The sequence below is a fragment of the Bacillota bacterium genome (assembly GCA_023511485.1).
In the GTDB taxonomy this organism is placed as follows: domain Bacteria; phylum Actinomycetota; class Aquicultoria; order Aquicultorales; family Aquicultoraceae; genus CADDYS01.
This window is the reverse complement of record JAIMBH010000002.1, coordinates 1-57,671: the sequence shown is the minus strand read 5'-3', so window position 1 is coordinate 57,671 and position 57,671 is coordinate 1. Positions and strand designations below refer to the sequence as shown.

59 protein-coding genes and 1 CRISPR repeat array (1 of these 60 running past the window's edge) are annotated in these 57,671 nt (G+C 45.1%); of the genes, 18 read left to right on the top strand and 41 right to left on the bottom strand.

The window, feature by feature from the left end:
• Positions 1 to 833: the 5' portion of a decaprenyl-phosphate phosphoribosyltransferase gene (locus tag K6T91_01190; protein ID MCL6471418.1), read on the bottom strand. 112 nt of this gene lie to the left of the window's left edge; the window shows 833 of its 945 coding nt (coding positions 1-833); the start codon lies at positions 831 to 833; its stop codon lies off the left edge, out of view.
• 212 nt (positions 834 to 1,045) lie between these two features.
• Positions 1,046 to 3,400 carry a hypothetical protein gene (locus K6T91_01185; protein MCL6471417.1) on the bottom strand — a complete coding sequence of 785 codons (2,355 nt, stop codon included), beginning with the start codon at positions 3,398 to 3,400 and terminating at the stop codon, positions 1,046 to 1,048.
• Between the two features lie 247 nt (positions 3,401 to 3,647).
• Between K6T91_01185 and K6T91_01180 the strand changes: the two genes are divergently transcribed.
• Positions 3,648 to 4,043, top strand: a complete 396-nt coding sequence (locus K6T91_01180) for an Rrf2 family transcriptional regulator (GenBank protein ID MCL6471416.1) — start codon at positions 3,648 to 3,650, stop codon at positions 4,041 to 4,043.
• 112 nt (positions 4,044 to 4,155) lie between these two features.
• On the opposite strand, the gene cydB is transcribed toward K6T91_01180, so the two are convergent.
• Complete coding sequence (gene cydB / locus K6T91_01175; protein ID MCL6471415.1) at positions 4,156 to 5,163, bottom strand: cytochrome d ubiquinol oxidase subunit II; 1,008 nt, start codon at positions 5,161 to 5,163, stop codon at positions 4,156 to 4,158.
• Between the two features lie 39 nt (positions 5,164 to 5,202).
• Positions 5,203 to 6,573, bottom strand: a complete 1,371-nt coding sequence (locus K6T91_01170; GenBank protein ID MCL6471414.1) for a cytochrome ubiquinol oxidase subunit I — start codon at positions 6,571 to 6,573, stop codon at positions 5,203 to 5,205.
• Between the two features lie 398 nt (positions 6,574 to 6,971).
• Between K6T91_01170 and K6T91_01165 the strand changes: the two genes are divergently transcribed.
• Positions 6,972 to 7,400: a rubrerythrin family protein gene (locus K6T91_01165; protein MCL6471413.1), complete on the top strand. Its 429-nt coding sequence runs from the start codon at positions 6,972 to 6,974 to the stop codon at positions 7,398 to 7,400.
• 194 nt (positions 7,401 to 7,594) lie between these two features.
• Here the strand turns inward: K6T91_01165 and K6T91_01160 are convergent, their stop codons facing one another.
• From K6T91_01160 to K6T91_01120, 9 genes are all read right to left on the bottom strand, one after another.
• Positions 7,595 to 9,067 (bottom strand): B12-binding domain-containing radical SAM protein, encoded by a 1,473-nt coding sequence (locus tag K6T91_01160; GenBank protein MCL6471412.1) that lies wholly within the window; start codon positions 9,065 to 9,067, stop codon positions 7,595 to 7,597.
• Between the two features lie 207 nt (positions 9,068 to 9,274).
• Positions 9,275 to 9,616: a hypothetical protein gene (locus K6T91_01155; GenBank protein ID MCL6471411.1), complete on the bottom strand. Its 342-nt coding sequence runs from the start codon at positions 9,614 to 9,616 to the stop codon at positions 9,275 to 9,277.
• Positions 9,617 to 9,633: 17 nt separating this feature from the next.
• Positions 9,634 to 9,885, bottom strand: a complete 252-nt coding sequence (locus K6T91_01150; protein MCL6471410.1) for a sulfurtransferase TusA family protein — start codon at positions 9,883 to 9,885, stop codon at positions 9,634 to 9,636.
• Positions 9,886 to 10,078: 193 nt separating this feature from the next.
• Positions 10,079 to 11,389, bottom strand: a complete 1,311-nt coding sequence (locus tag K6T91_01145) for a YeeE/YedE family protein (GenBank protein MCL6471409.1) — start codon at positions 11,387 to 11,389, stop codon at positions 10,079 to 10,081.
• A 346-nt stretch (positions 11,390 to 11,735) separates the two neighbouring features.
• Entirely contained in the window at positions 11,736 to 13,550 is a 1,815-nt protein-coding gene (locus tag K6T91_01140; protein ID MCL6471408.1) for a glycosyltransferase family 39 protein, read from the bottom strand.
• 142 nt (positions 13,551 to 13,692) lie between these two features.
• A complete protein-coding gene (locus K6T91_01135; GenBank protein ID MCL6471407.1) occupies positions 13,693 to 14,859 on the bottom strand; it encodes a hypothetical protein in 1,167 nt (388 codons plus the stop codon).
• 171 nt (positions 14,860 to 15,030) lie between these two features.
• A complete protein-coding gene (tusB, locus tag K6T91_01130) occupies positions 15,031 to 15,348 on the bottom strand; it encodes a sulfurtransferase complex subunit TusB (GenBank protein ID MCL6471406.1) in 318 nt (105 codons plus the stop codon).
• A 30-nt stretch (positions 15,349 to 15,378) separates the two neighbouring features.
• Positions 15,379 to 15,750 carry a DsrE family protein gene (locus tag K6T91_01125; GenBank protein MCL6471405.1) on the bottom strand — a complete coding sequence of 124 codons (372 nt, stop codon included), beginning with the start codon at positions 15,748 to 15,750 and terminating at the stop codon, positions 15,379 to 15,381.
• An 11-nt stretch (positions 15,751 to 15,761) separates the two neighbouring features.
• Positions 15,762 to 16,100, bottom strand: coding sequence for a DsrE family protein (locus K6T91_01120; GenBank protein ID MCL6471404.1), 339 nt, complete (start codon positions 16,098 to 16,100; stop codon positions 15,762 to 15,764).
• 330 nt (positions 16,101 to 16,430) lie between these two features.
• Here K6T91_01120 and K6T91_01115 point away from each other — a divergent pair, with 330 nt between their 5' ends.
• Entirely contained in the window at positions 16,431 to 17,618 is a 1,188-nt protein-coding gene (locus tag K6T91_01115; protein ID MCL6471403.1) for an FtsX-like permease family protein, read from the top strand.
• Positions 17,619 to 17,642: 24 nt separating this feature from the next.
• A complete protein-coding gene (locus tag K6T91_01110; GenBank protein MCL6471402.1) occupies positions 17,643 to 18,353 on the top strand; it encodes an ABC transporter ATP-binding protein in 711 nt (236 codons plus the stop codon).
• A gap of 82 nt (positions 18,354 to 18,435) precedes the next feature.
• On the opposite strand, the gene K6T91_01105 is transcribed toward K6T91_01110, so the two are convergent.
• The gene (locus tag K6T91_01105; GenBank protein ID MCL6471401.1) at positions 18,436 to 19,287 is read right to left on the bottom strand and encodes a NapC/NirT family cytochrome c; all 852 of its coding nucleotides are present in this window, start codon (positions 19,285 to 19,287) and stop codon (positions 18,436 to 18,438) included.
• 233 nt (positions 19,288 to 19,520) lie between these two features.
• On the opposite strand from K6T91_01105, the gene K6T91_01100 reads away from it, so the two are divergent.
• On the top strand, positions 19,521 to 20,075 hold the full coding sequence (locus K6T91_01100) for a hypothetical protein (GenBank protein ID MCL6471400.1): 555 nt from the start codon (positions 19,521 to 19,523) through the stop codon (positions 20,073 to 20,075).
• A 71-nt stretch (positions 20,076 to 20,146) separates the two neighbouring features.
• Here K6T91_01100 and K6T91_01095 read toward each other — a convergent pair whose 3' ends face one another.
• From K6T91_01095 to K6T91_01075, 5 genes are all read right to left on the bottom strand, one after another.
• The gene (locus tag K6T91_01095; GenBank protein MCL6471399.1) at positions 20,147 to 20,464 is read right to left on the bottom strand and encodes a muconolactone Delta-isomerase family protein; all 318 of its coding nucleotides are present in this window, start codon (positions 20,462 to 20,464) and stop codon (positions 20,147 to 20,149) included.
• A 182-nt stretch (positions 20,465 to 20,646) separates the two neighbouring features.
• A complete protein-coding gene (locus K6T91_01090; GenBank protein MCL6471398.1) occupies positions 20,647 to 22,026 on the bottom strand; it encodes an HD domain-containing protein in 1,380 nt (459 codons plus the stop codon).
• Between the two features lie 3 nt (positions 22,027 to 22,029).
• Positions 22,030 to 22,554 (bottom strand): hypothetical protein, encoded by a 525-nt coding sequence (locus tag K6T91_01085; protein MCL6471397.1) that lies wholly within the window; start codon positions 22,552 to 22,554, stop codon positions 22,030 to 22,032.
• Positions 22,555 to 22,559: 5 nt separating this feature from the next.
• Positions 22,560 to 22,865: a hypothetical protein gene (locus tag K6T91_01080; GenBank protein MCL6471396.1), complete on the bottom strand. Its 306-nt coding sequence runs from the start codon at positions 22,863 to 22,865 to the stop codon at positions 22,560 to 22,562.
• A gap of 30 nt (positions 22,866 to 22,895) precedes the next feature.
• A complete protein-coding gene (locus K6T91_01075) occupies positions 22,896 to 23,108 on the bottom strand; it encodes a GMC family oxidoreductase (protein ID MCL6471395.1) in 213 nt (70 codons plus the stop codon).
• Between the two features lie 368 nt (positions 23,109 to 23,476).
• Between K6T91_01075 and K6T91_01070 the strand changes: the two genes are divergently transcribed.
• A complete protein-coding gene (locus tag K6T91_01070; GenBank protein ID MCL6471394.1) occupies positions 23,477 to 24,340 on the top strand; it encodes a substrate-binding domain-containing protein in 864 nt (287 codons plus the stop codon).
• Between the two features lies 1 nt (position 24,341).
• Positions 24,342 to 26,546, top strand: coding sequence for a diguanylate cyclase (locus K6T91_01065; GenBank protein MCL6471393.1), 2,205 nt, complete (start codon positions 24,342 to 24,344; stop codon positions 26,544 to 26,546).
• Positions 26,547 to 26,554: 8 nt separating this feature from the next.
• Here the strand turns inward: K6T91_01065 and K6T91_01060 are convergent, their stop codons facing one another.
• Positions 26,555 to 27,103, bottom strand: coding sequence for a DJ-1/PfpI family protein (locus K6T91_01060; GenBank protein ID MCL6471392.1), 549 nt, complete (start codon positions 27,101 to 27,103; stop codon positions 26,555 to 26,557).
• Positions 27,104 to 27,257: 154 nt separating this feature from the next.
• On the bottom strand, positions 27,258 to 27,464 hold the full coding sequence (locus K6T91_01055; protein ID MCL6471391.1) for a hypothetical protein: 207 nt from the start codon (positions 27,462 to 27,464) through the stop codon (positions 27,258 to 27,260).
• A gap of 219 nt (positions 27,465 to 27,683) precedes the next feature.
• On the opposite strand from K6T91_01055, the gene K6T91_01050 reads away from it, so the two are divergent.
• The 3 genes from K6T91_01050 (at position 27,684) to K6T91_01040 (ending at position 30,805) form a co-directional block, all read left to right on the top strand.
• Positions 27,684 to 28,226 carry a DJ-1/PfpI family protein gene (locus tag K6T91_01050; protein MCL6471390.1) on the top strand — a complete coding sequence of 181 codons (543 nt, stop codon included), beginning with the start codon at positions 27,684 to 27,686 and terminating at the stop codon, positions 28,224 to 28,226.
• Positions 28,227 to 28,474: 248 nt separating this feature from the next.
• Positions 28,475 to 29,230: a hypothetical protein gene (locus K6T91_01045; GenBank protein MCL6471389.1), complete on the top strand. Its 756-nt coding sequence runs from the start codon at positions 28,475 to 28,477 to the stop codon at positions 29,228 to 29,230.
• A 309-nt stretch (positions 29,231 to 29,539) separates the two neighbouring features.
• Positions 29,540 to 30,805, top strand: coding sequence for a KamA family radical SAM protein (locus K6T91_01040; GenBank protein MCL6471388.1), 1,266 nt, complete (start codon positions 29,540 to 29,542; stop codon positions 30,803 to 30,805).
• 14 nt (positions 30,806 to 30,819) lie between these two features.
• Here the strand turns inward: K6T91_01040 and K6T91_01035 are convergent, their stop codons facing one another.
• From K6T91_01035 to K6T91_01010, 6 genes are all read right to left on the bottom strand, one after another.
• Positions 30,820 to 32,016, bottom strand: a complete 1,197-nt coding sequence (locus K6T91_01035; protein ID MCL6471387.1) for a serine/threonine-protein phosphatase — start codon at positions 32,014 to 32,016, stop codon at positions 30,820 to 30,822.
• Between the two features lie 102 nt (positions 32,017 to 32,118).
• On the bottom strand, positions 32,119 to 32,649 hold the full coding sequence (locus tag K6T91_01030) for a PadR family transcriptional regulator (GenBank protein ID MCL6471386.1): 531 nt from the start codon (positions 32,647 to 32,649) through the stop codon (positions 32,119 to 32,121).
• A 119-nt stretch (positions 32,650 to 32,768) separates the two neighbouring features.
• Positions 32,769 to 33,230 carry a YbhB/YbcL family Raf kinase inhibitor-like protein gene (locus K6T91_01025; GenBank protein MCL6471385.1) on the bottom strand — a complete coding sequence of 154 codons (462 nt, stop codon included), beginning with the start codon at positions 33,228 to 33,230 and terminating at the stop codon, positions 32,769 to 32,771.
• A 136-nt stretch (positions 33,231 to 33,366) separates the two neighbouring features.
• Positions 33,367 to 34,032 carry a hypothetical protein gene (locus K6T91_01020; GenBank protein ID MCL6471384.1) on the bottom strand — a complete coding sequence of 222 codons (666 nt, stop codon included), beginning with the start codon at positions 34,030 to 34,032 and terminating at the stop codon, positions 33,367 to 33,369.
• Positions 34,033 to 34,294: 262 nt separating this feature from the next.
• Entirely contained in the window at positions 34,295 to 34,519 is a 225-nt protein-coding gene (locus K6T91_01015; GenBank protein MCL6471383.1) for an SDR family oxidoreductase, read from the bottom strand.
• Positions 34,520 to 34,652: 133 nt separating this feature from the next.
• Positions 34,653 to 36,053 carry an MFS transporter gene (locus tag K6T91_01010; protein ID MCL6471382.1) on the bottom strand — a complete coding sequence of 467 codons (1,401 nt, stop codon included), beginning with the start codon at positions 36,051 to 36,053 and terminating at the stop codon, positions 34,653 to 34,655.
• 397 nt (positions 36,054 to 36,450) lie between these two features.
• Here K6T91_01010 and K6T91_01005 point away from each other — a divergent pair, with 397 nt between their 5' ends.
• Positions 36,451 to 36,894 (top strand): DUF296 domain-containing protein, encoded by a 444-nt coding sequence (locus K6T91_01005; protein ID MCL6471381.1) that lies wholly within the window; start codon positions 36,451 to 36,453, stop codon positions 36,892 to 36,894.
• A 91-nt stretch (positions 36,895 to 36,985) separates the two neighbouring features.
• Here K6T91_01005 and K6T91_01000 read toward each other — a convergent pair whose 3' ends face one another.
• From K6T91_01000 to K6T91_00980, 5 genes are all read right to left on the bottom strand, one after another.
• Positions 36,986 to 38,719, bottom strand: coding sequence for a TIGR04190 family B12-binding domain/radical SAM domain protein (locus tag K6T91_01000; GenBank protein ID MCL6471380.1), 1,734 nt, complete (start codon positions 38,717 to 38,719; stop codon positions 36,986 to 36,988).
• A gap of 171 nt (positions 38,720 to 38,890) precedes the next feature.
• Positions 38,891 to 39,355: an RDD family protein gene (locus K6T91_00995; protein MCL6471379.1), complete on the bottom strand. Its 465-nt coding sequence runs from the start codon at positions 39,353 to 39,355 to the stop codon at positions 38,891 to 38,893.
• Positions 39,345 to 40,913, bottom strand: a complete 1,569-nt coding sequence (locus K6T91_00990; GenBank protein ID MCL6471378.1) for a hydantoinase B/oxoprolinase family protein — start codon at positions 40,911 to 40,913, stop codon at positions 39,345 to 39,347. Before K6T91_00990 ends, K6T91_00995 begins: the two co-directional genes overlap by 11 nt.
• A gap of 73 nt (positions 40,914 to 40,986) precedes the next feature.
• Positions 40,987 to 43,044, bottom strand: coding sequence for a hydantoinase/oxoprolinase family protein (locus tag K6T91_00985; GenBank protein MCL6471377.1), 2,058 nt, complete (start codon positions 43,042 to 43,044; stop codon positions 40,987 to 40,989).
• Between the two features lie 96 nt (positions 43,045 to 43,140).
• Positions 43,141 to 43,677, bottom strand: a complete 537-nt coding sequence (locus tag K6T91_00980) for a DJ-1/PfpI family protein (protein MCL6471376.1) — start codon at positions 43,675 to 43,677, stop codon at positions 43,141 to 43,143.
• Positions 43,678 to 43,797: 120 nt separating this feature from the next.
• Between K6T91_00980 and K6T91_00975 the strand changes: the two genes are divergently transcribed.
• Positions 43,798 to 44,529, top strand: coding sequence for a thermonuclease family protein (locus K6T91_00975; protein MCL6471375.1), 732 nt, complete (start codon positions 43,798 to 43,800; stop codon positions 44,527 to 44,529).
• Between the two features lie 170 nt (positions 44,530 to 44,699).
• Here the strand turns inward: K6T91_00975 and K6T91_00970 are convergent, their stop codons facing one another.
• The 5 genes from K6T91_00970 to K6T91_00950 all read right to left on the bottom strand — a co-directional run bounded on the left by K6T91_00970 (position 44,700) and on the right by K6T91_00950 (position 48,981).
• The gene (locus K6T91_00970; protein ID MCL6471374.1) at positions 44,700 to 44,912 is read right to left on the bottom strand and encodes a hypothetical protein; all 213 of its coding nucleotides are present in this window, start codon (positions 44,910 to 44,912) and stop codon (positions 44,700 to 44,702) included.
• Between the two features lie 66 nt (positions 44,913 to 44,978).
• A complete protein-coding gene (locus tag K6T91_00965; protein ID MCL6471373.1) occupies positions 44,979 to 45,449 on the bottom strand; it encodes a hypothetical protein in 471 nt (156 codons plus the stop codon).
• Between the two features lie 48 nt (positions 45,450 to 45,497).
• Positions 45,498 to 46,721, bottom strand: a complete 1,224-nt coding sequence (locus K6T91_00960) for an ABC transporter permease (GenBank protein ID MCL6471372.1) — start codon at positions 46,719 to 46,721, stop codon at positions 45,498 to 45,500.
• 5 nt (positions 46,722 to 46,726) lie between these two features.
• Positions 46,727 to 47,434 carry an ABC transporter ATP-binding protein gene (locus K6T91_00955; GenBank protein ID MCL6471371.1) on the bottom strand — a complete coding sequence of 236 codons (708 nt, stop codon included), beginning with the start codon at positions 47,432 to 47,434 and terminating at the stop codon, positions 46,727 to 46,729.
• 32 nt (positions 47,435 to 47,466) lie between these two features.
• Entirely contained in the window at positions 47,467 to 48,981 is a 1,515-nt protein-coding gene (locus K6T91_00950) for an HlyD family efflux transporter periplasmic adaptor subunit (GenBank protein MCL6471370.1), read from the bottom strand.
• 306 nt (positions 48,982 to 49,287) lie between these two features.
• Here K6T91_00950 and K6T91_00945 point away from each other — a divergent pair, with 306 nt between their 5' ends.
• Both K6T91_00945 and K6T91_00940 read left to right on the top strand, forming a co-directional pair.
• Positions 49,288 to 49,953, top strand: a complete 666-nt coding sequence (locus K6T91_00945; GenBank protein ID MCL6471369.1) for a HEAT repeat domain-containing protein — start codon at positions 49,288 to 49,290, stop codon at positions 49,951 to 49,953.
• Between the two features lie 134 nt (positions 49,954 to 50,087).
• On the top strand, positions 50,088 to 50,768 hold the full coding sequence (locus K6T91_00940) for a HEAT repeat domain-containing protein (GenBank protein MCL6471368.1): 681 nt from the start codon (positions 50,088 to 50,090) through the stop codon (positions 50,766 to 50,768).
• A 64-nt stretch (positions 50,769 to 50,832) separates the two neighbouring features.
• Here the strand turns inward: K6T91_00940 and K6T91_00935 are convergent, their stop codons facing one another.
• The gene (locus K6T91_00935; protein MCL6471367.1) at positions 50,833 to 51,222 is read right to left on the bottom strand and encodes a DUF302 domain-containing protein; all 390 of its coding nucleotides are present in this window, start codon (positions 51,220 to 51,222) and stop codon (positions 50,833 to 50,835) included.
• A gap of 270 nt (positions 51,223 to 51,492) precedes the next feature.
• Here K6T91_00935 and K6T91_00930 point away from each other — a divergent pair, with 270 nt between their 5' ends.
• Positions 51,493 to 51,678, top strand: a complete 186-nt coding sequence (locus K6T91_00930) for a hypothetical protein (GenBank protein MCL6471366.1) — start codon at positions 51,493 to 51,495, stop codon at positions 51,676 to 51,678.
• Between the two features lie 183 nt (positions 51,679 to 51,861).
• Here the strand turns inward: K6T91_00930 and K6T91_00925 are convergent, their stop codons facing one another.
• Positions 51,862 to 52,545: a dienelactone hydrolase family protein gene (locus tag K6T91_00925; protein ID MCL6471365.1), complete on the bottom strand. Its 684-nt coding sequence runs from the start codon at positions 52,543 to 52,545 to the stop codon at positions 51,862 to 51,864.
• Positions 52,546 to 52,801: 256 nt separating this feature from the next.
• Between K6T91_00925 and K6T91_00920 the strand changes: the two genes are divergently transcribed.
• Positions 52,802 to 53,371 carry an isoprenylcysteine carboxylmethyltransferase family protein gene (locus tag K6T91_00920; GenBank protein MCL6471364.1) on the top strand — a complete coding sequence of 190 codons (570 nt, stop codon included), beginning with the start codon at positions 52,802 to 52,804 and terminating at the stop codon, positions 53,369 to 53,371.
• A gap of 128 nt (positions 53,372 to 53,499) precedes the next feature.
• Here the strand turns inward: K6T91_00920 and K6T91_00915 are convergent, their stop codons facing one another.
• On the bottom strand, positions 53,500 to 53,979 hold the full coding sequence (locus tag K6T91_00915; GenBank protein MCL6471363.1) for a DUF4829 domain-containing protein: 480 nt from the start codon (positions 53,977 to 53,979) through the stop codon (positions 53,500 to 53,502).
• 582 nt (positions 53,980 to 54,561) lie between these two features.
• Between K6T91_00915 and K6T91_00910 the strand changes: the two genes are divergently transcribed.
• Together K6T91_00910 and K6T91_00905 are read left to right on the top strand one after the other, a co-directional pair.
• The gene (locus K6T91_00910; protein ID MCL6471362.1) at positions 54,562 to 54,840 is read left to right on the top strand and encodes an AbrB/MazE/SpoVT family DNA-binding domain-containing protein; all 279 of its coding nucleotides are present in this window, start codon (positions 54,562 to 54,564) and stop codon (positions 54,838 to 54,840) included.
• A gap of 32 nt (positions 54,841 to 54,872) precedes the next feature.
• On the top strand, positions 54,873 to 55,721 hold the full coding sequence (locus tag K6T91_00905; GenBank protein MCL6471361.1) for an arsenite methyltransferase: 849 nt from the start codon (positions 54,873 to 54,875) through the stop codon (positions 55,719 to 55,721).
• Between the two features lie 639 nt (positions 55,722 to 56,360).
• Here K6T91_00905 and K6T91_00900 read toward each other — a convergent pair.
• The gene (locus K6T91_00900; GenBank protein MCL6471360.1) at positions 56,361 to 56,609 is read right to left on the bottom strand and encodes a hypothetical protein; all 249 of its coding nucleotides are present in this window, start codon (positions 56,607 to 56,609) and stop codon (positions 56,361 to 56,363) included.
• A 298-nt stretch (positions 56,610 to 56,907) separates the two neighbouring features.
• Positions 56,908 to 57,671: a CRISPR direct-repeat array (repeat unit 32 nt; unit sequence GTTTCAATCCACGCCCCTGCACGAGGGGCGAC).

Genomic DNA, 57,671 nt, shown 5'->3' with positions numbered 1-57,671 from the left:
TGAACCAAATATAAGTATCTAAAAACACCATATAAAACGAAAGGCACCGTTGCTATCAGTTTGTCTGTTCCAAACTTTTCTACTGTTTCTTCGCTAATAGTATATAGCAAATACGCGATGAGAGTGGTTGGGGTAACCACCGCTACCATCTGATCCAAAAAGTATGGGCTGTATTCAGCAAGTATCTTCCTATGGCTTGGCGCTTCTTCTTTTAAAATGGTAAGTTCATACCTCCTTTTACCAAAGCCCATAAATATGGCAAGCATAAACGTGCAAATCAGCAGCCAGTTTGAGATATGAACCTCAATTGCAAAGCCACCGGCCGAAACCCTTATCACGTAAAATAGCGATAGTACCAACACGTCTAAGATGACCTGATCCTTAAGATATAACGAGTAAAGCACGTTAAGCCCAAGATATATCGCAATACTTATTATAAATGCCAGGTTAACAAAATTAGCGATAACTAACCCCATTGTCAAGAAAAGGATGGCTACTAAGATCGCGAATGAGGTCTTAAGCTTTCCAAGCGCAATCGGTCTAAGCCTCTTTATGGGGTGAAGCCTATCTTTTTTGTAATCAAAGATATCGTTTAGGGCATAGACACTGCTCGCAACAAAGCTAAACGATATAAATGCAAGTACGCTTTTTGCAAGCATGCTTGCATTAAATAGGTTTTGTGAGAAAAGAAGCGGCGCAAATATAAATAGGTTTTTTATCCAGTGCCGGATACGTATTAAAGTAAGAACAAGTTTCAATTGGCTAATAAACAAACCTATTCTACTATTCTTTTGCCCTGCGCTTATGTGAGCAATATCCAATCTAATATCCATTCCTTTATCTGACTGCACTAAATTAACTATACCATATTATGGTAATTCAAATATAAGCTAACTTGTTTAGCTGCTATATCTAATCGATCAAACTGAAACAAAGCTTGAGTACCGGCATAAAACAGTTGACTATAAATTTAAAGGGCATCGCATTAAGCAGGTGGCAGATATATCTTAAGTGTAATTTCTTCGGGCTGTGACTGCGGTGTGCCTTACGGAATAGAAGTTATGTGTACAGTTCGCCCCTCAATAACATCACTTTCGGCCAAATCGAGGTAATAAGTTTTATTGCCAATCAAGACCCTATATGGCCTAGCTTTCACAGAGTAGGGGCTTTTTGATGTAGCGTACGGTAGAAAGACCTCAACCATTCCATCATCGTCAGATATTCTAGATAATTTCCAGGGTATTACTCCCGCTCCCTCGGGCAATATCTCTGTCGCAACTTCAATACGAGATCCAGGCGGCGCTTTAACTATCAAACGCGTCCCTTTGACAAACTCAAAGAGTTTCCAGGTTTGCTGGTTACTTGTCCCAGTAATCTTAACAAGTCGAAAATGCTGCATTGGATCTATATTAAATTGCTCGTTACCTGCGCCCCAAAATCTGTAGAGTCGGGCACTTGATATATGAAAGTGTTCTTCTGCTGGGACAATCGTCGGTAAGTATGCTATTTCGTCAGGTCGAGGTCCTGGTTCGCCGAGTTGCTCAATATCACCCTGCCATGCTGCATAGTCAGCACCTAGAAGTATGTAGCGCAAGCGGTACCGCTTCATAAGTTGAATAAGCTCATCCTCAGACTCAGTCTGAAAAATCTTATATGAGGCGATAATCCCATCCATACCTGTCTCTTGATTTACCGTCGAAAGCGTCGGGCGCTCGGCAATTAGTACAAGATAATTACCGGAAAACCAATCGGTAACGATACCATATTCTGGAGGTCGCTCTGGATTTAAATAGTGGCTAACCTCAGGGGTATTCTCCTTGATCCACTTAAGCATTGCAATCCAGCCGGCATCCGGCCTCGCAACTCTAATACTTGAGGTTGTCCACACAAAAAGGTAACACGAAATGCCAATGGTTACCACTAATAAGAAGGCTATGCTAGCTGGCCGAGCGATCGGTTTCTTGATAACTCGCTCAAAGAGAACACTAAATAATCCAGATAGCCGGGCTATGATGAAGCCAAACATAATTAAGGCAGCAGGAGCAAAGAGAAACATGTAATAGCGGGCGATTATAAAGTATGCCGCCGAGACGGCAAACCAGACAAGGAAAAACAACCGTCCGAAATTTAAGCTTCTCTTAACAACCGTATCGCCAATCAGGTAAACGAATCCAAAAGGCAACACATAAGCAAATACAGAGAACCGCAAAATTAACTCAGCTGGTCCATCAGAGAAGAGTGGTAATAGCTGATCGTTAACTTGAGCAAGCGGATAGTATCCGATACTTCGGTAGAAAGCCTTGCTAATAAGCTCGTTGGCCGAAGGCAGTGTAAACACACTGATTAAAAGTATAATATAAAGCATGGACAAGCTTAGAATACGATACACATTTTGCAGGTTTTGATCGAAGAAGCTACGGGTTACGCCTTGGAGTATAGTTCTCCGTCTGGCAAATAAGATATCGATCGCATTAGACACTAACAGCATAGTTGTAAGTCCAAGGAGAAGTAGTGGCTGAAAAAGTGAGAGGCCGGAAAATGAGAGATTTCCAGCAAACCAAGGGGTCGCCACGTAAAGCAGAAGCATTGAGAGCCCTGCCGATCCAAGAGCAAGTCCCCCTATGCGGGATGTAAACCGCCGCTCCTTCTTAGGTAATAGAAAGAGACCAAGGATAAGCGATATCCAGACTATAGCAACAATGAGTATTGAGCTTAGCGATATAAGAAGCGTAAAAGTCACAACAAGACCAGCGGCCACCGAAAGCGCATCTCCCAGCATTCTTTTACCAAGCACAAGCATCTTATGTGAAGCAGCAAGAAGAGCAATTAGTGAGCTATAAAGAACAAGGTCAGCGATATGATGATCTACCATAGCAACCGAGGAAGCAAGAACTATAACCGGGAGAAAAAGGCTTAGAATACATGCGGCGTGGCCAACTGCTCTACTAAAAAGGTACTTCCCTGCATAGTACATAGGAATAGCAAGAAATATACCGGCGACCACTGGAAAAAGTGAGGCAGCCGAGATGACCGGTATACCAAAAACCATATTTACTATCTTCCCAAAGCTCGCCTCAATAAATGCCCAAAGGGGCGGCAATTGAGCCTTCATTCCCCAAGGAAAATTAGCAAATGAATCAAAGAGCGGTAAGCTTGGATAGTGGTGGACAATAATATCGATCGTTCGCAGAACGCTAATCGAGTCTATATCTTGAATATTTGTTTTAGGGTTAGCGATAACATCAAAGCTAGAGTATGTTCGTATGTAAACGGCAAGCACAACAGCAACCAAGTAGCCGATTGCAACCGCTATCCTCTTGACAGCAGTATGCCGTGCAATCTCTTTCTCTGAGTGGGCAGCTACCATAGCAGTTGCCTCTTTAATCTCTCCAATAAACATGAGTTTTCAGTCTCACCGAATTAAAAATGGCTGAGCATTATAGTGCTTATATTACAGCACTAATATAGGTAAGTAAACTAGGAGACAAACGGGTGTTAGGCCATACTAGCGATACACCCCGGGGTGCAATTCAAGCTCACCCAGGATGCTTTACAAAGGCATCTTGTTTTATGGCCACTACAAGCCACTGGGAAAATGTGCTAATATTTAGACATATTAGGTCGATATTGTCTTTAAGGATGGTCTTATGAAACTTACAATGCAGGGAGAGTATGCAATACGGGCGATGTTGGAGCTGGCCCGTGAGTACCCAAGCGGAAAGCTAATACCGGCAAAGGAGCTGGCGCTTCGGCAAGATATCCCTCCGGTGTTTCTAACAAAAACGCTGAGCTTGCTTGCAAAAGCCGGATTAATTATAAACCACAGAGGGTCCCGCGGCGGAATTAGGCTTGCTAAAGACGCTTCCAAGATCACCATCAAGGATGTTGTAGAGGCGATTGAAGGACCATTCAGGTTAAACATGTGCCTGGGTGTTGCGGGTGCATGTGATAGAAAGCCTGGCTGTAAAGTTCACCGGGTATGGCACCGCGCCCAGGAAGCTATGCTGAAGGAGCTTTCTGTAACCCTTGATAAGGTTATTTAACCTTAAAAACAAAAATCCTTGTCATCATTAATGTAGGGTTCGTCAGCATTCTCCATATCAGCAGAGGCTCTAATCAGGGCCTCCGCTGATATGTTTTTGCCAACAACCTGCTTTAGTACTTTAACTCTTCATCAATCCTTGCCGGTGCAAACAGCTTATAATGCCAGACCTGATAGATAAGCACTACTGGAAGAAAAACTATTGTTGCTGCAAGCATTATCTTTAAAGTATAAGGACTGCTTGATGCATTAAACGCCGTTAGGCTATAGGCTGGGTCAATTTTCGATGGAAACATATTTGGAAATAAGCCAATGATAGTGGTAATAACCGTCAGCAGCACCGCTAAGGACCCCGTTAGAAGCGAACCTGCAGCATTTCCCCTACTAAGCAAACCTCGGGTTGCAAGTAGGCTGGCTACTGCAAGAAGCGGTACCACGAATAGCAGTGGCTTGCTGAAAAAGTTCCCCCATAACGTAGTACTAAATGCGGTACTAACTAGGAACAATACAGCCGCCACCAGCATCGGTGCATAGATTTTCCTTGCAATGGTAAAACCTTTTTTGCTCCCCGTCTTGTGGGAAAACCACAGGCTGCCGTTATAACTGAAAATTAGAACAAATAGCACCCCAGTTAAAATACCGTAAGGATTGAGTAGGCTGAAGACGGATCCATGATAGCCATTCGCATCAAGTAGCAAGCCCTGAAATATGTTGCCAAATGCAACTCCGAACAGCAGCGCTACAAGAAAGCTGCCCACGCTCAATATAGTTGCCCACGCTTTCTGCCAGTTTACGTCATCGGACTGACGGTAAAATTCAATCGCAACAGCCCGGAAGACCAGAGAAATCAAAATTATGATCAGCGGTAAATAAAGAGAGCTAAACATAACCGCATAAAGCTTGGGAAAGGCGGCAAAGGTTACCCCGCCAGCGGTAATCAACCACACCTCGTTGCCATCCCAGAAAGGACCAAGAGAGCCGATTAGCTTATTTTGTTCCTTTTGGGGCAAAAACCGAGCCAGTATTCCAACCCCAAGATTAAATCCATCCAGTGAGAAATATATTGCCCAGACCAACCCCCATAAGAAAAACCATATAGAAGGCAGTAATTCCTCAAGCATTGTAAACCTCCTTAATATAAATCTTTCCGCTACTAGCTACTAGCTATTGCCAGATAAAGCAAATTCAGAGTGAGATGCCGTTGGCTCATCTAATGCCTCACCTATAGGTTCGGGGCCTTTTTTGGCATTCTTTGCTATAAGATAGAAATCCAGAATAACGAGCAATGAATAAAGTACGATCACGGCAGCTAAGGAGAACATTACGTTACTTGCGGGCACTACAGAGACAGATTTTGCTGTCGTCATCAATCCGTAAACCGTCCACGGTTGACGGCCCACCTCGGTTACCGTCCAGCCAAGATTTATTGCCACATAAGGCAGCGGAATGGAATAGAGCAAGAGCTTCAAAAACCGGGTACTATCCAATAGTCTATTTTTTGTTTGCAGGTACCATCCCAAAGCCACCATGACCAGAAAGTAGAAGCCCAGCAAAACCATGATTCTAAAGCTCCAGAACGTAAGTGCAACGGGAGGTCTTTTGGCTAGTGGAATATCCTTTAAGCCCTTAATCTTAGCATTAAAATTATTGAACGCAAGAAAACTGGTAAGTCCCGGTACACCGATTGCCTCTACAGGATTTGACTCACTTTTCTCGCTTGGGACGGTGATCAAATATGCGGAAACACCCCTTTCTGTATCCCATATCGCTTCCATAGCTGCAAATTTTGAAGGCTGCATCCTGGCTGTATTCTGCCCGTTAAAGTGGCCCGTAAGGACAACGCCAAGGATTCCAACCAAGGCTATTACAAGTCCAATACGAAAACTGCTTTTAAAAAACTCTATGTTTTGCTTCCTAAGTAAGTGATATGCACAGATACCGAGAACTACAAAACCAGAGAGCACATAAGCAGATAAAATAACATGGGAATACATATGCCAGGCATAGCTGTTTTTCAGAACAGCCATGAAATCTACCAGTTCTGCCCGGCCGTTTCTAAGGACATATCCTACAGGGTTTTGCATCCATCCATTAGCCACGATGATCCAAATCGCCGATAGATGAGTCCCAAGTGCAACCATCCATGCTGCAAATAAATGAGCTTTCTTTGACAACCTCTCCCAGCCAAAAATCCAGATGCTGATAAATGTCGACTCCAGAAAAAATGCCATTAACGCTTCAACGGCCAGCGGCGAGCCGAAAATATCGCCCATAAATTTTGAGTACTCAGACCAATTAGTGCCAAACTGAAATTCCATCGTAAGCCCTGTAACTACGCCCAGGACAAAATTTATAGTAAACAGTTTCCCCCAAAACTTAGCCATACTCTTGTACCTGGCGTCGCCGGACCGAACATACATTGTCTCCAGCACAGCAACAAGCAGCGCAAAACCGATGGTCAATGGCACGAAAAGAAAATGGTATGCGACGGTTAATGCAAACTGCAGCCTGCTTAGTAATAAAACATCCAAAGTACTTAACCTCCTTCACGATCAACGATTGGTAATTGAAGCAGTAGAAAGGTGATCATTAATAACGCCTATAAAAGTACATTTATGCCTTCCAAGCTCACCTCCTTTGGTTAAACCGGCTCTGCGTCAACGCGATCATTTCTGGATAATGCCGCCTCTCAATAAACACAAAACGGTAGCTTTTCTGCTCATGACAGTCTTAGACGTCCTTAAAATGCTCTTCTCAAACGCTCTTTTTTAAAAATCGCCTTCAGCCGCTTGACCACCGGGTAAAATTATTGTATGCTAATTATGACATTTTTGGTCGAAATTGTCCACTATTTTACGGAAAGCAAAACTTTTAAGCGTGTAGAGCATTGGACCACACTAATAGTAAGGAGGATAAGATGGAAACTTTAATGGAGATTATTAACGAAAACAGGCTTGGCGTAGCCAAAGGAACGGTTGCTGAAGATCCGGTAGAAAAGAATTTCAGTGGCGAGACTACGGAGGTCGGCATTTATCTTGCAATGGCACGCCAGGCGCAAAGAGAGGGTTATCCCGAAATCGCTGAGACCCTAAAAGTGCTCGCTATCGAGGAGGCATGGCACGCCGCCCGTTTTGCCGAGCTAAACGGAAAAATTAGTTCCAGCACCAAAGAGAATCTGGAAATGATGCTCAAAGGTGAAATTAGTGCATGTAACGGCAAAAAGAAAAGCGCTACCCAAGCAAAAGAAGCAGGCATTGACGAGGTCCACGACGCCTTTGATGAGATGTCTCGAGACGAAGCCCGCCATGCACGCGCACTAGAAGGCCTACTAAAAAGATTGGTGACAGGCATCAGGTAAATCCATGACCAGCAGAAACTGTATCGGTACTATGTGAAAGTGCGCGGTTGCGAATTCAGCCCACCAGAAAGCAAAATGGTTATGGCTCTCAAGCTATAACCATTTTGTTATTTAACTGAATTCAAGCCCTGGAACCTCTATGTACAGTCACTGAATGATTATTTGACAAATTAGCCAGGAGATTTTAGACCCGATCAAGACGTTCTGGGGGCAAGTTTGCCCGCCTTCTCTTTTCGAACCTCAAGTGCGCTACGGCTTGCCCACAACCAAAACAAACTCTTAACACCCTTAAATGCGGCTCTCACATCATAAACGCTTCTGATCTGAATAAATCTTCGCAGTAGAAACTTAGGTCTTGAATAGAATCTTCTAAAAGCTATTAAGCGCAGCTTAATAATATCGTCCCGACTCATAGTATGAGGGACAAAAGCCGCTCCCTGGTAGGTATAATCAGTAAGTTCTTCGGAGATAGTGCCGTATTTTTCTGCGTTATCATAAAGCTCTGACCCCGGAAAAGGCGCTATCGCGTGGAAATTAGCGATATGGGGATCGAGTTCAAGGGCAAACTCGATTGTCTTTAGCCCCTCTTCAAAAGTTTCGCCGGGTATACCAAAAATGAACGGGGTAATCACTTTTAGACCGGCTTCTTTTGCCGCCCTTACTGCTTTTCTTGTTTGCTCAAGTGTAATCCCTTTTCTTATGGCGTTAAGATTTTTCTGTACGCCACTTTCGGCTCCAAAAAGTATCGCCCAGCAGCCAGCCTCTCTAAATGCCTCAAGTAATGGCTTGTCTACTTGATTTACACAGGCTGAAACAAACCAGGTGAATTTAAGACCCCTTGCCTTTATCTCATGGGCTATTTGCATGGCTCGATTGTAATCAGCAGCAAAGGTATCATCCAGAAACTTTATCTCCCTGAAACCCTGGCTCAAGACAAGCTCTATCTCCTGCATAACGTTTTCAACACTGCGATAGCGAATACCACTTTTTCTTCCCTTATCCATTTGAAAACAATAGATGCACCTGCGGTTGCAACCTCTTGAGGTCAGCATTACTGCGACCGGTTTTCGTTTGTAAGTCGCCGGTGGAGGTACATATAAGTTTTTATCACCTAATAACTCCCTGTTCGGAAAAGGTATCGAGTCGAGGTCGTTAATTAAAGGCCTTGGTGGATTTTTTACTATAAAATCTCCATCCCTAAAGATAACCCCTTTAACCCCCGATAGGCTGCGTCCCTGCTGAAGGCAATCCAGTATCTCCGGGACTGTCATCTCACCCTCTCCGGTAACAACCGCATCAATAGCTTCCGCCCCTTTATCCTTAAGACTTTTCTCCTGCATGGCGATGACATAGGGACCTCCGACGCAGATGAATGCTCGATCGCATATTTTCTTTATATCAGCGGCAGCTACCTTTGTCCTGCTCCAGCCAAACGCGGTTGAATAAAAGCCTACAAATTCAGGGTTGTAGGCTTTTATATCTTTAAGAATATCTTCGCTGGTCATAAAAGCGCCGTTTATAAACTTTACCTCGTGGCCTGCTTTCTGAAGGCTCGAGGCAACATAGAGGGTTCCAAGAGGTTGCCAATAATTGATTTGCGACCCCGCTGTTCTAGGCGGAAATATATCTTCCGGTTTCCAGGAGGGTATAATGAGGGCACATTTCATTTTGATCACTCGCCATTTTAAAGCCTGTTTCAAAGCAATCTACGCTGTGATGGTTCGTATCCTGGAGGGGCTGAATCGCCCCTCCAGTCTACGCCCTCATCAGAGACAGTTTATATGCGGTACAGAAGAGTCCGTATAATCTGAAAATCCAGCATAAAGGCTTTAATGCTCAATAAAGGCTTTAACACCCTGCCAACTGTTATGCTCTTATTGCCCGTATCCTGGTGCAGCCGCCTGATTTTCACTAGCCTGCTCATTAGACTTGCCGGAATCGCCGGTTTTAGCACCACTTCCGGATGCTCCTCCCCCGCCATAGCCTGGCGATGAAGCCCCACTGCTGCTGGTATTACTACTGCCATAGCCTGGTGATGAGGCCTCACCACCAGAGCTGGATGATGCTTTTTCAGCACTAGCGGCCGGTTTTTTGGATGAAGAGGCAACTTCTTTGTTGACACCCGAGTAACTGTAAACCAACAATGCTGCCAATATCAACACCATGATAGCAGCTATAACCGTTAGCGGCGTATTTCTGCCTGCCTCTGTAGGCACAGTAAATACCTCCTCAATTAGCCCTTCTCGATTTTAATTACAAACCTGCTACCGTCTTGCGTACTTTCAACTACTTCATGGCCTTCCGCGTTGCACATCTGGGTTATCGACTCCTGCGAGGAAGGATTGTCAAAGATTACTTCCAATATCTCGCCCTCTGCCATTTTCTCCAGGGACTTCTTAGTATAAAGCTGCGGGTGCGGACATGTATATCCGCAAACATCCAGTGAATAAGTGCCATCGCCCGTTTTCTCAAATTTCATTGCCATAGATATTCTCCTCCTTAAATCGTTTTCATATTTTGTAAGACTGAGGCCATAGTTAGCCCATCTCCTTAGCCATCTTTCGATCCGTCCACCAGTTAAAGAACAGAACCCCGACGAAAGCTCCCGCAATCATGCCTATAAAATAGACCCAGGCTCCCAGATCGCCTCCAGCGATCCTAACAACGAAAGCTCCCGCTCAGCCTAAACCTAATCGAGAGCCGATTCCAAGTAATAATCCGCCGAGAAGTCCCCACGCGATAAGCTCCCCTTTTGGTGGATGAAACTTAAACTCCCTACTGGCCAGGGCGGTAACCATTGCCCCAAAAATAAGTCCGATCAGCATCCAGAGTGATGGGTTGTCCCACGGTGCAGGTATACCGTTTAAAAGACCAAAGAATACGCTATCTTTCACATTAATAAGGCCGATTTTATCCAGCAGCCAGGCACCAAGCTGTGTTTGCTGAGTCGTCATAAACCAATAACCTGGATCAAATACCTTACCGGCAGCGGTAAGCCCCTCTTTATGATCCATTCTGGCAAGCAGTTCTCCGAAGTTGGTGGCCCCAAATTTGTCCAACATTCCTTTAGCAACAAGAATATGTAGCCCTATCGTTACCGCAATAAGAAAACCAATAAAAATCGTTTTCTTGGACTGCACAAGCATATTCCAGATGCCTGCAAGCTCATCACTAAAGCCCGCTGAACCTTTAGCCTTTCTTCTCTTTTTAATAAAACCTTTTCTCGCAGCATAGACATAAATTGCAACCAGCAGGATTACCGCCGGTAAGATCACATTTAAAAGTGCATCGCCAACAAAGTACTTTGCGAACCCCGGGAAAGTGTTGGCTATAAAACCGGTTTTAGATAACTGGATGGTGGGCTTGTCAAGTACATAACCCATAAGATATGTATCGTACCAGGAACTGAGTTTATCGCTGGGCACTTTTGCAGCAGCCGCCTGAACCCAGGATTGAGGAAGAAGATTATTTAGCGGACCCCCTAACGTCACAAATATTGCTTGACCAAAAATAAGTGCTAAGAGTGCAAGGAGAGAGGTTCCATGCCCCTCACCAGTCTTGTATGTAGATCCGGTCGCACATCCGCCTGCAATAACCATTCCGAAACCGAATAATAAGCCGGCTATAAGTAAATGAATCCCTGCTGGTACCGGCTGAAAGAATGGGGTAGACACTTTTGTTACTGCAAGTATTGCCTGTATGATGCTTAAGAATACGAGCGTCATTAAAACGACTACCGCCATTCGCGGGACTTTAGCAGCAAATAAGTCTCGCGAAGCCGAAGCAATGCAGAACCTGCCGTATTGAAGCAACATCCCATAAGCAACGCCAAACCATATGTAAACTACAATATACATATAGTAAATATTGGTTCTAATGTATAAGAGACTTATCAAAGCAAGAGCCCCAAGAATCAAAAACGCCCAGTATGTACTTTTACTAACGCTGTGACTCTTGCCAGCCGCCTCTAAATTTTTTACAGCTTCCACGCCAATTTATCCCTCCCTTTTTGGCCGACCTACTTTTTGCTTTTGCCATATTTGCCATAAAATCTGTTTAACCGATCGCCAACCCTCCTTAAACTAATCATCATTAAGCTAGAATTCATATAGTAATACTAGGAATTATTGTAACAAATGTATCAAATCGTCTATTAGTTTGTCAAGCCATACTAGTTCATAGTTAGTGGTTTATGGTTTATGTAAGCAAGGATAAGCAATGCCGCCCAGCAGTGAGAAGCTGGATTCTGGAAGCTAACAGATTTTCACCATGCGTTTGCTTTTTGCCTTAAAAAAGAAATTGCAGGCCATAAACCTAAGCTATGGTTTCGTATCCTTACTTATCCGCTGATCTATATACAGTTACAACAGTCTGGTATCGAAAAACCCCTGAAGAGGCTTTGAATAGTTTAGCAAGTCTGTATCCATCGGGTATTTGGAAACCTGAATCTGGTAAAGCTTGCTCTTTAGAGCTCGATATCACCACCACCATTTTTTCGCCCATAGCTTTATTGTTGTCCAAGGAATAATAACCAGGATTTCTGTAATCCCAGGTAAACCTCAATGGCGATTTTTCTATCTTTTTTACCCGCGGGGGCACCTGATCGTAGCGATAGTAGATATTGCCTTCGGCAAAAATATCTAAAAGCGGTACAGAGACTGCCGGGTTAATGTCTATAGAGCCCTTTTGGGGTAATGAAAACACCTCGATATCTCTTGCCCCAATAGAGTTCAGATACGCGCCTGCGTCCTTTAGGTTTACTGCGCTTATACTTTGCACAAACGGTAAATAAGCGAAAATGGCAACTGCCAGCGATGAGGCTACAGCACTCCATGCGGTAAACCTTCTTAAGCCTTCGCTGTTGATCTCACTTAGCCCGTATGCAGCCATTAATGTGACCATCGGAAAAATCATTATGATATAGCGTATTCTCTCAATCCTTAGCGCAATTACTAAAAATACTAACCAGCTTACTATCAGATACTTTGGGTCTCTTTTTTTAAAAGCAACGTAGATGGAGTATATAGCTGCCAAAGTTATAAAAGGATTTACCTGGAAGAAAAATGTTGAGTAAAAGCTCTCTCCCCACCGCTTAAGGCCAGCCCGCTGGTAGTCAGCAAGCAGCCCAATCTGATGCGAGACAACATCAAATTTAAAAAGAATAAATACTGCAACTAGGGTTGCAGTAATCACTACAACCGCCATGCCTCTGTAGAGCATCATGTAGCGGTTAAACCTGGCCGAGTATTGCCTGATGCCAATGGCGCTCCATGCCTGCTTTTGTTTGCCAAAGAAATACACGAGGAATGCCACCGGCAAAACAGACAACATAAGCCAGGTTGAGTATTTACATAGAAGAGCAAGTAATACAGTAAGTGATGAGAATATAATAATCCTGGCGCCCCCAATATTAATTGCTTTAATAAATACCAGTATTGAAAGCATAAAGAAAAACATTGTCGGCACATCGACCAGCATAAGCGGGACTTGTGTAAAGACATATGGAATACCAAGCATGAGCAAACCGGCAAGAAAGCCAGTATCTTCTCCCCATAGCTCTTTCCCAAGAAGGTACGTAAGAACGGTTGAGCCTGAAAAAAGAAGTGTCGTAAACACCTCTACATAAAGTCTCGACTCACCAAATATCTTAAATACCACCCCATAGAGAAGTGGAACCAGCGGAAGGTCGGTCCAGACAGAGATATTGCGGCCCCATTCCTTCAGAAAATAACCAGGCCCATAAATCGCAAAATGTTTAGCCTGAGTAAAATATCTTGAAGCATCGATTACGACCTCCGGCTCTTTCCAAAAAAACGAGGCAGCAACAAACGAGATGACAAAAAGAAAAATGGGGCAATATACTTTGGGAATCGAAACCTGGGATAGCGCAAATGAAATAGCGATGCCAAATATAAGAGCCAGAAGCACCCTGCCAAAGCTTACGTTGGCAAACACCCATCGCCATGAGACAAGCGTATTGTCGTCCAGTGAGCGAAAAGCAACAAGGGCCAGATATGTTCCCAGAGTAGCTAACACGACAAACAAGTATTTTGCGTTATCAACCCAGGTAGACTTAGCACCCCTGACCTTATTTGTTGGAAGATTTTCGATATCTATCCTGAGCTGGAACGGCATAATTTTCGCGCTCATCAACAGTCACACCATTACATATGCAAACTTGCAAAAGGATCGATGCCACCTTGGTAAAGCTTTGAAGCTTTTCATGTAGAAGGCCTGTTCCAGGCTCTAAAGAGCCTGGAACAGGCTTACCTTCGCATCTGACTCAGGTATCTTATTTCCAAATACCATCAATACCGCAGAGGTTAGCACCTTTGCCTTTCAGGCTAGTGTAATCGTTGTGGCATTTGTAGCATATCGAAGTTTGCTTACCAACAATCGTTCCTTTTTCAAGATCTACGAGCGCTACCTTTCCGTCATTTATCGCTTTGCCTGCACTGTCCTTGCCAACAGGTACGCGAAGCGCGGCAACTGCATATTTACCATCTGGCGTCGGCATAATATCATGGCATTCGATCTGGTCTTCGCCTTCCTTCGGAACGTCGATCTTCTTAACCAGTTGCAGTGTGCTACCATCGATTACAAGGATTCTATCCCTTGCCGCCTGGAGCAGATATTTACCATCGCTGGTGAAGGTCTGACGGAAAGCGATTGCAGTTGTATCAGCCGCTATCGTATTGACCTTGTTAATTTTTAGCGTACCCTGCAGGAGCGATTCCATATCTAACAGACAGAACTTAAGGTCACCAGAGCTTCTTGGTGGAGCCTCTCCACCTTTACCAGGAGCTGTGACATTTAGAGCTAGCAGGAATTGTTTTTTGTCAGGAGTATTAGTTCCGTGGGCAAATATATAATCCTTGCCAATCTGCGGATCATCAAATTGAACCCTGTGCTTTAACTCAAGAGTCTCTTTGTCGAACACATCGATGCTTCCCTCGTAGCCCATAATTACCGGCAAGAATGCATCGTCGCTTTGGCCCGAGGCACAGTAGAACGGCCCTCCAACATACCTTGGAGGTACGGGTGTTGCAATGTCTTTTGTTACTTGAAGGGTACTTAAATCAATCTTGTCTACGTGGATACCTCCAGCACTAGCATCTTTTACAATGGCCGATGAGAATGCAACATTCTTATCCGCGTCAATTCTTATATCGTGTGTCGCATTGGTTTCTGCAGCCCCCAATTTAATCCGGTCCAGATTTTTAATTGCGATCGGTTCATCTTTTGCCGGATCGATTGCGATCTTAGCTACAGCAATATGTCCACCCTCTCCAGGCAGATATATTGTACCTTCAATAGTGCTGGCCTCAGGCTTAGTATCATTTGCTGCTTGTTTTTCAGTTTTAGTGCTGGATCCACCGCAACCAGTAGCTATTATAGCTACAACAAATATCACCAACACTAAGATGCCTAACTTCTTAAGGCTTTGCAAATCTTTCACCTCTCTCCTTATAAACCCACCTTAACTTTAAGATTAATATGATAGCTGTTTTACCTTCTCCATCCCCCCTTCCTTGACGCGCCACTCGGCACTCGAATCACATGTTGTTCAGACCTTGATCTGCATTGAGCTGCATATCTAATAAGCGCCTAACTGCATATTTATACGACATCAGACACCCGTGACCGTATGATCGGACTCCATAATTAAATCCACTGCCCGATCATAATCGATCTGCTGCGCCTGAGGAATAATCTTTCCTGCTAACCCTCGATCTTCTACGTCTCCGGCAATAACATAGATATCTGCAGATGTTTCAGTAATCTCTGCCGCCGCTTTGCTTCCGTTTACAAGGTTATAAACCCCGTCTCCGTAAAGCAGAAGCATTACCTTTTCATCCGGTTTGCTTAAGCCCTGTATCAGAGTTATGAGTCGCTCACGTCGGTCTGTCTCGCCGGATGATAAAGCGCTAATACATATCGTCGCCATGTCACCGATCCTCCTCTCGTAAAGGTTGGCCTACATGAAATGGGTAGTCTTTGCCTGGCTTATTATCCCTGATACCTGTTCTGAAGGTATAACCTTTACTCCCTCAAGCAGATCCTCCTCGCTCAAACCACGCGCTTCCATATCTTCCTTCACAACGTAGACCAGTGCATCAAAATCAATGCCGTCAACAACACTGATCTTTGATGTGTCTCTTCCAAGAACTTTCTCCGGTAGCTCGTTTAGTGCGTGAAATACACCGTCACCCTCAAGAACGGCATGAATTTCAACGACATGGCTACCAAGTAACACCAACCCAAGAGTAAACCTCAAGATTTCTAGAGAATCTCGCTCCCCAATTGGCGGTTGGCGAACAACTGCACAGAACTTTATAGGCTCGGCCAAAATCAATCACCTCATCCCGAAATCATAAGAACCCTATCATGCTTAATAAACTCCATGGATGCGTCCGGAGTAGATGCCTTCCTCGCACTTTCCATGACCAGTGGTACGATGCCCCTTTGCTCCACATTATGGAAACAGTACATAAGGCTTGAATTCTCTTTTTCGCATAGCTCGGCAGTATTTGTAGGTCCGATGTGCATATTTGGCACCAGATAGTAGATTCCATCTCCAAAAACGTGAACCGTAACCTTATGCCCCTTTGCCTGTGCTGCCTGAGCCAGGTTTACGACAAAATGAGCATGCTGCTCCTGCTCCGGCGCCGCCTTTAACACAAGAAACAAACTTCCCATTAACTCTGACCCTCCTCCCGAAATATTCCTTATTAACGTAAGCTTGCCATATCTGATGTTGGTTGCCCTGATAGATTGCTCATTACAATTTCACATTTACAGTTATTTTGCTGCCTGCGCTTGCTTTCTTTATGGTTAATTTTGAGGTAGTATGATCCCTTGACCTTTTTAACTAGAATTCATATAGTAATACTAGGAATAATCGTAACAAATGTATCAAATCGGCTATTACCTTGTCAAGCAATTGTAGCCAGACTTATAAAAAAATACCTAAAAAAGGGGTTTTATTACTCCATTTATTATCGAAAGAAGGTGGTTATAATATTTCGATTGGTGCTAAGAAACATCCAGAGACGACCCTTTCATGCCATACTAACAATTTTTGTGATATCTATTACCGTAACCTCTTTATTTACCTCGCTTTGGCTTGGTCGGGGACTAGAGCGGGGCCTAAATCTAGGAATACAGAGGCTTGGAGCCGATGTGATAGTTCTTCCCGAAAAAGCTGAGGCTAAGCCTGAGCAGATGCTATTTACTGGTACCCCTTTAAGTGTCTATATGGATAAATCGCTTTACAAGGAAATCTTAAGCTTACCTGGAGTTAAGCAAGCTACACCGCAGTTCTTCACTAAAACAATAGCAGCTTCATGCTGCGGCCTGGTTTCTCCAGGCCGAATTGTGGGTCTTGATTCTAATACAGACTTTGTCGTAGCTCCCTGGATGATCAACAAACTAAACCGTCCACTGGGAGACCACGAGTTGATAATAGGTTCCAATATCGATATGGCGGTCGGGGATAGAATCATAATACGCGGGGAGCTATTTAAAACAATTGAACACCTTGCGCCAACAGGAACCGGTATCGACGATACCGCCTTCATAAGTATGGATACCGCCCGCCGCCTGGCAAAGGAAAGTCCTGATTTACAATACCTATGGACAGATAAAAAACCCGATCAACTGTTTTCAGCCATCCTTGTGCGCGTAGAGGATCCAGGGAAAACCAATGAGATAGTACAAGCTATTAATAAATTGTCTGGAGTAAATGCAGTTCCTTCCCTGCAGGTAGTCCAAGAAACCAGGCAAAGAATGCATGTAGTAACCTCCTTGCTTTACGCTTTAACAGCAGTGCTCTGGCTCGTATCTCTTGCGTCGCTGTTGGGGCGGTTTGCAAGTCTGGTAATGGAACGGAAAACAGAAATCGGTATTCTTCGGGCTCTTGGGGCAAGACAATGGGGCGTTTTCAGATTAATTCTTTGGGAAGCCGGATGCCTTGCTTTGGTCAGTGCACTGATAGGTACAGCACTGGGCTGGTTTGTGTCCAGCTACCTAGTTAAAACCATATCTTCAGGCACTACATTTCCATTTCTCTCGCTGTCGCTTTCAGAAACAGCCGGTCTTCTCGGGTGGTGCTTGTTAGCAGCGACAGCAACGGTAATCCTGGCGGCCCTATTCCCCGCTTACCGTACTGCGTCACTGGATCCTGCCTGGGCAATCGCCCAGGGAGAGTTAGAGTAAAAACGTTTAGGAGGAACAGAGTTGATTCGATTAGAAGGAATAAGGCATTCATACCCGCGCCCCGGCGGTGAGACCCTCGAAGTACTAAAGGGCATAGACCTAACTCTTGAGCAGGGTGACTCGGTATCAATTGTCGGTCCCTCTGGAGGCGGAAAAACCACTTTGTTAAATATCATTGGCTGCCTATTAAGACCTACTGCAGGCGAGGTTGTAATAGATGGTAAAGCCACTAGGTCGATGTCTGAAAAAGAACAGGCGAGTATACGCAACCAAAAGATAGGTTTTATCTTCCAGGGTTCTCACCTAATTCCAACCCTAACAGTGCTAGAAAACATAATGCTGCCTGTTTGGCTAGGAAGCAGGGATGGCTCACGAGATTACACCGCAAGGGCTCATGACCTCGCAAAGCGATTTGGGCTGGAGGAACGCCTGAACCACCTGCCCCACGAGTTAAGCTTGGGCCAGCGAAGGCGAGTCGCTATTGCCAGAGCGCTCATCAAAGAGCCTGCTATTTTATTGGCCGATGAACCGACCAACGATCTTGATCCACCAAGAGCACAGCAGATCGGAGATATCCTTTCCTTGCTTAATAGAGAAGGCCTGACTCTTTTACTCGTCACCCACCGGTGGGAGCTGGCACAGATTTCCAAGCGATGCTACGAGGCTAAAGACGGGCAACTTTTCGCAATTGAGGAACAATCCTATAAACATGAAGAGATCGTCTCAAGCAAATAAAAGATATAGCCAGCTTCCCTAGCAAAGCTGGCTATATAGTTAAATCAAGTTGTACAAATAAGGGCCGCAATGGCACTAATTCTTAATCTTTGTCATTCTCTTCATCTTTATCCTTTTTATCTTCGCCATTCTTTGCATTTATCTCACCCCCAGGGGCTTCGTGGCAGCTACTGCAGAAGGCCTGTTTGTTGTGGCACTTTCCGCAGAAATTTTGCAGCGATGCGTTCTTGGCCTTACCATGCTCTTCCTCCCAATCCTCCGGATGCGGCATCGGAACACCGTGGCAGTCAAGACAAAAACGTTTCTCGTCGAAGTGGCATTTCTTGCATTCTGCCGTATCGCCGCTTTTGCCATGGCCCTTTGCCCAACCCACGCTGTCGTGTGATGCCGGAGAGAGTTTAAAGCTTGCTGGATGACAAGTGCGGCAGGTAACCGAAGCTTCTTTCTCCAAGTGACAATCAATGCAAACACTCATCACTATACGGCTTGTATGACCTTTTAGTCCCGGATGGGCAATTCTATTATGACAATAGGCACAGTTAATGTTGTTTTTAAGATGCGGCTCATGGTCGTATACCAAATCCTTGTCGGATACTTTACCGATATTTTTGTGGCAGCCCGTGCAATTTTCAGACGGCATATTTTTACTCACAGCTCCGTGTTTGTTTATCGGGTTTTCGTAGCTGTTTGTAAGATGCACGCCTACTTCTTTTAATGCTGATATTTTATGAGCTACAAAATTAATAGGCCCAGGTTCAATATGACAAGCTGCACAGGACACTTTCTTGTGAACCGAAATCTTCCACGCCTGGTAATCATCGTTCATCTCATGGCAGCTTTTGCAGAAGTTGGGCTGTGAAGTTACCGAGAGTGAGACGCTTAGTAATACTAAAACAAAAACAATGGCTAGTAAAATTTTTACGCTTAGCTTCATAGACAACTCCTTTATCCCACTACTTTACTTAGAAGTATTAACTACAAAGTTAAGCAATTATATATCAATATATCCGACTTAAGCAACAAATAGTTATCAACTACTCGTCACTGCCCATAACTCACGATACTATAACAGTAGAGCTATTTTATTACTTGAAAGACAGCCGCGTTTAAGGTACATTAAACAAGCAAATGTAATTTTTCACATTTACGGAGAAAGGAAGTTTTCACGTGGACTCTAAAAAATACCTTCCAATTATTGTGATCGCCGTGGCTATAATTCTGCTCATACCAATAGCGTACTATGCCATTTGGTCACCGCAAGCTACGCAAAGCGGATATACAGGTCAAACAGGCGCGAATAACCAGCAACTGCCACGGACTGGAACCGGCAGTACAGGCGGCACAACAAACGTAGCCCCGCAGCCAACCGCACCAGTTAGCTCAAAAGACCCGGCAACTATAGTCCCAGATGGAATGGCTCTCGACCAGTACTGCGAAAAGTATTATTCGGCATGGAAAAACAAAGATTGGCAGACTGCCTACGACCTGCAACCTCTTTCTAAGAAAAACCAAAGTGACGTTAATAGCTTTGCTCAAAGCCGTGAAAGCTATGGTATGCAGAGTTATGAAGTAGGCAAGCCGCAGATAAACGAAAATTCCGGGATAGTCGTTGTAAAGATGGATTTAGGACAAAACGGCATCTGGTCGGCAACCTGGCAGTTTGTCAAGAATGACAAAGGCCAGTGGACCGTCCAGAATTCTACAACGCAACCAAGCCAATAAGGAAAAAGTTAGATAGCAAAAGTAAAAGCCGGGAACCTATACCCGGCTTTTACTTTTATCCGCCTAAAAACTTAGGCGGCCAGTTTACCCCTCTCCCTAAAGGATTGTGCGGCCTTCTCAAAAGAATGAAGCGCGTCTGACAACGGATAGACCTCGAAAACCGCATAGTTACTCAATGGATAATCTTGCAGCATGTCATCAAGCTCTTCATGTGAATCAACATTGTAGATCATGACGCTTGACATCTGCCCCGACAGGGCATAGGCCAGCTCGATCTTCCCTTCATCCATCATTTTCCTTACCCAATCCCTGGCCTTCATAAAAAGATCGTATCCCTGGGATGATGGGAGCTCGAGAGTGCCACCTCGGTCAATAACCAGAAATCTCATTAAATCACCTCCAGCACGACTCAACGATAGATTTACCCAAATTTAAAGCTGCAAATATCGAATTGAATAAGATTTAATATGATAAGTTATTAAATCGGTGAGCGGTCGGTGATCTAATTTGTTGCAGAAAAGAGACAACGAAGCAACCTTAAACATTCAGTTACCCAAACATTTGTAAGTACCTAGTAGCTCAGAGCTACTTTCTTCTGCCCTGCTTTACTCCTTGTCCGCTCGCATTTATGCAATTTGGATTGCATCTCCAATACCGAGAGGAAAACCCGGGCGACATCAGGGTCAAATTGGGTGCCAATGCCCCTGCGTATCTCAAGTTTTGCTTCTTTAACCGGAAGTCTCTTTCTGTAAGGCCTATCTGATATCATCGCCTGGTAGGCATCAGCAACAGCAAGAATACGCGCTTCCAAAAGAATATCATTACCACAAAGACCGCTGGGGTATCCGGTACCGTCATACCTCTCGTGATGCTGCAGGACAATCATAGCGATATCCTCAAGACCGCTAATCGGCTCCAGAATTTCATAGCCTTTAGTTGGATGAAGTTTAATCTGTTTGTAATCATCATCCGACAGCTTTGTCGTTTTGTACAATATGCTGCTTGGGATTCCAATCTTACCGACATCATGCAGAAGCCCTGCCATATATATGCGCTCTGCCTCTTCTTTGGTCATGCCCAAAGCAATAGAGGTCTCCCTCGCCAGAGCAGCTACGTGCTCTGAGTGACCGCTGGTATATTCATCTTTAGCTTCGATTGCCTTAACAAGCGATTCAACCGTCTCTAAATATGACCCCTCAAGACGGGAGAATAACAGCGCGTTTTCTATTGCCAGCGCGGAACGATAACTTAAAGTTTCAATAAGGTTTAACTCCTTCTTACTAAACGAATCGGCAGACTTCTTCCCCGCTGCAACAATGCAAGCCATATTCTGCCTCAAATTGACCGGAACCATGGCAATTGACCTTATCCCTGCGCTTCCCAGATACGCCTTGACCTGGCTTATATCGTTTCGTTTTAAGACGCGCGCCTTTTCTTCCGTGAGTACGTCGTCTATAAGCTTATAGACCTTATTTAAATCCCGATCTTTTAACGGCAAATAACTATTTGGACTGTGCTCTACTGTCAATTTTCCATTTTTCCTGCCAAGCAGGATTATCTTTGACCAATCCATATTGGTATCTTGAACTATGCGGGTAGCAATCTCATCCAGCAGTTCATCTACGCTTAGCATAGTCAAACCAGCCTCGGATATATTTTCAAGCGCGCTAAGTTTTATCCTTGTTTCCCTTTCAGCACCATAAAGCTGTGCTTTTATAATTGCGGTCGTGATTAAATTTGCCATGTATCCGATTAGCGTTCTATCGTCATGGCTAATTACTCCTGCGTCAGTGCATCCAACTGTTATTGTTCCGATTGTCCTATTTTCATAGCGAAGAGGAGTACCCGCGATAGACCTGATACCTAGACCAGCCACAATCTCAGACTCCTGAGCTATAGGATTGGTGTTAAGGTCCTCCAGGTAGACCGACCGGCCTTCCTTTGCTACCATACCTCAGACTTCTTGTCCAAGTTTCAGATAAGCCAGTTTTTTCATAAGATGCTCGGGAATCTGGCCATATGAAGCCACAAGTTCGAGCAAGCCCGTTTCTTCATTAAGAAGGTATACAAACCCTATCCCAAAGTTGCCTATTTTAGTTACGGATGTAAGAGCGTTATGCAAAACCTGCTTTAAATCCATGGATTTACCTACAGCCATAGCCACGTCATTTAATGCCTCAAGCTCTCTTTCCCTTCTTTTTGCCTTTAACTTTATCTCTCCATAAACAGCCTTATAAATAAGGAAGAAAAAAATTATAGCAGTAATGATTCTTATGTAGAGTTCGATGGGGCTTAATGCAGTGTTCTTTCCGCCAGAGTCAAACATGTTTACGATGCCAAGGATGGCTAAGCAAGCTCCAACAATAAATACCGATCTTTTGGCGTGAAAGTTCTTCAAACTTTCACGCGTGCCGATTAGTAAGATTAAGGAGAGCAGGCTGATGGCAATCGTAACCACACCAAGCAACAGAGCTCCCATAATAGCTAGTCCACCGCCTTTCTAAGCCAGTGCGCAACGAATAACAATGGCAAGGCTGAAAACACTAAAGAAGTGCTCTCTATTATCTTGAGGATGCTGGGATTAACCGGCTTTAAGATATCTGCTGCTGTCGAGATGAAGAAGAAGCAGAAGCTCGCCGCAAAATACTTTGGACACCTGTTTAACACCATCCGGCTGGCGCTAATAGCAACCAGAAAAGCAAGTGCTAAACAAAAGATAACCAGTACCTCGTCGCTTGTTGTTATCCCCTTAAAATTCAGGTGTACAATCGATAAGCGATTTAACTCCATAAACCACCTGATGTGTATTGAATATTCACATTATCGGCTCCGGGTGAATGGTTCTTTATAGCTCAAGTTTTTTCGCTTATCGATAATAAAGTCGGCCGTTCTTGCCGCTATTGCCTCAACCGTAAGGGTAGAATTTACACCGGCGCCGGTCGCAAAAACGCTCCCATCGCATACAAACAGATTCGGAACATCATGGGTGCGGCACCATTCATTTACTACGGACGTACTAGGGTTGCTGCCCATCCGACACGTACCCAGCAAGTGAGCAGTCGCGTGAACGTGGTCTTTGCCCTTGGAATGCTGTATTCCTTACTTCTGCGCTAACTTAAAGCAGAGCAACCGCACTAACTTTTAGCCGGGATAAAACAAATTAGAGATAGTAAAGTAATTGATTGTTTATTTAATGCCCAAGACCCATGGTTTATATCAAAAGCGCGCAATTTTAAAAGAAAAACCCATTAAATGCCTAACCTTCTAAATTGCTAAGATTTCAATCAAAAATCCCTAATTAATCAAATAGGGCTGCCGATAAAGATAAATAATATGTGCTTTTGCCGTAACAAATTAACATATAGTTCTTTTGCAATATCCCTGGTAGGAGGATATTTTTTGTGAAAAAGGTAGTTGTAGCGTTACTGTTTATATCTCTCGTTTATATAGCGTGCTTATTCAGCGGTTGTATAAATATATTTAGCAGTAGCATGAAAGTTGACCAGGTTACTGAGTACAATGGTCATTTTACGGTCGGTGGATCTTCTGCAGGCATGATGGTGTTTAAGCCACTTGCAGACACATTCTCCAGCAAGTACCCAGGAGTTACTTTTGAATATAGACCGGGCTCAAAAACCTCTGCCGCTTTGAGGCAGGTCAATTCAGAAAGCCTTGACATAGCGGTATATGCAAGAGAGCTAAAGCCTGAAGAGAAGAGCTCCAAGCTTCGATTCGATATGGTTTTTATCGACCCCATAGCAATAGTTGTAAATAAAAATTTGCCGGTTGATAGCCTGAGTGCCCAGCAAGTAAAGGATATTTACTCGGGTAAAGTTGTTAACTGGAGTCAAGTTGGGAGCATAGATGCTCCGATAATCGTTTGCGACAGAAGCGAAGATGAAACCTCCAAAATTGCATTACGTAAATTTTTGCTTGGCAACGACCTGGAAATAACGCCTCACGCAGTCATGCTTGAGAAGGAAACCGACATGATAAATGCTGTCGCAAGCACACAATATGCAATAGGTTACTATTCCGCATCCAAAGTAGAATCCGCCGGCAACTCAAAAATGCTAAAAATCGATGGAGCATATCCAAGCGTTGATAATGTCAGGCACGGCACATATAAGATAGTCCGACCAATAGGTGTCGCCACACTCTACCAAAATGAGACGTTAAAGGAATTTATAAAATTCCTTTATAGCAAAGAAGCAAAGGAGATCGTGATTAAAAACGGCGGAGTGCCGATAGAATCGAAGAAATAAGATGAAAATATCTAACCAGATCGATATCCGAAAAAGAATATTGCTGCCAGTGGTTACTGTATCACTGATTGGAGTGCTGCTTACTGTGCTTCAATCGGTTTACCTTATACAAAACCAGGAGAACGAGACTCTTAGACAAGCTATTTACCACACCAAGCATATACTCCAAGAGGGGTTCGAAGAAGAAGAAACTAAATTGCTACCTGAAACTTCTTTTCTGGCTTCAGACCCCTCTATCAGAGATGCACTTGAGCGCAGGGATATCGGAACGCTTACCAGCAAACTCATTCCTGTAAAAGTTACTTTTAATGTCGATACAGTTGAGATCATCGACTACGATGGCAGCGAACTTCTCCAAATTGGAATCGATGCCCCAACCCACCAGATTCTTATAGATGCCGGTTTTGACCTTGAACGCGTCTGCTTGTTTGCCCGCTCAGGCGATAGCATTTGGATGACCGCCGTTGCTCCAGTCCGTTCGCAAAGCGGTAAACTTCTAGGTATCATATTGGTTGGCGATAAAATCGACAGGCAGTTCATGAAAAACCTGAAAGAAAAGACCGGGATGGAGATTGCCATTAACTACAACGACCTCTTTGTTGGCTCCTCAATTATGGCAGAAGACATAGCTCTTAAACATAGCTTTAAAGAAGAAATACAAAAAAAGGAAGGCTTTGCAATCGAGAATTCAAGCCTCTACAATGTTACCTGTGCTGCCGACCGCATGGAGATAAAAACAAACGGCGGCAACAAAGTTACGTCTTATATCCTAGCTTCAACATTGAATGCAAACCGTACCAAGAAACAGGGCACTATAGCAATCCTTGCAATTAACCTTCTGGTTCTTTCGATTATGACTATAATTGCTTACTTCTTCAGCAGTAAAATTATAAAGCCTCTAAAGATTATGTCTGATAGAGCTAGATTGATCGCCAGCGGCAATTACAAACAACGAATCGACTATACCAATATCAGGGAAATTGACGAACTTGCAACAAGCTTTAATATAATGAGCGAGGCGCTTGAAGAAAACAGGCAAAGACTTGAAGAGAGAGCATACACGGATAGCTTAACAGGGCTTTATAACCACCGATTCTTTCAGGACTGCCTTGCAAATGAGATAACAAGAGCCGAGAGATATAAGCACCCGCTAAGCTTAATCATCCTTGACATCGACGACTTTAAAAAAGTCAACGATACCTTCGGTCATACAAAAGGCGACGATGCGCTTAAAGTGCTGACAGAGAAGATACTTGATTCAATTAGGGGAATTGATATTGCATGCCGGATCGGCGGTGAGGAGTTCGCTATAATTCTGCCTGAGACAACGTCTTACGAAGCTTTTACCGTTGCAGAAAGGCTGCGATTAAGCGTCGCCGCCTGCGCAATCCAGGATATCGGCAAAATCACAATAAGTATTGGTATTGCGACATATCCGGATCATGGCGCTTCAAAAGACAGCCTTTTGGAAGCAGCCGATACCGCGATGTACCATGCCAAAAGACAGGGCAAAAACCTTACATTTATGTACAACGGAGAACCCCTGATTACGATGGATTTGGAAGACAAGCGGCTCACTGAAGAATCTTATTTCATGGATATTCTTCACGCCCTTATTGCAAACGTTGAATCAAAGAACCAATATACACATAATCACTCCGAGCACGTAGCCATGCTTGCAGGACTAATAGGCCGTGAAATAGGCTTAAACCCCACGCAGATCGAAGACTTAAGGATCGCAGGCCTGCTCCATGACGTAGGTAAAATCGCTATTCCAGCTTTCATACTACAAAAAACTGAACCGCTGACTGAAGAAGAATTCAAAGAGTTAAGAACCCACCCAATTATTGGTGAGCGAATACTATCAACACTAACAAAGGCAAATCTGCAACCCGTGATTGAAGCTGTTCTCTACCATCATGAAAGACTGGATGGCAGCGGATATCCCCAGGGTCTCGTTAAGCATAAGATACCTCTTTATGCGCGAATAATTGCGGTAGCTGACACTCTTGATGTTCTTGTATCAAACAGCGCATATCGTAAAGCACTCTCTATTGACGAAGCTATCATTGAATTAAGACGCGAAAGCAGTACAAAGCTCGACGATATTGTAGTCGATGCACTTATCAGCATCATGGAGAGAGAAAATGCGGTACGAGAAATTATAGAAAAGCGCAACCAAGAACCAAAAGCTGAACCGGCTTAACCAACGCCTTAAGCCGCTAAGCCACTTATTTTCTGAAGCATGTCAACGAGCACCTGGCAGAAACGCTTCGCATCGTTAATTGTCTTTGCCGTGATTAAATATTTATCCACCACGACGCCTTCATCGACATATTTTGCGCCGGCACCTTCCAAATCAATGGTCGACTCCGCAGGTCCCGTCATGCTCCTGCCGCTAAGCAAGGGCCCTAATGCGGCAACCAGAAGCTCTACGCCACGGTCAACCGCGCCTAATATCTTCTGTCCCTCATAAGATTTCCTTACCAGACCAAGGTTTACCCGGCTAGCGATCATTTCTTCGGGGGTTGAACTATCCAAAACGATTAAAGCATCATAATCACCAAGACCCAGGTCTTCAGCAGAAACATCTATAGTAAAAACATCTCTGCGCGTACTATCTGTCAAAGGTTCACCCTTTTTAAAGCCTACAATTAGTACCTCCCCACCCGCCCCGACAATGCAGTCCTGAAGGGTCTTAAAAAGATTTGCATTAAAATGGTTCGGTAAAAGTACAGCAACTGTCTTTCCTCTTGCCTGCATAAAGCATCCCTCCAAAATGTCTGACGAGCACAATTTACCCGCCCCGAGCATCTTCAAAACGAAGTCCACACACCAACTGTTATTTGTTGTTATTTTGAAAAAGATAAAAGGCGGCCTAAAGAGCCGCCTGTATCTGGCTTTTAGTTTCTAGAAACTAAAACGGTAATTTTCTCATCTCGATTTCCAGATGGTCCTTTGCCCATTTACGAAAAAGAGTCTGACAATTGACTCCTTTTCTGATTGCCATCCTCCTGAGATAGCGGAGTATGGTCTCATCAATCGATAGAGCGTCACATAGTTCCCCTGTTATTCCAACAGGACCGACTAAACCGTCTTCTCTGGTAATATGGTTTAACTTCATAATTTTATACTCCATATTTTCCCTCAATTATTTTGCCTGCTCTAAAAAATTCTATACTATGCCTTAAGTATGATAATCAAATTATCGGTTTGTTTTCTAAACTATTTAGGGCTTTATGAAATTATTTTTGTTATTTTCAACAACCACCTTTCGATTTAACAACACCAGTTTCTGACGTAGCACAAGGGGGAAAAATCAACTGATAAAGGAGGGAATACGATGTCTATTTCAGGAAAAGAAGTGGCACTTGTCTTATCAGATCATTTCGACGCAAACGAATTTAACAGTCTTCATAACTGCTTCTCCCAAGCTGGGGCTTTAGTAAGCATCGTAGGTGATGCTGCAGGACAAAAGCTGATGGATTGGAATCGCACAACTGAGGTTACTATAGAAGTCGGCTTTGAAGAAGCGCGCTCGTATGACTTTGATGCGATTGTAATATCAAATGGATATTCGCCGGATAAGATTAGGGTAAACGAAGCTGCACGTAGTCTCGTGCTTGATATGTTTAACTCTGGCAAGGTCATCGGCGTGATCGATCACGGCATTCAGGTACTGATAACGCTCGGCATCTTAAAGGGCAAAAGTGTTACCGGATCACCTTCCATTAAAGTAGACATTGAAAATGCCGGGGCTAAATACTTCAACGAGCCAGTTGTTGTGGATGGTAACCTGGTTAGCGGTCGAGGATTGGATGATGTGAAAGCTTTTTGTAATGCAGTAATCGACGAGCTGCGAAGACTTACGGAGTTTGTCGCATAGACCTTTATGGATAAATGAATGGTGCTGCAGTTGCCAGTGCTACAGGGCTACAGGGCTTTAGGTCTAGAAGTGCCATTTGTAGTGCAGCCCTACTGCCCCCGTTACCTGCTTTCACTAGCTGAAAGCTGACAGCTGAAAAACTGAAAGTTGGTAACTGCAGCACCTAAATTTATACCGGCTCCTGGTCTCTTTTATCATTCTATACTACAATTTAGATAATAAAATACGGCTATATGGAGGCGGGGTTTATGGGTTCACCTTCTTTTTGGGCTCATTGGGGCTGGGCGGCAGCCACAGCAGGTATCGGTTTCATCTTCGCAGGACTGCTTCTAAACCAGTATTTGGAGAGAAAAAAACCGCACCAGCTGGCCTGGTTTATTGGATTCCTTTTCTACGCTCTTGCGGCAGCCATGGAAGCGTATTCTGAAATTGCCGGTACATGGAGTCACACAGTTTACCGGTTTTACATCGTAATAGCTGCATCATTAGTGGGCTTCCTTGGGCTTGGCTCAGTTTATCTTGGCTTACGTAAGAAAATCTGGGGGCATATCTTTTTAGCCTATATTCTTGTCATAATGGCCTTATTCTTCCATGGGGTTTTCACTACAGAACTTATATCTAGCAAACTGGTGGCGGGCATCACAGTGAGTGGGCAGCCGCTTGGTCCTAAGGGTACCTTCCCACGTTCTTACTCGATGCTGCTAACAATCCCGGGAAGCATGCTGCTTCTCATCTTCTCAGCTATCTCAGTCCTTCGATTCTGGCGCAAAAAAGAGTATCGCTACAGAGCCTGGGCCAATATTTTAATCATCGCCGGCACCTTCGTAATTGCAGGCTCTGGAAGCATGGTAACATCTGGACATCCCGAAGGACTTTATCCGGCAGAGATGATCGGTGCAGCGCTCCTGCTCTGGGGATTTTTAAAAGCAAGTTCGTTAAAAAAGGGTGCGGAAGCTGTCCATAGTAAGAGGTTGACAGACAAAAAAGTCTCTACGACAGCATAAGCATAAGCCTGGTGTGCATCCCTTTGCTTGCCGGGCAAATCCATTAATGGTATACTGTAATTTAACGCTGAATTCTCATACAGAAACGGGGGAACCATTTCTGGGGTGAATCGGCACAGGCTGTGCCGTAGGGTACCTTCAACCCGAACCCGTCAGCTAACCTCGTAAGCGTTGAAGGGGTGTATTCGGCTACGAATACATGAAAACAGTTTCCTTGCCAACTTTTGCACCCCTGTAGAGATAACTAAATAGTTTCTTTTAGTGCCTTTAAGGCAGACGGTAAGTTGTTGTCTAAAAAGGGGGGTAGAAATGGCCGTCTATAAACAAGAGCTCATCCACTCGCATTCATTCAAGCAATCTATGGCCAGGGACCGTGCCAATGAGCTTAAGGGGTATGCACAAGAATTTCTAGACGCTAAACGCTCAATAGACACAGGAACTAGCATACAGGATGAGGCACGCAAAATAAAAGCTCGTATTCTAAATCTTTTTAATGCCACAGAAGAGGATTGGCAGAATTGGCGCTGGCAGCTTAAGAATCGTATTAGAGATGCAGAAACTCTAGCAAAGATAATCAAGCTTACTCGAAAAGAAACCGAACAAATTAACCTGGTCACAAAAAAATTTCGCTGGGCGATATCGCCCTACTATGTTAGCTTGATGTCTCTTACCGATAGTTGGGGCCCGATAAGAAGGCAATCTATCCCTTCTATACTTGAGCTACAGGATGATTCAAATAGCGATGACCCATCCGCCGAAGAGATGTCGTCTCCTGTAGACGCGGTAGTCAGGCGATATCCAGATAGACTCATAATAAACACCACAAATCAATGCGCAACTTTCTGCCGCCACTGCCAGCGCAGAAGAAACATAGGACGGTCCGACCGACGCACCTCAAAGGACAAACTTAAAGAAGCAATAGCTTACATAAAAGAGAATGAAGAAATAAGAGACGTGGTTATAACCGGCGGCGACCCTTTTATGCTTCCTGATAATACAATCAAGTGGCTATTGAGCGAGCTAGACAAAATAGAACATGTAGAAATCAAGCGGATAGGTACGCGAGTGCTTGTAACAATGCCGCAGCGAATTACTAAAGAGCTTTGCGATATTATAGAGAAGTATCCTCCAATATATATAAATACGCAGTTTAATCATCCTCGCGAGGTAACCCCGGATGCAGCTGAGGCCTGCGCTAAACTTATAAAGGCAGGTGCAGTTATAAGCAACCAAGCTGTACTTTTAAAAGGCGTTAACAATAACCCACACGTCATAAAAGTACTTAGCCACGAACTTTTAAAAATACGCGTGCGTCCCTATTACCTATTCCAGGCTAAACCCGTCCGGGGTACCTCGCATTTTATTACTCCTATAAAGGAAGGCCTGGACATAATACGCAGCCTACGGGGATACACCTCGGGTCTTGCCATACCTGAATATGTAGTTAGTGCGCCGGACGGCTTAGGCAAGGTAGCTATATCCGACATCAACGCTTGGGAGGCAGCAGACGGCGAGATACTCTTGAGAACCTGGGAAAACAAGATAGTCAGCTACCCTTATAATGGCAACACTTAGCCACCGGGAGGTGTTTATTCGCATCGTAAGACTAGAATAGCCACGTCGTCGTCGACTTTGCCATTTGCAAACTCAAGACAATCCAACCACAGCAGCTCCGCTGCGTCAGCTGGAAATTTTTCCTGATTGCGCTTGATGCTCTTGACGACTCCCTCAATCCCAAAGAACTTGCCATTGTTTCTAGCTTCAATAACACCATCAGTATAGATTACTAGCAGCGATGTTGGCTTGAGCGTAAGACTGCGTTCGCTAAATATTGCATCTTTAAACATCCCAAGAGCTGGGTTTTCGTTTTCAGAGAGCACAGAGCTATTGCCGTCCTCTAAAAGGACCGGACCAGGATGGCCGGCATTAACATATCGAAGCAATCTATTCTTCTGGTCAAAATGGGCCAGGAATGCCGTATTGAACTCATCTTCTGCAAGCTCGTTAAAAAGAATTTGGTTTAGCCTGTTTGCAATAAGCTCTAAGGAGTCTCCCTCAATCGCAAAACCCCTAAATAATGCCCTGATATTTGCAGCCTTCACTGCAGCCCGCAGACCTTTTCCCGAAAAATCGCTTACAAGGATATCCTGAGCGATTTCATCATGGCTTACCACATCGTAAGTATCCCCTCCAATTTTTGCCCCAGACGTTGCAGAAGCGTAAAACGCGCCTATCTCAAGACATCCAATTTGAGGCGGAATGACAGGGCGCATTGACTCTTGGATGGACCTTCCCATTTCAACCTCTTCCAACAAGCTGCGGTGAAACTCACGGAAGTAAGCATAGGACAGTTCGGCAATCCAAAAATGCCAGAACTCATCTATTACGATGTAGATATCGATTGCCGGCATTCCGGGAGCAAAGCCTTCCTTGATCTCTGCTAAATACGGCAGATAGCTTTCCTCTAAAAAATGCACTGTTATAACCAGATGTTCATATGGAAATCCTATTTCAACAAGGGACTTGCCTATAAGAGGAAGTTGAACGCTAAGATACTGCTTAATATTACCTGTTCGCAGCGCATCAAGTGTGCCATAAAAAAGAGTCGTAAATATCGACAGGAGCTTCTCGCGAGATATCTTTGAGTTGACCTCGAATCTCATCTGCCTATCGACCCAGTCGTTTACTATTTCTTCGGCATGCAGTGTGAGATGCTCTGCTATCTCCCTTAGCTTAGCAATATCGCCAGGACTGAAATGACGGTTAATATCAAGACTTAAGGCCATGGTATGTTTATTTTTCCATGGCCATCTTGAGTTAAACCCAGCGTATCTACTCGCACCTTAACGTCTCAACCAACGTAAACTTCCTTTGCGCACGGATAGACATCAGGGTTGTTTTAAATTCTTCAGCCGCACCTCACACATGCTAAGCCATCGCATTGTCGCTTCAGTGTGAAGAATAGCCAGATCAAGCTGCATTATCCAGCGCAGCTCATTTGCTGGGTCAGCCTCTTCTTTTAGCTTAATAAGTTCACGCAGCTTGAGCAGCTCGGCCCTGCGTTGGATCTTAAGAACATCCTCAGCAGACACGTTACTGGTTAGACTTAAGACGAGTTTCGCATAAAACTCATCCCGAAGGCCTTCTACCTTGATTAGCGGAGTCAAGAACCATTTATTTAGCTCATCCTGCCCCGCAGGTGTAATGGTATAAAGTTTTCGCTCGGGTGCATTGGAGACCGTAACTATGCCAGATTGAACGATAAAACCATCCCGCTCAAGACGATCTAGGGTCGAATATATCTGACCATAGTTTATGGACCAATTTGCCCCAAGTTCAGCTTCAATCTCTTGCTTTAGGTCGTATCCATGAAAGGGTTTTTTGGATAGGGCAGCAAGGATGCCGTATTTTACGCTCATAAACGTCTCCTTGTTTATCATGGTATATACCGATTAAATACCATGATATATACCCAGTATATTGCTGAGTAAACTAAAGTCAATGGTTAGCAGGAAATTCTAGAGGTTGAAACCCTAAATTAGCGAGAGTATTTGCCAATTATGCTTGCTTTAGCTAGAACTTTTCCTTCAAGAGCACGCAGAAAGTCGTCGTAGGATATCTGCTGCGGAAGGTCCAGACCTTCCTCGCTTAAAGCATAGACAGTAATTACATACTTGTGCGGGCCGGAGCCGGGAGGCGGTTGCGGGCCGCCATAGCCGATATCACCGAAAGTATTGATGAGTTCTTTTGAGCCATCCGGCATGCGTTTATTGGATGCACCCTCGGCAATAGAGGTTGTTTTTGCAGGGATATCGACTACCAGCCAGTGAACCCAGTTCCTAGCGCTGATATCTACCATAGTAAAGGCAAAAGACTTTGTGCCTTCGGGAGCGCCTTGCCACTCAAGGGGGATTGAGACATTCTCGCCGCCGGCTCCCTGGCGCGCATGCCTCTCTGGTATAGCCCCATTATTCTTAAAAGCGCTAGAAGTTACTTTTATGTTGCCCTCTCCATATAGCGACGCCTGAGATTCCGTCGACGTTCCCGCCGTCTGTGTTGTTCCTGTGCTTTGGGTTTTACCCCCACAGCCCACAAGTATACTGATTATTAAAAAGAGAATGGTTATCGGCAGCAGTTTACCCTTCATAAACATATAGCTCTCTGTTCTCTAATCCAAGCTCAGCCAATATTTCGTGAAGCGTAACCATAACTCCTTCCTGTTCCGCACGCTTCTTTAAATAATCCCTGTCGATCTCATTCACGTGTATCTCGATAAGCTCCTCAGCCCAGGCAGATGCACTTGATTCGCCACGGTGAACAAGATCTGCCAGTTTCGCAACGATAACGTCCTCGACCCCTAGCAAATATACCGGAAATCCATTCACATCCACCTGGTTTACATGCTCTAACTGATCATGGCTTAAATTTTCGCCAAGAAAAGCTACCGTAATCCCGATCTCCTTGTGCACCAAGGCGCCTTTTTCTTTCTCAAATCCCCAGGTGAGCAATGTTTTATCTAGCACATCAGCTGGGGCAAACAGGTCTATGCTGGTAGCTTTATAGCCTCCCTCCGTGTAAAGCTCAACCGCATAATTGCCACCTGCTACCGGCGAGAAGCCCTCCTTCTCAAGCTCCGCCGTCAAAATAGCTACAAAAGCAATGCGCTTTGTTAATGGATCAATATCGCCTTTAAGAATGTCAAGCTGAGACACTCTTCCTCCACCAGCCTTTCTACCTTTCTTGGCCATCCATTCGTCGACTTCCTCTTTCTTAAACCAGCTCTGACCGCCGATATCATTCACAGGAAAGTCTCAGCACTTAAGAAGGCCCTCTATTGTTTCACGGCTTAGCTTAAGGTAAGCCGTAAGCTCGTCAATATTCATAAGCTCGCTCATACTGGATCACCGACCAAATATAAACAATTCTGCAGCACAGGATAATTACTTATTCTAACATAAACTTCTGCTGTGTGCCTGTTTTATTTGGCATTCTCGCACTAAGCAGGCGTGTTTATTAATAATGAACACTTGTTAACAAATAATTAACAATGCCTACTTTGCTTTCTTATACCAGCAGCATCCCGCCATCAATAACCACAAAGCTTCCAGTTATATAAGAGGACGCATCAGATGCTAGAAACAGGGCAACCGTTGCGATATCATCAGGCTCTCCCATGCGCCCTATTGGTATCCTTGCTGTAAGGGACTGCAATACTTCCGATGCTATGGCCCCTCCACCCGTAGTCCCCGGAGTTCTAACCGCACCCGGGCCGATTGCATTGACCAGTATTTAGTAAGAATTAATCTTTTGCAATGTAGGTCCAAAATGCTGATCGAGAAGTTAGAGCCAGCAGAAAGTAGCCCTATGGGAGCCTGCCTCAGTAGGAACAAAGGGGCCGGGGGTGTGATTTATCGCGGTAGATTTATAAGCCCTGGACTGCAGATTCCGGTTCATGAACCCCACGCTTAGGTAGCAACGCTGTTAGCAGAGCTCCAATAAAACTTGCAACACCTGAGGCCATAAATGGGATTGCAAAGCTGTGCGTCATGTCTTTGATATAGCCGCTTATCCATGGGCTCATCACCTGCCCGACTCCAAAAAATATTGTGATCATGCCAAGCGCAGCCGAAGCAAATACACCTCCTACGTAATCGGCACAGGTTGCGGCCATAATAGATGGAATACTCCAGAGAGTCAGGGAGTAGAGTAGGGACACGGTGGCTATCGCCACCGGGCTGTTAATAAATGCAAGCATTAGTAAACACAAACCCTGCAGGCTATACACTATAAAAAGCGCGTTTCTGCGGCCTATCTTATCTGATAGTATGCCCCATATAAAGCCGCTTGCTATACTTAATATCCCTACAGCGGACCAGAGTTGCCCGGCAGAGCCTTGAGTAAAACCGATTTCTTCTATCAAGTACTTGGCAAAAAAGGTGGTAAAAACCACGTAGGAAAATCCAAACATTAGATAGATAAAACCCAGCTCCCAGAGTGCTTTGGAAAGGTAGATATCTCTCCAATGCATCTGACCCTTATTAGACTTGCCGGTTGTTTTTAGCGTCTTATCTATACTGGTACTTGAGTCTTTATCTGAATTATCAAAAGAACCGAATGGTCTTAAGCCTACTTCTTCCGGGCTGTTTCTAAAAACCAGTACGCCAAAAAATCCGATTAAGAATACAACAGCACTTAGATAAAACCAGCTCGCACGCCACCCTGCACCGCCATATATACCAAGCATATAGGGTATAAATATACCGGTAATGGCAAAACCGAGCCCGCTTCCGGTTAGCGCAATCCCTGACGCTGTGCCCCTAAATTCCTGTGCATACCAGCGTGAGACAAGTGCCACTGCCGGCACATTCCCGCCACCTGCACCTATGCCAACCAGCAACTGGCCAAACAGGGCCATCCAAAAATTCACAGCCATGCCTGCAACAACCATGGCAACAGCAACCGTGGACATAGATACCGCAATTACCTTTCTCGCCCCGAAACGGGTTGCAAGGGCGCCACTTAACACAGTGCTCATTAAATAGCCCAAAAAAGTCCCGGAGACAATTATCCCGATCTGAGTGTTGGTAAGGCTTAAACCCCTGCCCATCTCGGGGATAATCATGCCGATGGCAAAGCGCCCTAAGCCGATACAGCCAAAGTTAGTAAGTACGCCAGCCAGCAATATCCAAACTGCATAATGGGTGCGCCGGATAGCATCGACTCCCGGGTTTTTTACTCTTAGTTCATCAGCCGAATCCTGCATGATAACCATTATATACCATCCATGCCGCAGACTGTTTACAAATTTTACGGGCAAATACATAGGCCCCCACCCGAAGGCGAGGGCCTTATATAAGATGGCAACCAGGCAAAGGTCACCGCGGAAGGCCGTATTAAGCTATATTAATACCCCGTATGGTATTTAAGACAATTCTTATAATAGCAGTCTTGAGGAAAATAAGCAAGCTTTAAATAAAAATTTATTTTTCAAATATGGTAATGCGAATACAGACATCAACCAGGATAATTGTATTATTTTCAGCAGTTCTAGCCTGTAAGATGTAGCCGCAGCAAGACCAAAAGCAGGTCTGTATCTTATATAGAGTGCCGCTACGGCGGCAGCGATACTGTACGGCGGCATCCTAAATCACGCCAAAGACTATGCATGCAGCCATACAAACTGCTACCATATAAGCATAGTAACCTCATAAGGAGGGCTTATGGACTATCAAATCGGCAGTATAGGCAGGGTTGTCATCGCAAAGTTTGAGGATGGCGAAGACCTGATCGGAAACCTTATCGATCTCGCAAAAATAGAAAATATAAGGCATGCATTTTTCTACCTGATTGGCGGCATAAAAGAAGGTAGGATAGTCGTCGGCCCCGAAAAAGACGAGCTGCCACCCATCCCTATATGGAGAGAGCTAGCTGAATCTCACGAGATGCTGGGCTTCGGTACAATATTTTGGCAAGACGATGAGCCAAAGATCCACCTACACGGTGCATTTGGTAAAAAAGATGCGGTCAAAGTAGGGTGCCTGCGGGAAAACTCCGAAGTGTTTCTTGTCCTCGAGGCGATCATTGTGGAGCTGGAGGGAACCAATGCCATTCGAGAACGCGACCCAGCGGCTGGGATGAGCCTTTTAAAGCTCATCTACTCGTAACTTATGCCCTTGATGATTTAACGCTATTAAGAAACTATCGCCGAGATAGACCACCAAGACAAAAGCAACCGAACCAAGCAATCTCGTGTGTTTAGTGGGCAGGAGTAAGTAGCGCCTTAAATACACCGCGTAGTCTGAACTTTCTTAGGGCGTGGACGCTCCATTCGAGTTCTCTCTTTCGGCAGACAGTCGACATTGAGTATCTGAGCATCTCCTCTTTCAGCTGGTAATATTTTTTCTCTTTCTCTGCTGGAGATATATTGGCATTGTATATCGAATCGACCTTTTGCATGGTAGCTTTGGCCATCTTTATGTTTTGTTCAACATATTTAGCGCTTTCACCTGTTATGATATTAAGTCTTCTCTTGATATCGTTTAACTTAAGCCCACAATCATAAGTTGCCTCAACCAGGCTATCCCTATCTATATAGTCGCTGTCATAGTTTAGCCAGTATTTCCAACTTGGGGCATCCATCGCCCTTCTATGGTCTTCTAGTGTCTTTCTTGTTAAGTGGTATCCAAAGCGGCCGGGATTCTCAAAAACAAGGCTTCCCGGGTCAACGAAGGGAGCAAGCGGAGCCACAAAGCATATAAGTTTCTTGCGGTTCTCACCCTGTCCTTCATAAAGGTATTCTACGTAGTTGGGGATATCCATGATGGATTCACGGGTTTGAAAAGGGATGCCCGTTAGAAAGTATACGTCTACCCTTTGGGCGCCTGCGTTCAGACCATCAATTATAGATTGCTTGAGCTCGTCGTTAGAGTAAATTGCCCTGCCGAATCTTCTGCGCACAAGCTCTTCTTGAGACTCGCACGAAATTTCAAAACTCCAGTTCTTTACCGATTTATTTATCTTCTTAAAAATCTCTTTCGGCGGTAATTTCCAGAACTCGAAAACAATCATGTTTTCGAGGTGGTAGCCGGCAAGCGCGTGCAGAAACCTGTCCACATAGTCGAATCCGCCGGTTTGGATATCACCAACTACAAATACCGGCCCAGCAAAGTAGCTTGCCGCGTCGGCAATATCAAACGCTAAGTCCTCAGGCTCCCGTAGCGCAGTCCTAGGCCGATTGAAGAACTTGCGAAAAGAATATCTCGAGCCGCCACACACCGAGCAATTCCTGGCACCACCCCTACACATAAACGCACCAACTATTGGGTACCTCATAAAATCCTTAAACGGTAGATAATTTTTTAAATCCCGATCTCTGAAAACCGCCTTGATCACCCTTCCGTAGTTAACACGGCAGTGGTTCCACTTCTCCGGAACATACGTTATCGGCTGGGAATGAATCACCCCGGCTCTGTCCTTCCATGTCAGGTTTGGAACCTGAGACAGGTCACCGCCCCCGCCTTTCTTTAGGATATCAAGAAGAATCCTCATCGGCTCTTCTGTTGAGTCACCCTTCATGACCATATCCACCTGCGGATAGCGGATAAGCTCCTCATGGAAGTAGGTTGATGAGAGGCCGCCAAAGATAATCGGTGTATTGGGATGATGCTTTTTAACCAGCTTTGCAATCTCGATCGCTCCATGGGCGTGGGGAAGCCAGTGAAGGTCAAGCGCAAATAATCTTGCGTCCAAAGACCTGATAAAACCCTCAACTTTAAAATTTGGCTCAACTAACATGCGTACCGCAATATTTGCAATGCCCACCCTATAGCCGTGTCTCTCTAAATAATCAGATAGCGTGACAAAACCAATCGGATACATTTCAAATACAGGCGTTGAAGGCACGACATCGCTTACCGGACCGAACATTATTGATTTTTCTCTGAAGTCGTAGATGCTCGGCGAGTGGATGAGAAGGACATCAGGTTTCATAACAATCCAAGCCTCCTGTACCTTATGCGAAAATAAGCTCCTAACCCCTAGTTTAGATATACCCTGACCTGCACACTTCAAAGCTAGATTAGAGCATTTTACCAGATGCAGAAGAGTAGTTTTTCATAAGTGAGGCTTAGATGCTCTATAAAGCAAGTATTTGTAGCTTAACTAACCGATTGATTCCTCGGTTTGTTTGACTAATCTGAAGGCAGCAGTCCCGGCAATCCTATCGTGGACCGAAAGATGAGCATCATCAGTTAGCATCCTGAGTAGATTAAAGGCAGAAAGTAGAAGCGTGATAAGATATATAAATTCTCTGTTTATAACCCATAAACCAAAGAGTAGCTTCGCCCATGGCCTAAGAAACGATTGGGCAAGAGACGGTCTTTCATGGGTAGAAAGATCTACAATCCTTATCCCCAAAATGAGCTTTCCCAGTGTCCATCCGCAAAAGTAGATAAAAAGGGCCTCGTATGCAACCAGAGCAGCAATAACAATAAATGCCTGGATATTTATCAGCCCTGGGAAAACGTTTGGGTGAAGGATTGTCTGGCTAAGTAATACGACCACCAGCAGTCCATCTATAAACGAAGCTGTAATTCGCCGGGCCGGACTTGCAAGGTTACTCTCCATAACCACCTCCACCTGGAGTTTCAATCGTTATGATATCCCCGCTCTTAACATCAAACGATACCTTACTGGGCAGAACAATTTCTTTACCATCGCAGATCAAAACGTTGCGCCCTGGCATGCCGGGTCTGCCGCCGGCCAAACCGTAAGGCGCGTGCACCCGTCTATCCGATAGAATAGAAACCGTACTGTCTTCGAGAAATTCAAGGGAACGGATAATACCGTCGCCGCCCCTGAACTTTCCCTCGCCCCCAGATCCACGGCGCAAGCAGTATCTTAATACCCTTACCGGATAAGCAAGCTCAAGTGCCTCGATCGGGGTGTTGAGCGTGTTAGTCATATGCGTGTGCACCCCGCTTAAACCGATTTTACCCGGATATGCGCCCATCCCGCCACCTATTGTTTCGTAATAAGTGCGCTCAACTCCGTCTGCACCGGTAAACCCAAAGGAGAGGTTGTTCATAGTTCCCTGGCTGGCGGCAGGGATTTTGCCAGGCATTGCTTGAGCAAGTGCGCCAAGCAGCACATCAACGATACGCTGAGACGTCTCAACATTTCCGGCCGCAACTCCAGCCGGGTAAGCCGCGCCTACCAGAGTGCCTTTTGGGGGCCTTACTGTAAGCGGCAGGAATGTTCCGCCATTTACCGGCACTCCATCGGGCAGCAGGCAGCGGAATACATAATAGACCGCACTAAGTGTTACCGCAAAAGGTGCGTTTACGCAGCTCTCAACTTGTCCGTCGGTATCCGAAAAGTCGATTGTTGCCCAGCTACCACTGATCGTTATTGTTACAGTAATCTTCAGTGGTTTGCTATCAAATCCATCATTGTCCAAGTAATCGGTAAATGAATAGGAGCCATCTGGAATGGACTCGATAAGTCTTTCGGTATGAAGGCGTGTATAGGTTATCAAATTGTTTATTTGTTTGTTTATCTCATCGAGCCCATAATCGCGGATCAGTTCTATAAAGCGGCTCTTGCCGATCTCGTTGGCTGCAAGTTGGGCTTTTAAATCCCCAAGCCGCTCTTTAGGATTTCTTACCTTCTTAAGAATCGAGTCGATGAGCTCTTCGTCCATCCTGCCGGCATCGACCAATTTAAGCGGGGGAATACGCACTCCCTCCTCGTTAATTGTGCGACTCAGACCCATCGAGCCAGGAAAACGGCTCCCTATATCAGCGTGATGCGCTCTACTTACCGCAAAGCCAGCTAATTTCGAGTCGAAGAAAACAGGAGATATGAGGGTGACATCCGGCAGGTGTGTTCCGCCGGTAAATGGATCGTTTAGTATGATAACGTCGCCAGGCTCAAAGTCATAGCTCCTGGCTGCCGCAAAAAGGCTCAAAGGCATAGCCCCAAGGTGAACAGGAATATGCGAGCCTTCCGCAATCAAGTTTAAATCTTTGTCAAAAATTGCGCAGGAAAAATCGCGCCTCTCCTTTATGTTGGCCGAATAGGCGGTCCGCCCAAGAACAACACCCATCTCTTCGGCTATTGAGGCAAAGAGATTTCCAAACACCTGTATGGTTATGGGGTCGATCTTTAATGGTTCATGGTTCATAGTTCGTCGTCTTCAACATGCCAACACACAATAGTTATTCGGCGCTGCAGTTACCGGTTTCCCGGTAATAAACTCATTCTAGACCCTCATTCTGCAGTGCTGCAACACCAGTGACTGCAGCACTATAATTAGCTTTCTGCAGCACCAGATTACCGAATTCATCAACCACCCCGTTCCAGTTGGGCGGAATTACGGTGGTTGTGTCGAGCTGGAAGATAAGGGCCGGGCCGTTTATTGTATCACCGGCAAGCAGGTCTTCGCGTATGTAACAGGCTGCTTCATGCCAGCCATTGAAGAATACTTGCGTTTTTGTACTTGGCTTCGCCGGGCCAGTTGACTTTTCCACGGCAGTCTCAACCGGTTTTTGCCGAATCCCAATGGCCCTTAGCCTTGCAGCCACTACTTCGATTTCCTCGTCTGGACTTGCATGCCCGTATTTTTGTGCATGCATTTTATGAAATGCCGCAGCATAATCACTGCTAAAGCTAGCAATTGGCACGGTTAATTCAAAGGATTGACCGGTATATCTTAAATCCAGAAACATCTCAAGCGCTATTGAATCCTGACTAAAACCCTCAGCGGCAAGTTCTTGCCGTGCCCGGCTAATCAGGGGTGAGAATCTTTCCTCTATTGCTGATGAAGTGATGTCTTTTTTGCGCATGAGGACCGACTTTGAGTAATCTTTTACAACATCTGAAACGGTCATGCCAAGAGCAGAGAAAACCCCGGGTATTTGCGGGATGATAACCCTTGGAATAAGCACGGCCTCGGCAAGCTCACAAGCATGCATCGGTCCGGCACCCCCAAAGGCAACTAGGGCAAAGCCCCGCGGGTCGTATCCACGCTCAACCGATATCTTTCGTATCGCCTTTTGCATATTGGATATCGCAATGCGGACAATCCCATCGGCCGTAGATGTTATGTCGAGTCCCAGCTGTTTGGCAAGCTTCAACACAGCCCGCTCGGCACGGGCAGTATCGAGATTCTGCCTACCACCCAAAAAGTGCTTTGGATGTAACCGGCCAAGAATAAGGTTGGCATCAGTGATTGTCGGCTCCTCTCCTTTGCCGTAAGCCGCAGGGCCCGGATTCGAGCCTGCACTCTGCGGGCCGACCCGAAGCGCGCCCCCAGCATCAACCCAGCCGATAGAACCACCCCCCGCACCAACTGTATGTACATCAACCATCGGGGTTTTGATGGGTAAACCGTCCAGGCTAAACTCGGTCGTAAATTGAACGCTGCCATCGATTAGGCTTACATCTGTTGACGTTCCTCCCATATCAAACGAAATGAGTTTTTCAATTCCGGTTTGCTTGCCTAGCTGTTCAGCGGCAACAGCCCCACCAGCCGGACCCGATAAAACAGTTTGTACAGCCTGCCTTGCAGCAGACAATGCGGATGTCAGCCCTCCGTTTGATTGCATAATCCGCAAGTTTTTTGATAGTCCGTCCCCTACGCCAGAAGACAACTTATCCAGATAGTTTGCAACTAACGGCGTTACGAAAGCGTTAATGACTGTTGTCGAGAGCCGCTCGTACTCACGATACTCGGGAAGGATTTTATGCGACGCCGAGACAAAGAATCCCTCGTCAAAAAGAAGCTTTTCTATAACCTGCTCATGAGTTGGGTTAAGAAAAGAAAATAGTAAGCAAATGGCAACGGCTTCGATACCCCTGCTTCTAAGCTCTTTTGGAAGTAAACCAAGCGATGAGGTATCAAGTGGCTTGATAACCTCCCCGCAAGAGCCAATCCGCTCAGATATACCAAACCGGCAGCTTTCCGGAACAAGAGGCTCTGGCTTATCTCCCCAAAAACGGTAAATAAAAGGACGGTTTTGACGCCCTATCTCGATGAGGTCTTCAAATCCCCCGGTTGTAACCAACGCAACTTTAGCGCCTTTTCTCTCTAGCAGGGCATTTGTCGCAATAGTCGAGCCATGAATTATATCGACAGCACTGTTACCACCAGCGCTACCCAAGATGCCCAGCTCCCGTAAACCATTGATAACACCGAGCTCAGGTTGCGGGTGGGTCGATAGAACTTTATGGATAATGCGCTGGCCGTCTTTCCAGAGAACAAAGTCAGTAAACGTCCCGCCGACATCTATGCCAACAACTGTACTTGCATTAATACTCTATCATCCCTTAGCTAAAAATTTATTCTGCTTGTTGTTGACTATTTTACTGATAGTTGGGATAAACAGCAAAGCGAGGACTACTGGCAATGGCTATGCAGCCGATCGCAATCTTATCTCTTCGACCAGCACTCTACAAAATGCAGATAAATCCTCAAGTATGCGGCCTGTGACAAGGTTTCCGTCAACCCAGGCGGGTTCGTTCTCGTACCGTGCTCCATGCGTTTCAAGTTCATAACGCGCTTCAGGGGAGCCTGTCATCGAGTGATTTTCTGCTATGCCGGCATCTACAAAATAGCGAACGCTTGTGTCGATTGCTGCCAATATCGTACCCGCATCATGTTCACGCCTTATTAATTCTAGAAAGTCCTGATCGGTTCTTAAATCATCATCAACTGAGCCATCACTTAAGACGATGGCATTGAAGCGAAAATCTGGGATATGTTCTATATCGATATCCGGCCTTATAAGCTCATTGCCCTTGTTGTCGATAAGCTCCTTATCATTTTTCGAGGCTGCAACAGCAACATTAATGCCGGCGCTGCTCAGGCAATCCTTAATACCGTGAAACACATCGGAATCAAAATTATCGCCCAGGATAATTATCACTCGCTGCTCGGCTGTACTCATATACCATCACCATCCCTCCAATAAAAGAAATGTTCCCTGGGCCATATGGTGGTAAACTGATAGAATAAATAATCAATAAAGAGGTTTTATCTAAGTTTTATCTAAGGGACGGCTTATGTTATGTATACACACCTTAATAAATCGAAGGCTTACTCTTTATCCATAAAGATAATCGCTCTGGCTTTGATGCTAATCATACCTTATTCCATTGCGAGCTGCCAAAATGCCGCTAAGGATGGCAAATCAGACCTGGCGATGGTTACCCGAGTAGTCGATGGAGACACTATAGTTGTTCGTTTAAATGGTAAAGATTATAAGGTAAGATTTATCGGCATAAATACACCCGAGCGAGGAAGACCGTACTATCTGGAAGCAACCGAAAAGACAAAAGAGCTATGCCTGGGAAAACAAGTGCGCCTTGAAAAGGATGTTAGCGAGATAGATAAATACGGCAGGCTCTTAAGGTATGTCTATGTTGGCGATACATTTGTTAACGCCGAGCTGGTAAAGCAGGGATATGCGCAGCAGTTCACCCTACCGCCAGACGTAAAATATGCAGACCTGTTCAGAAAGCTTGCATCTGAGGCGCGAGAAAGGCAGGTTGGCCTCTGGTCACCAAGCCTGACCAGCCCCCCAGCACCTAGCAACGCAGATAAATCCGATAAATCCGACATGGCAACCGAAATTAATGAAATAGGTGCAAGGTTTGTTGGGAACTTAAACTCTAAAGTTTATCATCGCCCAAGCTGCCCGTATGCTAAGAAAATTTCGTCAAATAACGTCATAAACTTCGCCACAGCAGAAGCTGCAAAGAACCAGGGCTATAGGCCTTGCAAAACATGCAATCCATAAGATAAGCATCTGAAGCGTTGTCTAGAGGTAAAAAGTCAGGAGCAAGAATCAAAAGAAAAATAAAGGATATGGGTGTGCAGCAAGTGCAAGAATTAAGGGCGGAACCAAGTTCCGCCCTTGTATAACTAATTTTACATAAACATCAATTCACCGACTCACCGGTTCACCGATTAGTAGTGATAAGCAAGCTTTTTGTCGCGTCCCAGCATTTCGTTAATTTCATCCATCCGCATAGTAACTTCTATCAAATCCTGCTTTGCCTGCCAAACCTCGGCCGTTACGCACAACCCGGTGCATTCGCTATTACAGCGAAGCTTTCCCTTTAACTTGACAGCTTTTTCCTCTAACTCTTTATATTCCTCAAGCAGTTTCCCTGCATCCATTTAATTCGCCTCCAGGCATTATGTTCTATTCCTAGTATAACACAATACCTAGCATATTGGTAGGAATTATTGTCTTCTATTTGTATCAGGCATCCCAAACCTGCCACCAATCGAAACAATGTTTGCGGTAATGCTGCCATCCGAATTCTCAGTGCCCGCAGCAAATACCCGTTCACCTTTTTTTAAATCGCTTCTGTTTCCAGTTGAAGCCTTGCTTATTTCGGTTTTGTCTGAGAGCATCACTATCTTGGTGCTACCGTCGGCTAACTTTACAGTAATACTTTTATCATCCTGACTGATAATCTCACCGGAAACTGGCCTTCCACCCTGGCCAAAGAACCTGCGGTTTCCATTAGCATTACCACCGGCGCCTCCCTGGCCATCCGCACCTGCACGCCCCATCATACCGGGCCACCTGCCATCTGAGGTGCCAAATGCTGGCGTTTGCGCTTTCTGGTACGCCATACCTCCGTAAAAACCACCCCCGCCAAACACCATGGCAACTGCGACAATTGTCGCGACAATCTTTGCATTCATTATAATGCCACCTCCGACTAATATTGATTAATGCTTTATAAAGACGACTTATTCAAAACGAAGTGCCTCAATAGGTGACAACCTGGCCGCCTTCTGCGCCGGGTATAAACCAAAAACAATCCCTATTGTACCTGAGACACCCAGCGCTAAAAATACAGATGACACCGAGAGTGTAAACGGCAGGCTGATAAGTTTGGATATAATAAATGATAGCAATATCCCCAAAACCATCCCTAGAATACCGCCGACAACAGTAAGAATTATCGCTTCAACCAAAAATTGTGTGGTGATATCCTTTTTCCTTGCACCAAGCGATTTGCGAAGCCCGACCTCCCGCGTCCGCTCGATTACGGTTACGAGCATTATGTTCATAATGCCGATGCCACCGACAAGAAGGGATATCATAGCAATGCCTGAAAGTAACATTGTAAATGTTCCGGTAACCTGCGAAGCGGCGCCAAGGATATCTTCTTGTGACATTATCGAAAAGTCCGCCTGCGCCGGGCTTGATAGCTTGTGGCGTGCCAGCAGCAAATAGCCTACCTCATCCCTTGCCTGGCTCATTGCCTGCTCGCTCTTTGCAGCTATTGAGATCGAGCCCACGTAATCAACACCAAAAAGAAGCTTTTGCGCCGTAGTTAGCGGCACAAAAATGATATCATCCTGGTTCATGAAGCCGCTTCCGCCTTTTGAGACGGTCACACCTATAATCCTGAAAGACATACCGTTGATTCTTACTGATTGGCCAATCGGATTTGCGCCTTCACCAAAGAGGTCGGTTACAACTTGCGGACCTAAAACAGCAACCCTGCCCATGCCATCAAGATCCTGCTGCGAAATGAACCTTCCCGAGGACACTGTAAGTTTTCTCACTTCGACATAAGCTGGTGTTGACCCCAAGATTTGTGTGTTCGTGTTGTTGCCTCCAGCAACAACCTGGGCTCTACGCGATAACTCTGGCGATACATTCGCAACTGTTGTGACTTGAGGGGATGTCATAATTGCCTTGGCATCTTCAAGAGTAAGACTTGTTCCACCGCCCGATGCCCCACGAACGCCGCCGCTTGACTGGGCCCCCGGCATAACCGTAAGCAAATTTGAACCAAGCGACTGTATCTGCGATTGAACTGCTAACTGGCTTGCTTGGCCAAGTGACACGAGGGCTATGACCGCACCGATACCGATAACAATACCAAGAGTCGCAAGAGCCGTGCGCATTTTATTTAACATCAACGCCTCAAAGGCGGTCGATAAAATCTCGGAAAATTCCATAGGCGTTACTCATCCTCTCTTTTCGCCCTGCGACGCTTATGGTTGGTGCTATCCTCTATGATCTCACCGTCTCGAAGATAGATAATCCGCCTTGCGTGCTCAGCAATAGGGGGCTCATGTGTGATCACGATAACAGTATGTCCCCTCTCGCTTAACTCCTGAAATATAGCAATGATCTCTTCACTCTGGGCGGTAGCTAGATTACCAGTCGGCTCATCCGCCAGGATAATCGCCGGATTCATAGCAAGTGCACGGGCAATCGCTACCCGCTGCTGCTGACCGCCGGAGAGCTGGTTCGAGGTGTGGTTTATGCGGTCTCCAAGACCAACCATCCTAAGCAGACTTGTTGCCCGCATAATACGTTCTTCTTTTGGTATCCTGGCATACATCATTGGAAGCATTACATTTTTTAGCGCCGTTGTTCTTGGAAGAAGATTATATGATTGAAAAACAAAGCCGATTTTTCTGTTCCGGGTTACAGCCAGCTCGTCGTCAGATAACTGGCTGACTTCCCTGTTGTCCAGGATATATGTCCCGGATGTTGGAGTATCAAGCGCCCCAAGTATATGCATCAGCGTCGATTTGCCGCTCCCAGAGGGCCCCATAATTGCCACAAACTCGCCCTTCTCGATCTTGAAAGAGACGTTGGAAAGCGCAACTGTCTCAACCGAACCGTTGCGATATATCTTAGAAAGATTGCTTACCTTGATCATTGCCTGCTGCTCCTTATGCCGGATGCGTGGCTCTAGCGGCCGCCAAATCCTCCCGGGCGCATACCCCCACCGCCAAAGCTGCCGCCAAAACCCCTGCCGCCAAAACCGGTACTAAACGGTGAAGAACCGCTGCTAGTTTGCTGGCTTGCAGTCGATACCGTACCCAAGACTATCTCATCGCCTTCCGACAAGCCAGAGACAACCTCAATCTGACTATCAGATAATAGCCCAAGCTCGACCGGTACCTGCTGCGTCTTGCCGTTCTTTAAAACAGTGACGAACGATTGGTTGCCAATTGTCTGCGCAGATCCGGATGGAATAAGCAGCACATCATCCTTAGTTTCCGTAATAATGCTTGCATTAGTTGCCATGTTGGGCAGAATATCATCAGATGTCGTATCAAACTGTATGGTAACCGGGTATGTCGTCACGCCTGAAGAAACCGTACCGCTTTTATCGATACTTATGACTTTGCCGGTAAACGTTTTGTTGGGTAGCGCATCAAGCGTAATGGTAGCCTTCTGCCCTGTCTTTACTTTAACGATGTCAATCTCAGATAAGTTAAACGTTGCAATAGGAGTGCCTTCCCTGACAATTGTTGCCACCTTTTGACTGCTGGTAGATATACCGGATACGCCGTTGCTTCCCCCGCTGTTTGTATTTGTACTGCCACCTGCAGAGTTGCTTTGAGATGAGTTGCCCGGGCTTGACACGCTGCCACCAGAAGATGAGCCTGTTATTGCGGTACCAACCGTTACCATAAGATTGCCTACCCTGCCGTCGACTGGAGCTGTTACCGTCCCCAGTGTGGCTTGATAAGATAGCCATGCGGAATCGACATCTGCTTGTGCCTTTTCAATTGAATTGCCCGCATTTTTATAAGCCTGATTTGCTAAAGACACACCGAGCCGGGCATTTTCTATCGCGGCATCAGCGCCATCATATTTCTGCTGAGCAACAGTCACACCAATCTCTGCCGCGTTAAGCTCCAATTCTTTTTTCTGCCGCTCTAGCTCACTTGCATCAGCCGGCAAATCATTTAAAGCTTTTTGTGCCCCGGCTAGGTCGGCCCGTGCTCTCTCTAAAGCCTGCTGCAGCGAGAGCTTATTTTGCTGCGCGTTCGCAAGGTCAATATTAGCTTGCTTTATGCTCCTGCTAGCGGTGGATTTATTTTGCAGTGCCGAATCAAGTGCGCTTTTTGCACTTAGATACGCCGACCACGCTTTTGCTTTTGCAAGTCGCCCGTCCTGGTCAAGTTCGATTGTAAGAAGTTTATCGCCAGCTTTTACAATATCTCCCTCTTTTACATAAACTTCTTTGACAACTCCGGTAGCTTGAGTCGTAACATTTACGCTGTTGGTAAGACTAATCTGACCGGAGGCGTTGACCGATGAAACAATCATCCCGCGCTCGACCTTCGCTGTCCTGTATTCAGGCTGGTCGTTGGCTCCCAATATCCGATAAAACAAAAATGCGATGATTAAAGCCGGAATGGAAACAAGGATTAGTGCTCTTTTATTTGCAAGATTTGCAAGCCTTATTTTCATGCGTTTCTCCTATTTTGACTAGTAACTGAACAGTTCATAGTTATTAAAAACGCTCATCAAGATGCCTTGGGTTTATATGTTTCCATAACCATATTACTGCTGGTAATATGAAAAAGCTTGAAATAGTGTGTGAATTTTTTGTGAAGATTCGTTCAAGGCACAACCCCTGGCTAAAAGAAAGCTTAAAAGAAAGCTTAAATTTCCTATCCCGCACCCAGGTAGCATATCAACCAAACAGCATTTACTAAATTGTTGAACCCTGATATTTTGGTTAGAGGGTGCCGCAAGGCAGAAGGAGCCATTGATGTGTCTTTAAAAGAAAAGGTAAAAGAACTTCTGGATGAAGGAAATTTCGATAAGGTAGCCGAGCTTGCCAAAAACAGAAAAAGCGTCATCAGATACTTATTTTCATTTCTTTACGCCACTGACGACCTTTTGCATTGGCGAGCTGCGGAAGCTTTGGGTGTGGTCGCCGCTTACCAGGCCAAGCGATCTGGCAACGCTAGCAACGGCCCGGATGGTGAGCGAAACATACCAAGGCGGCTTGTCTGGTCATTGGCTGAGGAATCTGGAGCTACAGCATGGCCAGCAACTGAAGCGCTCGGTGCAGTAGTTGCAACTAACCCAAACCGGTTTCCCGATTTTGGCCGTATAGTTCTCTCTTTTATAGACGATCCGACTCTGCAGCGCGGCGTGCTCTGGTCGGCTAGAAAAATCGCCGAAAAACGACCCGACTTAGTCTGGAGCAGCGTACCTAAAATAATAGAGCTTCTTAAAGACCCTAACCCCACAATAAGAGGCCATGCCGCTTGGGTACTCGGGGCCACCAAAGATGCTGATGCCGCAAAACACCTCAATGCCCTTAGGGGCGATAACGCCCCGCTTTATATTTATGACTCGGGCAGACTCCGCAGCGCTACAGTCTGGGAATTGGCCGAAAAATCCATAGCCGAGCTAGAAAAAATATTTTAGACTTACGGGTTTGGGATGCAAACTCAAGGATTGTCATCAATACCTGCATGCGTTAAAGTTAATTCTCAGACACATACAGGCATATATTGCCATTTAAGTTGCAAATATGAGAATAGCACTAAGGAGAGAAGCGATTGTCGACAAAAGATATTTTAAAAGGGCTTCTGCAGAATAAAAATTTTGACGCAGTAGTTGAGCTTGCAAAAAGTGATAGAGCTGTAGTAAGGCAGCTCACATCGCTGCTTTATAACGAAGACAACCTCTTACACTGGCGGGCAGTCAATGCTTTCGGCGTTCTGGCTGCTCATCCTGAGGTATTAGATGAAAACAAAGCCCATGTTGTTATCGGACGCCTGCTTTATAATCTAGAAGATCAATCCGGCGGCAATGCATGGGGCTCAATGGAAGCCATAGGAGCTATTGTTGCAGCCCAGCCTTATAAACTTGGCAGTTTTGTGCCCAAGATGTTTGCAAAAATATCGGATAGCAGAGTATGGGTCGGGCTGCTTTGGTCAGTGCGTCAAATTGGAGAAAAGCGACCGGAGCTTTTCAAAAACTACGTATTTCACGTTTTAGGTTTGTTAAGAAATCCGCGGATTTCAGTTCGCGGACATGCAGCCTGGGCTTTAGGAGCTATCGGCGAAGCCGGCACTACTGTCTTAGAAGGCTTAGTTTTTGATGTAAGAGAGTCTCTTGAAGGATTGCTTAAAGATCACCACCGCATAAACATCTATACTGATGGAGAGCTACAGGAAAAGGCCATTAGCGATATAGCTAAGGAGGCCCTTGCCGTCCTTAAAGAACGGCAAGGGTAGTGCTGGGAAGCCAAAACTAACTATTTAGCGCTATGTTTAGCGCTATCTGCGATATTCTAACTATTTATTTAGCGCTATCTATGATTTCGATTACATCTTTTTCTACTGCCGCTGCTTCTGATTGGTCTACGTTTGGAAAGAATTGCGACATAACTGACGGTCTCATAGAACTAATCTTAACCTTGCCGTCTTCTTCCATGATATTGATCCTGCATGGCATAAAAAGAGATACATATCTGTCTTTATTTAAAAAGTGGTTGGCATGCTTACCGTTACATATTTCGACTAGTTTTACGGGTTTCTGATCGAATCCTTTTGCCGCAAGCCTCTCGCTGATGCCAATTACGTTAAAGACCGACCATCCCTTTTTTTCGACTTCGCGTAAAACCGCTACAACTGCATCATCAACGCTCTTATCGGTTTCAACAACGTATGCAAAATCTTCTAGGTTCATATATTTATCAACCCCTTAACCAATAGTAACTTTAAACGTAAGTATACCCCCCAGGGGTATTATTGTCAAATATAAATTTACGTTTAATTATAAGATACGTTATAGCTAAATCATAGCCCCTAGGGTATAGCACATCGACCTCATATTTCTCTAAAAACCCCAGGTGTCTGCTAGCAAGTGCCTTATAAGTGCACGTCCACCGTGCAGGCAATTATTCAGTTAGGCTTGGTAATTTCTGGGTATATATACTATAGCAAGGAGGTGAGGATAATGGCAGCAAGGACAAATGCTCCAATGTGGACCATTATCTATGCGGTACTCTTCATAGCTGTTGTTTTAGCGTTACTGCAATTATTTGGCATACTTGCGCTAACTCCTGTAACCGCAGGTATAATAAATATCTTACTTATCTTCTCGCTGATAGTGGTCGTTTTTCATCTGGTTAGATTGATATAGGCTAAGTCGCTTATATGAAGCAACTAAAGCCGGGGAAGTTAAAGCTTCCCCGGTTTGCATTCAAACCTTTCCTTTTGTCGATGAGCGCTTCTGTTGCCGAGTGCAATTCGGTCCTTTCGAATGCCAAATAAAAAGTGAATGGCCCCTATGGCTTATTAAACCTCACACTGCCTAAATGCTATTCTACTTCTGGAGTGGGATTAACCGGGATACAACCCATTCGCGAACCAGCTTTTCAACCTCACCAGCAGCCTTTTCTAAATTGTGACCGTTTTCTTGCAGAATAATAAGCTTTTTTGGTTCATGCGCCATCTCAAAGACGCGGCGCGAGTTTGAGCTTGGCAAAACCGTATCGTCAGCTCCGTGAATCAAAAGGATAGAGCAATCTGGGGATAGCTCAGATACTTCCTCCGCTCCGTAGCTTTGTGTTGCAAGCGCAACCACTACCTTAACCGATCCAGAGCGAGCCGCAGCTTGTATCACAACGGCTCCACCAAACGAATGGCCGACTAGAGCTATCCTATAGATACCTTCACTCTCAAGAAAGATAATGCCGGCCATCACATCGTAAACTGATTCTTCAATAGACGCTGGATGCCGGTAGCTAACCCATAGCGAAGCAATATTGTACTCACGCAACGCCTCGCTAAGTTTCGGGTAAAGGCCGCGGGCCGGAGTATCAAAGTCGCCACCAACTCCACCCACCCAAATTGTGCCAAGATAGGCCCCACGCACAGGATAGTAACGGCAAGATATTTCGCCGCGTCCGGTAACTAGAGTTATTGGTATATATTTATCCTCAGGTTTACCCCTTTTTATCTCACGAAGAAGAGGTGCCTTTGGCTTTAGTTCCTCCCTTTCACCCACCTTATCCCGCCTTACCGTTTGCTAAAAAGTACCGTTTACCAAAGAGCAGTTCAGGTCGAAATCTACCCTATTTTAAGAAAAGATAAAAACAGTAACCTGTCTTGACGGCTTCTTTCACAAACATGCCCAGACTATGTGCGTAGCTTTTTTGCGCCTAGACTTCCAGCGTAATAACCTTACCAACTACAGATTGCCTAAAACAGCATTTAAAATCGATAGCTTAATTAAAACCGGCGGCAAGGGGCATAAATATTGTATGGAGACCTATTTGCATATTGTCCGCTTTTTTGTTTTGGGATGTTTTTATGTAGCGATATCTTATACATTTGTCGCCTGGAAGTATGCCGCCTATTTTAAGGTACCAGAGGCACTTAGACCCCTCCTTGTCTTTATGCACTTTTTTGTTGTCGTTAGCAACATAGTCGGCTTTATCGCTTTTATTTTATTAGACATGCGAAAGCCTCCAACGGCAGCCATATCATGGACTGGACTTGCCATAGCCATATTAGGGGTTGCATTGCTATTGTGGTCAATATTTACACTTGGAGCTGCAACTTTCATCCCGCCTCCAAACGGAAAGCTTATTACAACCGGCCCTTTTAAAATCACCGCACACCCTATCTATTTTGGCGGAGCCATGGCCGCGTTCGGTCTGGCTGTGTGGAGTGCGTCCTTGCTCGCTTTAGCCTACGCCTTGGTAATTACGCTTATGCTTATCATTGTATCCCAGGTCGAAGAAAAAGGCCTTGTTGAGGAGTTTGGAAATAGTTATCTGAACTATAAGGAAAGGACTTGGCTAAGCAGGTGTTTACGCAGGTTTACGTAAATCATCTGCCCGGAGCAACTTAACCTCCATAGGAAACAAAAAATGAGGTTTTTCCCTTATTTGAACTAAAAGCATGCTTTTATGAGATCGTAATATAAGCGTTATGATTACGATATCCGAAAGATAATCTAAGGCCCAGAGCCTATGGATATGATTCGCCAAGGTGAATCCTTGGTCTCTTTTGCCACATATACAAACCTCAGCTGAATGCCATCCCCGGCACCAGATGGTTCTAGGTACCACGCACTATACTTAACAACAAACTGCAGTTCATCGTAGTTTGTATTTCTTTGATCATACAGTTTCATACGGACACCTTTACTCACATTTAAATCGTCTAGCCAGAGCACGCTTTCACGAATCACATTTGGCTTACTTAGTTCACGTCTGTAGCTATCAGAGAGGCATTTGTCTGCACCGCGCGTGTCTCCAAGAGAAATCCTCTTGTAATACGTTTTGACAAGTTCTCGAGACCCTAATTTGTTGATATCGGGCATTGGAACTAAGAGACCTGATATAACGCCCCTAAATATAAATAGGAGTGCAAGAACTAGCATAACTACAGGAAGACTTATAAGCAGCATGAAGCTTTTAGAGAGCTTGTCCAAAGTATCACCCCATCAACCTAGTGTCTCCTTGCCTCGCTTTGCGGAATATTAGGCGGTCCGTTCGAAATCGCCTTCATAATAATAAACATACTTAGTAAACATACCGAAGCACCTGCTCGAAGGCGTTGTCTTTAAGATTTCTAAAGAAGCTATGAGCTGTATTCCATGCACGCCATCCGTGGCTTGCTATTCATGAAGCCTCCTCGGGCTATGTAATTCGTACAAACGTTTTACTTATTATAGAATAGTTGGCCTGGCTATAGCCATATTAAACCAGGCCATAGCCGCATTAAACTAACGACTATTAACTTTTATAGAGCAAAGCTTATGCTGCTTAAGACCAGCCAGGCCAACCCTCCCCGTTCTATACGTTCTATAATAAGCGCAGGAATATTTCCTGCCCATAAAGCCAAACCACAATATCTGTGCTCCACAATACCTGTGCTGCTTTTCAATACGGTGAGTAGGGTAACTAAAATGGGGTTAAAATGTTTGACATATAATAAACTATGGATTATACTGATACATCAGAATAATCAGAATAATGGATTATTCTGATATCAGCAAAAGGAGATATTTATTATGGCAAGAAAAGGCGGCGATAAACATCCTAAAACCTCGGTGAGCCAAGCAGCGAGCTGTTGCAAGGTTGAGGCAATTCTTAGTGTAGATGAACGCGGTCAAATGGTACTCCCTAAGGAGATAAGAGAAAAGGTAGGTATAAAAGCTGGGGATAAACTGGCTATTGTTAGCATGGAGGGTGATAGCGGCATGTGTTGCATCACCCTTATTAAGGCCGAAGAACTCACAAACTTAGTAAAGAGCATCTTGGGACCGGCCATGAAGGACTTGCTTGGCTAATGGTAGGTTGGAGAGATTAAAGGAGAGTAAAAATGGTTGACGACATAAAAAATATCGTAAGAGAGGGTTATGGAAAAATTGCCGAGCAGGGTAGTTCCTGTTGTGGCCAGGGTAGTTCCTGTTGTCGTTCTGCCAATCTCCGGACAGATGCTGATGTTCAGAAAACCATAAGTAAAAAAATAGGTTATACCGATGAAGAGTTGGATAGAGTACCTGCGGGTGCAAACCTAGGGCTTGGTTGCGGCAATCCCGTAGCCCTTGCATCTCTAAAAGAGGGCGAAGTTGTTCTCGATCTTGGTTCTGGACCAGGGCTTGATTGCTTCCTTGCCGCAAACAAAGTTGGGGCTAAGGGAAAAGTTATCGGCATAGATATGACCCCCGAAATGATCGAAAGAGCGAAAAATAACGCTAAAAATGGTAGCTATGAGAATGTCGAGTTCAGGCTCGGCGAGATAGAAAACTTACCGGTTGCCGATAACTCCATAGACGTGATTATTTCGAATTGCGTTATCAATCTCTCGCCCGACAAAGAGAAGGTATTTCAAGAGGCCTTCAGAGTGCTGAAACCAGGCGGCAGATTTATGATCTCAGACCTCGTTTTATCCAAGGAACTCCCAAGCGCAATTACACAATCCATCGAGGCCTATATCGGTTGCATTTCCGGAGCCCTACTAAAAGAGACATTCATAGAGACAGTAAAAACAGCCGGCTTCCAAGATGTCATGATAATCGACGAGACACCCTTCCCTGTTGAGCTCATGGCAAGCGACCCAACAGTAAAATCAATCATTAACGATTTAAAGATGCCGCTTAAAGAGGTGATAAGGATCACCAATAATGCGATCTTAAGCATTAAAATTTATGGAGTTAAGCCTGTTTGAGCGACATATCTTAAAACAGATCATCCTCAGCATTATTCAGCATATGGGCTTCAATAATCAGCGTCGCTAGCGCTCTGATTGTGGCCGAATTGTATCGTAATCGGTAGACGAACCGGCCGGAATATACAATTCAGCTAAGGCCTCCTTACAGGACCTACTCACGGGGCCTCCCGTGGTGATATTGCTTTCAGTCTCCTATCTGCGGAGTTAATGATTGAAACACTGAGCCTTGGCTTGCGCCAGCTGCTGTGAGTCAAGATTCGGTTTGTTGCGTGCCCCTGTGATTGCCTTTGCTGCCGCAACCACTCCGCCTCTATTTAGCATTACCGTATCATCTACTATCTCATGATGTGGCCCAAAGAGATCGTCTTCGGTGAGCTCTGTATTAATTTATGCTTTTATGGCTGCATATACTCCCCTAACCGCCTGATTTACGCTGGGCTCTGAGTCCGCTATAGCTTTTTTAACCGCGTCCAGATTGCACTTTTGTCAACATCGCCCCAGCTTCTATCGCTAACTTTGCTATTGTCTATTTTTATACCCATTTTTCACCTGCTTTCCTGGTAAATATCCTGGTAAATAAAAAGCGCCACCTCGTTTAAAGTGGCTCTAGAAGCTCTATTATTTCGTGCGAAATAATTATGTGATCAGTTCAGCTCTCATATAACTGCTAGAATAATTATAAGGCATGTTCTTAAGAAGCAGTTCAGGATTATCGGGATAGACGCGCTCTTTCTTGCCCTCAGCTAAATTTAGAATTCCTTTTTCGAGATCTGCGCGCAAGCCCTCAGCGGCATCCCCCGATATTGTGAGCTGTCCATCCTTGATTTCAAGCTCTGCTATTATTCGTTTTTCTCCTTGCCCGTAATGATAGACTAATACCTTCATTATAAAATCCAATCACTGTATGAATCAGGAAACTTTATTTTGCCTTCACCCAGCAATGTTCCTAATCGTTCTTTAAATTATTTTAACCTATCTTGGCCAATCAAATTTTTAAGCTTTTCCCTAACGCCTGGTTTAAGCTTTGCCGTCCATCCACTATCAGTATCGATAGCTTCTCCCAGGAGTTTTAGGGCCTGTATTTCACTATTAGTTAGTTCTAAATCAAGAAAAGCTTTTGATTTACCGCTTCTGGTGTTTCAATCCTTGTTTTAATATTTGATGAGAGCATTGAGCTCGGCAGGTTTCAATCCACGCCCCTGCGCGAGGGGCGACAGGCGATACGCGGCGATAGTATCGCCGCATACCTGTTTCAATCCACGCCCCTGCACGAGGGGCGACCAGACCTGCGAAGTACAGCACTGCCGATGAACTAGTTTCAATCCACGCCCCTGCACGAGGGGCGACCCTGGTCCCTCCTTTGTTGGAGAGCGGAACCCAAGTTTCAATCCACGCCCCTGCACGAGGGGCGACTAGTAAATAATGCTGGTGAGCAGGTTGTGGACACTGTTTCAATCCACGCCCCTGCACGAGGGGCGACTAATCATCAGCTATAGGTGGATAGAGCCCAACAAGTTTCAATCCACGCCCCTGCACGAGGGGCGACACGCGCTACTAGTCTGTGTTATATTGATACGCTAGGTTTCAATCCACGCCCCTGCACGAGGGGCGACGGGATCACAAAGGAAACGTGGAGCCAGTACGCCCGTTTCAATCCACGCCCCTGCACGAGGGGCGACATGCCAAAGTACGCAACGGTTAGAGACGTTATGACGTTTCAATCCACGCCCCTGCACGAGGGGCGACTCGAGGATTACATAGTCTCCGAGCAGCTGTACACCGTTTCAATCCACGCCCCTGCACGAGGGGCGACCCCATCAAGTGTCAGGGAATAAAAACAAAACTCGTGTTTCAATCCACGCCCCTGCACGAGGGGCGACGTTCTGGTTCTGCTAACCCCCATATCATGACATTAGTTTCAATCCACGCCCCTGCACGAGGGGCGAC

Excerpts from the sequence above, each read along its gene's own strand:
- K6T91_01185 (MCL6471417.1), bottom strand. The coding sequence starts at position 3,400 with ATGTTTATTGGAGAGATTAAAGAGGCAACTGCTATGGTAGCTGCCCAC.
- K6T91_01180 (MCL6471416.1), top strand. The coding sequence starts at position 3,648 with ATGAAACTTACAATGCAGGGAGAGTATGCAATACGGGCGATGTTGGAG.
- cydB (MCL6471415.1), bottom strand. The coding sequence starts at position 5,163 with ATGCTTGAGGAATTACTGCCTTCTATATGGTTTTTCTTATGGGGGTTG.
- K6T91_01165 (MCL6471413.1), top strand. The coding sequence starts at position 6,972 with ATGGAGATTATTAACGAAAACAGGCTTGGCGTAGCCAAAGGAACGGTT.
- K6T91_01160 (MCL6471412.1), bottom strand. The coding sequence starts at position 9,067 with ATGAAATGTGCCCTCATTATACCCTCCTGGAAACCGGAAGATATATTT.
- K6T91_01150 (MCL6471410.1), bottom strand. The coding sequence starts at position 9,885 with ATGGCAATGAAATTTGAGAAAACGGGCGATGGCACTTATTCACTGGAT.
- K6T91_01140 (MCL6471408.1), bottom strand. The coding sequence starts at position 13,550 with ATGAGCGCGAAAATTATGCCGTTCCAGCTCAGGATAGATATCGAAAAT.
- tusB (MCL6471406.1), bottom strand. The coding sequence starts at position 15,348 with ATGGCGACGATATGTATTAGCGCTTTATCATCCGGCGAGACAGACCGA.
- K6T91_01120 (MCL6471404.1), bottom strand. The coding sequence starts at position 16,100 with ATGGGAAGTTTGTTTCTTGTGTTAAAGGCGGCGCCGGAGCAGGAGCAG.
- K6T91_01105 (MCL6471401.1), bottom strand. The coding sequence starts at position 19,287 with ATGAAGCTAAGCGTAAAAATTTTACTAGCCATTGTTTTTGTTTTAGTA.
- K6T91_01095 (MCL6471399.1), bottom strand. The coding sequence starts at position 20,464 with ATGAGATTTCTGGTTATTGACCGAGGTGGCACTCTCGAGCTCCCATCA.
- K6T91_01090 (MCL6471398.1), bottom strand. The coding sequence starts at position 22,026 with ATGGTAGCAAAGGAAGGCCGGTCGGTCTACCTGGAGGACCTTAACACC.
- K6T91_01085 (MCL6471397.1), bottom strand. The coding sequence starts at position 22,554 with ATGGGAGCTCTGTTGCTTGGTGTGGTTACGATTGCCATCAGCCTGCTC.
- K6T91_01080 (MCL6471396.1), bottom strand. The coding sequence starts at position 22,865 with ATGGAGTTAAATCGCTTATCGATTGTACACCTGAATTTTAAGGGGATA.
- K6T91_01075 (MCL6471395.1), bottom strand. The coding sequence starts at position 23,108 with ATGGGCAGCAACCCTAGTACGTCCGTAGTAAATGAATGGTGCCGCACC.
- K6T91_01065 (MCL6471393.1), top strand. The coding sequence starts at position 24,342 with ATGAAAATATCTAACCAGATCGATATCCGAAAAAGAATATTGCTGCCA.
- K6T91_01060 (MCL6471392.1), bottom strand. The coding sequence starts at position 27,103 with ATGCAGGCAAGAGGAAAGACAGTTGCTGTACTTTTACCGAACCATTTT.
- K6T91_01055 (MCL6471391.1), bottom strand. The coding sequence starts at position 27,464 with ATGAAGTTAAACCATATTACCAGAGAAGACGGTTTAGTCGGTCCTGTT.
- K6T91_01050 (MCL6471390.1), top strand. The coding sequence starts at position 27,684 with ATGTCTATTTCAGGAAAAGAAGTGGCACTTGTCTTATCAGATCATTTC.
- K6T91_01045 (MCL6471389.1), top strand. The coding sequence starts at position 28,475 with ATGGGTTCACCTTCTTTTTGGGCTCATTGGGGCTGGGCGGCAGCCACA.
- K6T91_01040 (MCL6471388.1), top strand. The coding sequence starts at position 29,540 with ATGGCCGTCTATAAACAAGAGCTCATCCACTCGCATTCATTCAAGCAA.
- K6T91_01035 (MCL6471387.1), bottom strand. The coding sequence starts at position 32,016 with ATGGCCTTAAGTCTTGATATTAACCGTCATTTCAGTCCTGGCGATATT.
- K6T91_01030 (MCL6471386.1), bottom strand. The coding sequence starts at position 32,649 with ATGAGCGTAAAATACGGCATCCTTGCTGCCCTATCCAAAAAACCCTTT.
- K6T91_01010 (MCL6471382.1), bottom strand. The coding sequence starts at position 36,053 with ATGTATTTGCCCGTAAAATTTGTAAACAGTCTGCGGCATGGATGGTAT.
- K6T91_01005 (MCL6471381.1), top strand. The coding sequence starts at position 36,451 with ATGGACTATCAAATCGGCAGTATAGGCAGGGTTGTCATCGCAAAGTTT.
- K6T91_01000 (MCL6471380.1), bottom strand. The coding sequence starts at position 38,719 with ATGAAACCTGATGTCCTTCTCATCCACTCGCCGAGCATCTACGACTTC.
- K6T91_00995 (MCL6471379.1), bottom strand. The coding sequence starts at position 39,355 with ATGGAGAGTAACCTTGCAAGTCCGGCCCGGCGAATTACAGCTTCGTTT.
- K6T91_00990 (MCL6471378.1), bottom strand. The coding sequence starts at position 40,913 with ATGAACCATGAACCATTAAAGATCGACCCCATAACCATACAGGTGTTT.
- K6T91_00980 (MCL6471376.1), bottom strand. The coding sequence starts at position 43,677 with ATGAGTACAGCCGAGCAGCGAGTGATAATTATCCTGGGCGATAATTTT.
- K6T91_00975 (MCL6471375.1), top strand. The coding sequence starts at position 43,798 with ATGTATACACACCTTAATAAATCGAAGGCTTACTCTTTATCCATAAAG.
- K6T91_00970 (MCL6471374.1), bottom strand. The coding sequence starts at position 44,912 with ATGGATGCAGGGAAACTGCTTGAGGAATATAAAGAGTTAGAGGAAAAA.
- K6T91_00965 (MCL6471373.1), bottom strand. The coding sequence starts at position 45,449 with ATGAATGCAAAGATTGTCGCGACAATTGTCGCAGTTGCCATGGTGTTT.
- K6T91_00960 (MCL6471372.1), bottom strand. The coding sequence starts at position 46,721 with ATGGAATTTTCCGAGATTTTATCGACCGCCTTTGAGGCGTTGATGTTA.
- K6T91_00955 (MCL6471371.1), bottom strand. The coding sequence starts at position 47,434 with ATGATCAAGGTAAGCAATCTTTCTAAGATATATCGCAACGGTTCGGTT.
- K6T91_00950 (MCL6471370.1), bottom strand. The coding sequence starts at position 48,981 with ATGAAAATAAGGCTTGCAAATCTTGCAAATAAAAGAGCACTAATCCTT.
- K6T91_00935 (MCL6471367.1), bottom strand. The coding sequence starts at position 51,222 with ATGAACCTAGAAGATTTTGCATACGTTGTTGAAACCGATAAGAGCGTT.
- K6T91_00930 (MCL6471366.1), top strand. The coding sequence starts at position 51,493 with ATGGCAGCAAGGACAAATGCTCCAATGTGGACCATTATCTATGCGGTA.
- K6T91_00920 (MCL6471364.1), top strand. The coding sequence starts at position 52,802 with ATGGAGACCTATTTGCATATTGTCCGCTTTTTTGTTTTGGGATGTTTT.
- K6T91_00910 (MCL6471362.1), top strand. The coding sequence starts at position 54,562 with ATGGCAAGAAAAGGCGGCGATAAACATCCTAAAACCTCGGTGAGCCAA.
- K6T91_00905 (MCL6471361.1), top strand. The coding sequence starts at position 54,873 with ATGGTTGACGACATAAAAAATATCGTAAGAGAGGGTTATGGAAAAATT.
- K6T91_00900 (MCL6471360.1), bottom strand. The coding sequence starts at position 56,609 with ATGAAGGTATTAGTCTATCATTACGGGCAAGGAGAAAAACGAATAATA.